Source organism: Roseimaritima sediminicola, assembly GCF_009618275.1.
In the GTDB taxonomy this organism is placed as follows: Bacteria; Planctomycetota; Planctomycetia; order Pirellulales; family Pirellulaceae; genus Roseimaritima; species Roseimaritima sediminicola.
This window is the reverse complement of sequence record NZ_WIAD01000027.1, coordinates 1-57,671: the sequence shown is the minus strand read 5'-3', so window position 1 is coordinate 57,671 and position 57,671 is coordinate 1. Positions and strand designations below refer to the sequence as shown.

Genomic DNA, 57,671 nt, shown 5'->3' with positions numbered 1-57,671 from the left:
GATGGACAGCACGATCAGTGTCGTCGACTATGCCCCCCGCACCGAACTGGCCAGCCCTTATGAGGGCAATCTGGAGATCGCCAAGACCGCCGAGCGGAACAAGCACTTGGGTTTCACCGTCGACGGCGGCTACGGCAAGATGATCGAGGGCACGCTGGCCGGGGATGTCGCCAAGAAAGATTTGGAGACGGTCAAGTTTCGCCGAGTGGCGCCCTTGGAAGTGGTCGCGGCCAGCGGCACGTTGGGGCGGGGCCGCGGCGTGTACTTCAAACTTCGCTCCACCGCCCTGCAGGTCCTGGAGGGCGACAAGCAGTTTGAGGTCGTCCTTTCGGTGCCGCAGGATTGGCAGAGCGGGTTGCTGGATGTTCGCATCGAAGCCAACACCAACAAGAAAACCTTTGCCGGCTTGGATTCCGAGAACCGCTGCGTGGGGCGGGCTCACTTCGTCGTGGCCACGTTTGTGGATGCGGCACCCGCGGTCCGGCAGGCGGCGATGCAATTGATCGAACGGGAAACCGATCTGCGTTCGGTGGCCGCTCGCCACCGCGCGGAAACCCGCTCCGGAGCTTCGAACCTGCTGCGTCAGATGGCCAGTGCTTTGGACCTGGGCAACGAACCGCTTCGCGAGGACTGGTTGTATCAGGTGATGCGGGGCACCGTGGATCCGCACCTGGATCGCAATATCCGCCGTTTGCCGATGCAGGTTCGAATCGCGATTCTCGACTACCAAGATGCTCGCAAGGCGTTTCTCGAAGCGTCGACCATCGCCGCCGACCCGGCGGTGGACCAACAAGCCCTGGCCAGCCAGTGAGCAGAGTCGCCTTTCGCTCCGCGAAAGTTGCCCAGAGTCGCCTTTCGCTCCGCGAAAGTTGCTCAGGATTACTACCCACTACTTTCGCGGAGCGAAAGGCGACACTACTTTCGCAGAGCGAAAGGCGACACTACTTTCGCAGAGCGAAAGGCGACACTACTTTCGCAGAGCGAAAGGCGGCACTACTTTCGCGGAGCGAAAGGCGACACTGCTTTCGCGGAGCGAAAGGCGACACTGCTTCGCGGAGCGAAAGGCGGCACTTGGCGAGCCGGTTCAGTTGTAACTGAAGCCCAGCGCGAGGTTACTGTCTCGACCCAGGGGATCGGCGATGAAACGTTTGTAGCAGTGCGGGCAGAGGTCGAAGTGTTGCTGCACCATCGCGCATTGGGGCGGTGTGTGTTCGTTGATCTGGCCCAGGATCTCGTGCAACTCCAACAGGTGATCGCTGTCCTCATCGGAGAACTCGATCTCGGGCTGAACGGCCTGACGCACCTCCAACAACACTTCGTATCGCATCTCTTGTCGGCTATTGAATTCTCGTTTGCAGCGGTCGCACGTGTAATGGATCATCCGTGTACAGTCCTAACGAGTTTTCAGCGACAACGCGGCTTGCTCGTTGCAAAGCCCAAGCGGAAGGACCAAGGAGAACGTTGTTCGCGACACGTTCATCGTATCGGCTGGACTCGACCGACTGCAAGAGAATTCAGAAAACAAGGGCCAACAGGACGAGCAGGATGACGAGCAGCCCGGCGGCGATCTTGCCGGCCGTCCCCAGCAACCGGCCCCAGAACGCGGCGTGAGCCACCGGCCAACTTTCCTGCCAGCTCCGGCCGTCGGTCCACTCGGCGTACAGCGCCCCGCCCATGGCTCCGAGAGCACCGAACAACAGGGCGGCGATGATCGGACCGACAACGGGGATGGGCAAGCCGAAGACTGCGCCCAGAACGGCCCCCACCATCGATCCCACCAGGGCGTACAAGGTCGTCCGCCGGCTGGCCCCGGCCCGTTGGGCCCCGAGCGCGGCGGCCAAAAACTCCAGGGCTTCCCCCACGGCCGCAAACCCAAACGCGGCCGCGGCCACCGGCCAACCGATCGCCACGCGGCCCTCGGCAGGGCCCAGCCAGGCGTACAAAGCCACCGCGACGACCGCAATCCAGTTGCCCGGCAGGGCGATCAAGTTCAACGCCCAGGCCGCAGCGCAGACCACGAACAGGACGATGGCCCATACAATTTCTAAACTAGTCGCCACAGCCGCCGTGAACCTCAAACCGCAAAGGATGTGTCTCAGAAGCGATCCGCGACCGCCGAACCGATCCCATTCAGCTTAGTGGTTTCCCGCCCCCGAGAAACCTGGTCGCAGTTGTTTTGCCCATTGCCGGCAGATTAGAATCGATTGGACACGATCGACACCACCGCCATGGAGGACGTCTATGTCCGCGAGTGCTCTGGAAAGTAACGTGCTGGTCTTGAATCGCTTCTACATGGCGACGCGGGTCGTCAATGTGCGTCGAGCCCTGACGGTGCTGTATCGTGACTGCGCCGAAGTGATCACCTTGGAATCGGATCAGTACGTCAGCTACGACTTCGACTCCTGGTGCGAGCTGAGCCGATTGACGGCGGTCGAAAAGCAGCCCGGCGAAGACTACATCCAGGCCGTGGGTTTCGAGCTGCAGGTGCCGCGGATCGTGCGGCTGACCCGCTTTGACAAAGTCCCCGTCGCGTCCGTGCGTTTCAACCGCAAAAACCTGTTCGCCCGCGACAAGCACCACTGCCAGTACTGCGGCCAGAGCAAACCGACCAGCCAGCTGAGCCTGGACCACGTCGTGCCACGCTCCCTCGGCGGTCCGACCAACTGGGAAAACATCGTCTGCTGCTGCTTGCGGTGCAACAGCCGCAAAGGCGGCCGCACGCCGCAGCAAGCCAAGATGAAATTGCTGAGCACGCCGAAGCGACCGCGACACAACCCCCAGCTGACCCAAGCCGCCCAGGACCCCCGCTACGCCTGCTGGAAGACCTTCCTGCCAGCGGCCAGCTGAGCGCCGCGTGGCTTGAGCGGGATCTAGGTACGAAAGGAAAAGATTTCTCCCCTCTCCCACCACTGCTTCACTCGCTGACGCTCGCGGCGCCGCGGGGGAGAGGGGAGAAAACACTGCATTTGATAGCCCCACGACGGCGGGCGGCGCTACGGGGCGGCGCATGAAAAAAGCTCGCCGCGATTGCGGCGAGCTTGCGTGTGTTTTCGACGAAGCGTCTGTTGACAGAGCGGGCGGAAGGACCGGCGGGCTCAGTCGTCGGCCAGCGGCTCTTTCTTTTCGGTGATCACTTCACACTCTTCGCTCTTCTCGGCGTTCATGCCGATGTACTCTTGCCACTCGTCGGGCACGTTGTCTTCGTGGAAGATCGCCTCGACCGGGCATTCCGGCACACACGCTTCACAGTCGATACATTCTTCGGGGTGGATGTACAGCATTTTTTCGCCCTCGTAGAAACACTCTACCGGGCAAACCACTACACAATCGGTGTATTTGCACCCGAAACATGGTTGCGTCACCACGTGCGTCATCGTCTTTAACCTTTCCGCTGCAAAACTGTGAAAAACGCTAACCCAAAAAGGGAGAAAACCGCTTCTTGGGATCGCCGCTCTTGTTCTTTCGGCAGCCCAGCACCGAAAGCTTAACGACTATCCATCGCGATCAAGCCCCGCGCGGCATCCTAGGACCCGCCGGGCGGGGTGTCAACGTGGGCGACCTAGCGAATTCAGTGCAAAAACTTGCGACCGTCCGGTGCGGTACCTAACATGCTATAAGGCGTTGTTTTACCGCCCGAGTTGCTTTTCCGCCTGGTTTTTGTTCGGTACCGCTCTACCCCAAGTATCACCACGTGTCCCTGTCCGAAGTGGATCGCCGTTTACTGGATCAGTGCCTGCAGCAAACGCCTCGGGCCTGGGAGAACTTCGTGGACCGCTTTCTGGGGTTGGTGGTCCACGTCGTCAATCATACCGCGCACAGCCGGCAAATACAGTTGTCAGCGGAACAGCGAGACGATTTGGTGGCCGACGTCTTCCTGGCCCTGGTCGACGATCATTTCGCCATCCTCCGCCGCTTTCGCCGCAATTGTTCCCTGGCGACCTACCTGGCCGTGATCGCTCGCCGCATTGTGGTCCGCCGGATGATGGCCGCCGGGTTTCAATTGATCGCCGGCGCGGAACCGGCCGACGCGACCGTGGAGTCGGTTCACGAAGACCGCATCGCCGACCAGGAACAGGTCCAACAGATGATGGCTCGTTTGGATCCCAAAGAAGCCCACGTGGTTCGCATGTTCCATCTGGAAGGCAAATCCTACAGCGAGATCAGCGCCGCGGCCGGACTGCCCGAGAACAGCGTCGGTCCGTTGCTCAGCCGAGCTCGGGCCAAGCTGCGGGATCGCGGCCCTGCGTAGGTGGGCAGCGGGCTGCGGCCAGGTTCCATTCCAGGACAGCTGACCTCGCCAGAGATCGGATCGCGGCGGCGAAAGGTCCCTGGTCTGGCGACCTTCAGCTACGGCGGAGCGAAAGGCAACTCACGGCTGGGACAACCGCACTCGTCCCGGAAACGCCGCTTCAGCGAAGCTGGGTTCCGCGGAGGGCCGGCCGGTAGCTGGCCGCCGGGGCATAGCCTTGGTCGGCGGTGCGGGCCGCGGGGCCCTCGACCGGTGGCATCTGGAGGATGGTCTGCACCTCCTCGCGGGTCGGCCAGTTGGCCAGCGGCGTCTCAAGCGGTGCGGCAGCGCGGGATTGGCCCGGTGCCGCAGCACCGTATGGCTCCGTCGCCGGCGACAGGGGTGAGCTGCGTGGCGACAGGGGTGTGCTGCGTGGCGACAGGGGTGTGCTGCGTGGCGGCGGGGGGCCGGCGCGGGTCGGTGGCGGCACGGGTCCGGCCACCGGTCCGGCGGCCCCGCCGTGTCCCATACCGAGCTGCGCCAGGTTGCTCAGACGCGTCAGGTCGATCTGTTCCGGCGCGTTCTGAGGCATTTTGAACAGGTCGGGATCGCCCGAAAGGATTTCATTGATCGTGTACTGACCGATTTCCATTTCCAACGCCAGCGGCGGGCCGCCGGCGGGTTGCAGATGGATCTCGACCCGATGCGGCAGCGAGCACTGCTGGGCTTCGTAGTAGCGGTGCTGCGAGGCCTGGGCGCGGGCGACCAATTCGTTGTCCGGACCGTACAGGTATTGTTCGGTGACGACACCGGTCTGGTCATTGACGACGCAGACGCGGCGGTAATCTCCGTCGGGCATCGCCAACCGGCTGCGGACTTCCAGCTGGCCATCGGGACGCCGCGTCGGTCCTTCGATGACGCCGGCCGGATCCAGATGCACCAGCCCCAAGGCGCTGATCAACCAGGTCGGATCCACCGGCAGGATCATCCGCTGCGACTGCCGGGCGTATTGCTCGTGATGGGCGTAGTACAGCGTTTGCCGCATCCCTTCGGGCACTTGAAACCAGAACACGTCCTCGTTGCTGCCGAGGTCCAAAATCGTGACGGGCAGGGGCGGGATCTTGCCGCGCATTCGGAAACGTTTGTCACGGTGCAGGACCAGCGTGGTGCTCAGTCCTTTGTCGGACATGCTCGGCGCGGTGACGGTGGCCGAATTGCTTTGCAGTTTTTCAATGGCGTCGGTGCGATTGACCACTGCCGCCAATTCCTCCAGCGTCGGCACCGATTCGAAGACCACCGGGGGCGCCGCGAAATCAGCGACGCGTTGCTGACGATAGCAAGCCGCTCCGCCCGCGACCCAAACAACCGACAGCGTGGCCAGCAGGTGCAGCCATTGCTGGCTACTTGGCAACCGGCTGGGGCCGATGCGGCTGGGGGACCGGTCCCCGGGTGGTTGAGCAATCATTCGGCTTCGCAGTACAGCAGTTCGTTCAGTTCATCCCGCAGGTTGGTTGCATCTTCCGGGCGGATCTCCCACTGGGGGACATCGATCGTCTCGCCGTCGGGGAGCACCTCGATGGTCAGCACGGGCAACGCGGCGGTGGAATCCGCGGCGTCAGCGGGGTTGGTTGCGTCGGCGGGGTTGGTTGCGTCGGCGGGGTTGGTTGCGTCGGCGGGGTTGGTTGCGTCGGCGGGGTTGGTTGCGTCGGCGGGGGTTGTGGGTTCGGTGGAGGGCAGGGGGCGGACGACACGGCGGCGCATCAAGAGCAGGGCCAACAGGTAGGCCAGGGGTCCGCGCCCGGGATCGGCCAGCAATTGCCGCAGGATCTCGATCAAGACCGGGTTGGGAGCGAGGACCAATTTCTGCTCGCCGGCTTCGGGAATCCGGCCTTTCCACCAGCCCAGGGTGCCCTCCGGCGGCCCCGGATTCCCCTCCGCGGGCTCGGACCAGGCGCGCGCCGAATAGTCGCGGCGCTGCAGTTCGCCGTGATCGTCGGGGATAACGACCGAATAAAACGTCTCGCCCGGCTCCAGCGGCCGGTCCTCGATATAGCAGCGCCGCGAGCAGCGTCCAACTTTGTAATCAGCGAGCACGATTCAGCTTGGGTTTCCAGGCGACGTGATAAAAGCGAAGGCAAGAGCAATAGCAAAAGCTTCATAGCAAACCCACCCTCCGCGGCCAATGCCAATCCCCAGCATCCCCGCGAGGACAACACACCGCCGGGGACCACCGCCGGGGACAGAGCACCGCCGGGGACAGAGCACGCGCGCGGTTGCATGTAAAAATGTTCTCGCCGCGCCGCGGTTGGGTGCCGAAAATTCGCAGAGCGGTTGGGTATTGGAAATTCGCGGAGCGAGGACATGCGGTAGCCAGGGGCGCGAGCCCGGGTTGGGTACCGGAAAACCGCGGAGCGGTTGGGCGTTGGAAATTCGCGGAGCGAGGACATGCGGTAGCCAGGGGCGCGAGCCCCTGGGGCTCACGCCCCACCAAACGCTAAACCCCGGAGGGGTGGCACACGGTCTTCATGTCGCTCCTCCGGAGCTAGCGTGTGGGTTGGGGGCACCGTTCCTGGGGCTTGCGCCCCAGGCTACCACCTGCCGCCGCTCCGCGGCTGGTTCGTTGGCGGGGCGACACGCGTTGTCGAGGAGCGTCGTGGATTGCGTTTTTCGAGGCACGCCCCGCGGTTGGTCACCGGGCAATCGCTCCGCGATGCGGTTGGGTATTGGAAATTCCCGGAGCGGTTGGGTATTGGATATTCGCTCCACGGTTGGTCCTCGAAATTCGCGGAGCGAGGACATGTGGTAGCCAGGGGCGCGAGCCCCTGGGGCATGGCCCCACCAAACGATAAACCCCGGAGGGGTGACGTGCGGTCGTCATGTCGCTCCTCCGGAGCTAGCGTGGATTTGGGGGCGGCGTTCTGGGGCTCGCGCCCCAGGCTACCGCCTGCCGCTGCTCCGCGGCTGGTTCGTTGGCGAGGCGACACACCGGGTGCGTGTGGGGACGGGGCTGAAGCTAGCTGTTGGTTTCGAAGAAACGCTGGCCGGTTCCGCCGCTGCCGATCGGCACTCGCAAGCGTTTGCCACAGCGGGGACAGCGACCGCTGTAGGCCGTCAGGTCGTCCAAGCGGTACAGCCGGGCGTAGAGGTTGCAGCAGCGAAACATCACGCCCAGAAACGGTCGGCTGGCGCGGCTCGCCGCGGTGGCGTCTTTGCGCATCGCGGCGTCGGAGCTCAGGTCCAAGTGCTGGGGACCGGAACCGGAACGGAACTTCGAGTGGGACGCTGGGTTTGCGTTCGAATCGGCCATACACGCCTCGCCCGGACCGCTTGGCAAAAGAAGACACAGCCCGCTGCCCACCGCGGCATCAGGCATCCTCGGGATACTCATCGGCCTGCTGCATCGCTTCGAGCGTCTGTCGCAGCTGGGTCCTAGCCCGATTCAAGCGGCTGCGGACGGTCCCGATCGAGATCTCGAGGATTTCGGCGATCTCCTCATACGCATGATTCTCCATTTCTCGCAAGACCATGATCGCCCGGTGCTCGTCGGTCAATCGATCGAGGGCCACGCGGACCATGTCGATGCGTTCGCCGCGGAGCAGCCGATCGTCGGGCGCTGCGACTTGATCGACCGGTTCCAATCCGGTGACTTCGCGGGTCTGATCCAGGGAGATACTGGCTCGCTTTCGCCGCCGCCGCGACAGGGCGCTGTTGAACGCGATCCGATACAGCCAAGTAAAAAAGCGGCTATTCCGCTGGAAGGTGTGCAGTTTGACGTATGCGCGTACGAAGGCCTCCTGCACGACGTCCTCGGCTTCTTCGGCCGAACGCGTCACTTGCAGCATGGCTCCGAACAGGCGGTCCTGGTGGTTCTGCACCAGCGTGCCGAATGCCTCGGCGTCCCCCTCAAGGGCGGCATCGATCAATTCCGCCTCTTCGCTCACACGCTCCCCACTTTCTGCGACCACGTCCGGATGACAAAAACAACGCCAGCAGGGTCTCATATTACCAGCCCATCAAACATTAACAGCTGGTCGAGTCCAGTTCGCGAAAAAAACCGCTCTTCCAGCCCCCTCCAGACCGCGCAAGGGGACTTTCCGTCCCATCAAAACCGGGCCAGTGCGCGGCGAATACCCCACGCTCCGCAGGCCGTCCGGAGCCGCTGGTCCGATCGGCCGTTTCGGTGTTGGCCGGGCTTGCTCTCTTGAACCGGGGCAAACGCTAGTAGTCGCCGCGGTGGCGAGGAATTAGGCTGAAGGGTCTCCCACCTTTCCCATTCCTTCCTTTCTGTTCGAGATCGATGATGCGTTGCTGCGTATTTTTGTGCCTGACGACCGCTGCCGCCTTCTCCGCAACCTGCTTCGCCGATGATGATCCCCCGCGACTGTTCCCCGACCCCGCCCTCGAGGCCGCCGTGCGGGCCGAAGTCTTCGAAAAACGCTACAACGACGAGCCGATTACCAAAGAGGACGTCCAGAATATTTCCCGCGTCGTCGGCCGCGGCAAAGGCATCAAGAACCTGGAAGGGCTGCAGCACTGCCCGGCCGTGATGCTGTTGGACCTGGAGGACAACGAGATCACGGACCTGAAGCCGATTGCGGAACTGAAACGCTTGCAGAGCGTGACGTTGGCCGGCAACAAAATCAAAACCCTCGAACCGCTGAAAGACTTGACCGGCATGCAGCTGTTGGACGTCTCGCGGAACCAGATCAGCGACCTGAAACCGCTGCAGAAAATGGCCAACCTGCGGACGCTGTACGTGGCCAGCAACCAACTGAAAACGCTCGAACCCATCGCCCAGCTGACGAAAATCTGGTCGCTCGACGCCGAGAACAATCAACTGAGCGATCTGGGACCGGTCGCCAAACTTCAGTGGCTTTCCACTCTGAACGTCCGTTCCAACGCCATCGAAGACCTCCAGCCCCTGGTCGGCCTGAAGGAATTGAACCTGCTGCTGATCAGCAACAACAAGATCAAGGATCTCCAGCCGCTGGTCAAAATGTGCCAGGCCGACGCGGCGGACGCCAAACGCTTCGCACCCTACCTCCGCCTGTACCTGGGCGAGAACCCACTGAGTGAACAGGCCAAGGGCGAGCAGATCGAAGCCCTCAAAGCCGTGGGCGTCGACGTGTTCGACGAGTAGGCCGGCCGGGTTACAACAGGCGGCGCAGGGTATCCGAACTGCGTACCGCCTCGTAACCGCCCAGGATGCTGCCCGAATTCAGCTCCGGTGCCGTCATCTCCTCGAGCACGCGATCGGCTTGCTCGACGCCGGCTTGCATGCGTTTGAGCCACAGCGATTTCATCAGTCCCACCGAATCGAACAGGTCCGGCCGCAGGCACAGCATCACAGCCCGTGCGACCTGTCGATTCGCATCCGGGAGGGCGGGGTGTGGCGACGTGCGACGTTCCAGAACGCTGCGCAGGGTCGCGGCGGCCAGCCAGTTGGCGGTATCCCGCGCCGCGCCGATCGGTAAACTGCGGACGTCCTTGCCATGGGCCGCTGCGCGGCGCTGGTTGAACGCGTACTCGAGCGGTTCGGGAAATACGGCCGCCATCGCTCCGAGCAGCACATCGGTCCAGCGTTCGACTTCGGTACGCAACCGGTTCAGACGCACCGCCTGGTCGATGCTGCTGCCCCGTCCGTAGACCATCAGCTGCAACACGCGGTTCCGGACTTCGATGTGGGTAACATGGACCGAATGCAGCACGGGCTTCAGCTCGCTCTGCTCGCACTGCCGGTCCAGGCCCGCCCCCAGGGCGGCGTACACACGCGTCAACGTCTCGCTGACCAGCACCTCTTCGAGCATCGGCACGTGCTCCTGCCACCACTGCCGCAGCAGGGCGGCCGGGGCGGTTTTTTCGATGCGCCGGTAACGGCCGATGGCGTGATGCCAGAGGTCGAAGCGATGCCGGCTCGCCGTCCAGTACCCGGTCATCGCCTCGGCGGGCAGCAGGTTTCGGTCGTACAGCAAGCCGGGTCCGTAATGGGCCAACATGGCGGCGAGGTCGGCGGAATGAACACAATGCATCGCAGTAACGTGGCTCGCGAGAGCCGTGCAGTTTTTCAGAGGAAACGGTTTTCGGACGGATCAAGACAGTCGTTGGCAGCAAGCTTTGCAGGCGCCGTGCCAGGAATCTTAATCCGGGCTCCGCGCACCCCCTTAAACCCAACGAGAGAAAGGACTTACTCGTCGCGGCGCAGATCCCCTCGGCGGCCGGCCCTGTCGCCGCCGAGCCACATCGATGTTGCGTTTGAACAACAGCCGCGGTCGGACCACCGCATCGCGGCGTCGCTGGCCGAACCGGCACGGGTGCCAGCGAACGGGCGCCACCGGCGGGGGTGTCAGCGGCAGGGGCGTCAGCGGCAGGGGGCTGGCTTGACCCGGCCGCCGAGCAATTGCTAGTGTCCGGCCGTTATGAGCTTGCTTCGTCGAACGATCTGCCGCGTATTGCTTCTGGCCACGCTCGCCGGCGGCCCCTGGGGTTGGCCTGGCGGGGCGATTCCGGCGTGCGCGCAAGGCCCGTCCCCGTCCCCGTCGTCGCCCGCCGGCTACGTCCTCTTGGACAACGGCAACGTGCTGCCGGGCCGAGCCGTGATCGACGGGGCGTTCGTCAGAATCGAACAATCCGATCAGGCTTCCATTCGTTTGCCCGAAGCCCAGGTGCTGCACTGGGCGGAAACGCTCGAACAGCTGTACGCCTACCGGGTGCAGCATCGCCCCCAGCACAGCCTCTCGGCTCGCTTTGCGGACCTTCGCTGGGCGATCCAGCAGGGCCTGCTGGACATCGCCGAAGCGGAACTCAGGACGCTCCAGCGGCTGGCTCCCAGCGACCGCCGCGGCATGGCCATGGCGGCTCTGCTGAAGAGTGCTCGCCGGCGACAAGCGTCCTCAGAGCCCGCCGGAGCGTCGGAAATCGACCAGCAGGAGGGCGTTGCGAGGCCAGAGCGTTTCTTCGAGAAGGCCACGCCCCCCGGCAACGACATGCTGCCTTCCCCGCGTTTTGCCGGGGACATGTCGCCCTCCCCTGGCGACGACGCGCACGAACCGATCGCCACGCTGCGACGCGATCTGCTGTTGAGCTATACGCGAAAGATCCAGCCCCTGTTGATCAACCGCTGTGGTCAGGCGGGCTGTCATGGCGGCGCGTCTTCGGCGATCTGGCAGCTGGAACATTTCGGTTCGGGGCAACGGCTGCCCGCCAACCACACGCGGCAAAACCTGACCAGACTGCTGCGGTGGATCAACGACGAACATCCCGAGGCGAGCCCGTTGTTGGTGCGTGCTGGCGAGGCGCACGGCGATGCGTCCGCGGCTCCCCTGACGCTCGGCGACGAGTCGCTGCGGGAAACCCTCGAGGCGTGGATCGTGGCGATGAGCCAACGGCAATCCCAGTGGGCGGCCGCTGCGGCAACGCCCGCGATGGTGGCCACCGCTCCGGCGGCCGACACCGCCGCCGCCGAGGCCTCCTCCGCCTCCGCCGCCTCGCCGTCCGCCGGCTCGAACCGGCCCACGCGCTTGCCGCCGGTCAGCGACCCCTTCGATCCGGCGGCGTTCAACCGCATCTATCATCCCCGTTAGAGCGGCCATAGTAGCTCGGCTGTCCTCAGCCGAGGCTGTCCCAGCCGAGAGCAGCCAGGTTCACGGCTGGGACAGCCGTGCTACTATTATTCGCGCTAGTCGTGTAACCCGAACTCGGTGGCTTCGCCCAGCAGCGGTTTGACGGCCTCGTGGTCGACTCCGCTGGCCGCTTCGAAACCGGCTTGGGACAGCGAAAAATCGCGGTGCAGGTGGTGCAGGATCAAACCGCTGCGGCACAGCTGACAGAAGGCTTCGAAGAAGCGGACGGTGACGCGCGGGTCCTCGCGGTTGCGAAAGGCGATCGTACGGTGTTCGTCCAGCTCCACATACACCGCCAAGAGGCGAGCCGGAGCTTCGAAGGCGGTTCGCACGCCGCGCACCTCGATCACGCCCCGGTCCTTGGCGGCGTACAGGATCGCTTCGGCCTCGGGCGACAGCGTCTCGCTCTGCGTCGGTGGGTCGATGACGACTCGAGCACACACGGCGGCCAGCGCGGACAGGGTCGGGGCACCTTCGCCCAACGCCTCCCAACTGCCTTGCATCTGACCGTGGAATTCGCTGGATGTGGGCAACAGCATGGGGGATCCTTGTGTGTCGAAGGCCGCAGGCGGAAGACAAGACGCCGAGTCTCGCTTGACGGCGACCGGCGGCAATTGTTATAGCCGCATGTCGGTGCCACCATTCGCTCCTCGACCAATTGTAACCGTACCTGCAATGACCCAACAATTGTTCTTCTCGGTGGGCGAACCCAGCGGTGACCAACACTGCGCTCGCCTGATCCAGGCCCTGCGTCAGGGCAACCCTCAGATCCAACTGCGAGGGTTCGGCGGTCCGGAGATGCGTCGAGCCGGCTGCGAGCTGGATCACGATCTGACGCAGTTGGCCGTGATGGGCGTGGTGGAAGTGCTGCCGAAACTGGGCCATTTTATGCGTTTGGCCGATCAAGCCGAAGCCGTATTCGCCTCGGGCAGCATCTCGGCCGTTCTGTTGGCCGATTTCCCCGGCTTTAACTGGCACATGGCCAAACGAGCCAAGAAGTACGGTCTGCCGGTGTACTACTACCTGCCGCCCCAGCTGTGGGCTTGGGCCCCGTGGCGAATCCGCAAGGTCCGCCGCACCGTCGACAAGGTCTTGTCGGTCCTGCCCTTCGAGTGCCAGTGGTATCAGCAGCGCGGCGTGGACGCCCAGTGCGTGGGCCATCCGTTCTTCGACCACGTGGCCGAGCAGTCGCTGGACCCGGCCGTCCTGGCGGATCTGACCGAACAACAGCAAGCGGGCAAGCGTTTGGTGGCCGTCCTGCCGGGTTCGCGCCAACACGAGGTGCTGCGGAACTGGCCGGTCATGCTGGAATCGATCCGCCGCTTGGCCAAACGGTTCCCGGAAGTACGCTTCCAAGTCGCCGCTTTCCGCGACAAACAGGCGCTCTGGTGCCGCGACCAATTAACCGCTCGGGACCGCGACCTGCCAATCGATTTCTTCGTGGGCAAGACCAGCGAGATCATCGAGATGGCCGAGTGCGCGATGATGGTGTCGGGTTCGGTCAGTCTGGAAATGATGGCTCGAGGCACTCCGGCCGCGGTGATCTACCGCGTGGGCCGCGTGTTCTACATGGCCGGACGCAGCTTGATCCGCGTCTCCAGCATGACCCTTCCGAACCTGATCGCCGGCGAGACGGTCTTTCCCGAACACAGCTCCTGCGGCTCGCCCGAACCAGCGGTCCAGTTCCTGTGCGAGCACATCGATTCGATGTTGAGCGATCCCCTGTACCGGGCCCGGATCGACCGCCAACTCGATCGCCTGCGCAGCGAGATCGCGCGGCCCGGAGCGTCGGCGCAAGCCGCCGCAGTGCTGCTCGAGGAGCTGGCCAAGCACGGCCCCAGCAAACCGGCCGGCGTAGCCGCCTGAGCCGCCCTGTGGCAATGACTTTCGGCCGCCGATACTAGCACGGCTGTCTCAGCCGTGAGCCGACACATCCTCGGCTGGGACAGCCGAGCTACTATGATTTTGCCAACCGAGCTACTCTGTGGCGAAGGCGTCGAGCTGTTGCTGCCAGCGGGCGATCATCTGCTGTAGTTTCTCGGGATTGTCGGCGGCCAAATTATCTGCTTCGGCGCGGCCCGCGCGCATGTCGTACAGCGCCCACGGATCGTCCTTGCTGGCCACCGCTTTCCAGGGCCCCATCCGGATCGCGCGATGGCCGTCGTGATACCACCACAGCAGCTCGCGGTCCAATGGCGCGTCCTCGAACCACACTTCCAGCAGGCTGCGGCCAGGAAACCCCGACGGCGGATCGGCAAGGTCCCGCGGCGGCGGCCAATCACCACCGGCCGCTTGGACCAGGGTCGGCACGATATCGATCACGTGGCCCACTTGCCGCCGAATCGCGCCACCGTCCCGAATCTGCTGAGGCGAGATCCGCCGGGGCCAGTGCACGATTAACGGGGTGCAGATGCCGCCTTCGTGGGTCCAGGTCTTGTGCCGCCGAAAGGGCGTATTGCAAGCGGTCGACCAGCCCGGCCCCAAGCACAGATAGGAAGCGGCGGACCCCGGCGCGGCATCCGGATCGTGACCGTCCGAACGCACCATGATCTCGGCGCTGGCGCCGTTGTCCGACAGAAACAGGACCAGCGTGTTCTCGCTGCGGCCCATCGCTGCGATCTGCTCGAGCACCTTGCCGATGGCTTGATCCATCGAATCGACCATCGCGGCGTGGATCGCCATCTTGTCGGCTTGAAACCGCCGCTGGACCTGGTTCAAACGGTCCCAGGGCAACGGCCGATTGACCTCTCCAGGGCCGAGCTGTGCAAGGTGCTCCGGAAAATCGTAGGGCGGCCCCAGATCGTACTCCACTTCCGATAGCGTTCCTTCCAGCAACCCGCTCTGCTGCATTCGTTGCCAGCGGCGGCGACGGATCTCCTCCCAGCCGACGTCGTACACGCCTCGATAGCGGCGAATATCCTCGGCCGGTGCGTGCAGGGGAAAATGCGGGGCGGTGAAGGCCAGGTAGTGAAAGAAGGGCCGGTCGGCGTGCTCGCGCTCGTGTTCCTTCAAACAGCGCACGGCATGCTCGGCAATCGCGTCGGTAGCATAGAACGAAGTGCCGGGAGGAACCGCGTCGAGAAGCCGGTCGTCTTGCCAGTGTTTTTGAGGATGAAAGAAGCGTCCCTGATCCTTCAGCAGGTAAGACCGATCAAAGCCCGTGGCGATGGGCATCCCATCGAGGTGCCATTTGCCGCTGTGGTACGAGCGGTATCCCAGCGGCCGCAGAAACGCCGGCAGCAAGGGCGCCCAGTCCGGTCGCGTGCCGCGACCGCCGCCCACGCCCGGACGGATCTCATCGCGGTGCACCGCTTGAGCGTAGTGGCCGGTCAACAAGGCGGCTCGCGTCGGCCAACAACGCGCCGTGTTATAGAACTGGGTGAAGCGTAAACCGCCCGCAGCCAGACGGTCCAGGTTCGGCGTGCGGATCTCGCCGCCATAGCACCCCAGATCCGAAAAGCCCAGATCGTCGGCCATGATCAGCAGGATGTCCGGCGGGGCGGTGTCGGCCGGCGGGGCGGTGTCGGCCGGAGGCGGTGGGGCGGCGGCGACAAGCGACGCGGCCGCAACCGTGACAGCCGACGCGACCGCCAACCGGATTGTGAAAAGCAAACGTTTCATAGCCTGAACCAGCGCGGGAGTATCGAGAGGCGTTTCTATCCTAATCGGCGGAGCTCCGACCGCGGGGTCGGTCAACCGGTGAAGTGATGCACCATCTGCAGCAGCCGACCGGTATCGATGGGTTTGCTGAGGTAGGCGTCACAGCCGGATTCCAGACAGCGTTTCATATCGCCCTGCATCGCGTCGGCGGTCAGGGCGATGATGGGACCTTGAAACCCCTGACGCCGCAGTTCTCCCGCCGCCTGATAGCCATCCATCACGGGCATCTGCATGTCCAGCAGAATTAATCCGAACCCGCGACCATCGACGTTTGCCTTGCGTACCGCTTCGATCGCTTGGACTCCATCGGTGGCCTCGGTGATGGTCGCTCCGGCCCGTTCCAGGATATGCCTGCTCAGGTAGCGTACGTCTCGCCGATCGTCCACCAGCAGGATGTGGCAATCCAGTTGTCGCAAAACATCGGGCTCGCGTGGCACATGGGGTTCCGCCCGTGGACCGACGGCCTCCTCAAACGCCACCCCGCTCAGATCGCCCGCTTCGATGCGCAGGTTGAACGTACTGCCCTGGCCAAGTTCGCTTTCCAGAAAAATCTCTCCGCCCAACATCCGAGCCAGGCGGCGGCTGATCGCCAGTCCCAGCCCCGTGCCACCGAACTCGCGCGAGACGTGCGCATGGACCTGCGTGAACGGCTGGAACAGAATGCGTTGCTGCTCGGCGGAGATCCCAATGCCGGTATCGCGAACGGTGAACTGCATGGCTGGCGGAGGCCCGGCCAGGAATTCGACGATCAGATCCACGGATCCCTGCTCGGTGAATTTGACCGCGTTGCCGACCAGATTGATCAGGATTTGCTTCAAGCGTTTGGGATCGCTGCGAATCTCTATGGGCAGGCGACCGCGGTATTCGACGTTGAACTGCAGGTCGCTTTCGCGGGCCCGCACTTCCATGATCGATCGCACATCCTCGACCAGTTTCACCGGTTCGAACCGCTCGGGCATCACCTCCAACTTGCCGGCTTCGATCTTCGACAGATCCAGGATGTCGTTGATGATTTCCAGCAGGAAATCGCCATTGCGTCGAATCGTCTCCAGATACGATCTCGCCTGTTCGCTGGTAAATTCCTGGCTCAGCAAATCGGTGTAGCCCAGGATCGCGGTCATGGGCGTGCGAATTTCGTGGCTCATATTGGCGATGAACTCGCTCTTCGATGCGCTGGCCGCCTGAGCCGCTTGGCGGGCCTGTTCGAGGGACTGTTCGAAGATGCGTCGCTGGGTAACGTCCTGGGTCAGGCCGGTGACGATCCCGGCATGTTCCTTATCGGGTTTGTGAAAGCGACCTTGTTCGCGGAGCCACCGCATGCTGCCGTCTTCGCGAATCACCCGAAACTCGGCCTCGTAACCACCCTCTGAATCGATTGCTCGCTGCCAAGCCGCGCACACGGCCGCTTTGTCTTCGGGATGGACAAAGCGAAAGCGCTGCGCGATCGTGGACCGGCTGGCGATGGCGGGCAAGGCCAGGATGCGGTTGAGGTTGGCATCGTAGGTGGCCTCGTCGCGACTGAGGTCCGCCCGCCAGCGGCCCATATTGGCTGCCGCCAGGGCCTTGCGCAGTTGTTCCTCGCTCGCTCGCAGTTCGGCTTGGGCTCGCGGCCGATCGATGGCGATACTGGCAAAGCGTGAATTGGCCTCCAGCAACTCCAGCTCGTTCGGCGTCGGGGTGCGAGGTTCCTTGAAATAGATCGCGAAGGTTCCCAGCAGGGTCTGGTCGGCCGACAGCACCGGCTGGGACCAACAGGCTCGCAAACCATGCTCCAGCGCCAGCCCTCGATAGGCTTTCCAAGCGGGGCTGTCCAGCAGATCCTCGGCGATGAACCGCCGGCGATGAAAGGCTGCCGAGCCACAGGACCCGGTGTCCGGGGCGACCGGAATCCCATCGACCGCTTGGTGATAAGCCGGGGGCAAACCCGGGGCGGCGCCGTGTCGCAAGGTCTTGCCCGACGCATCGAGCAACAGGACCGAGCCGATCGCGCCGGGAATCTGTCGCTCGACCGAACGGGCCAGTTCGGCCAGGATTTGATCCAGCGGTTGTTCGCTGGTGATCATTTCCAGGATCCGAACCTGACCGACCCGGAAGTGTTCGACTTGTTGACGCTGGTGCACGTCGATCACCGCGCCGACATACCCTTCCAGGTCACCCTGGTCGCTCTGCAGCGGACGAGCCGCATCGATCACCCAGCGATACTGTCCGTCGCCACGACGGAGGCGGTAGTCCAGCGAGAAAGCTTGCTTTCTGGAGACGGCCTCGGCAAACACGTTGGCAAACCGCTGGCGATCTTCGGGATGCACCGCGGCCAACCAACCATGACTCAACCCCTCGTGCTGACTCTGGCCGGTGTACTCGTACCAACCGCGGGACAGGAACGTGTACTGGCCGTCGGCGTCGGTGACCCACAACATGGTCGGCGCGTTATCGGCCATCCGCCGAAAATGCGCTTCGCTTTCCCGCAGCGCCGCCTCGGCTCGCTTGCGTTCGCTGATATCGCGAAAGACCAGGATCGCGCCGGCCAATTTACTGGGGCTGCTGTGAATCGGTGCGGCGCTGTCGTCGATTGGCACCTCGCCACCGTCCTTGCGAATCAGAATGGACGGATGCTCCAGCGCGATCACCCGCCGCTGCTGGAGGGCTTGAATGGCCGGATTGTCCAGCGGTCGCCGGGTCTGTTCGTGGACGACATGAAACACTTTCTCCAGCGGCTGGCCGAGCGCTTGCCGGATGGACCATCCGGTCAATTTGACGGCCACGCCATTCATGTTGGTGACCCGTCCCGCGGTGTCGGTGGTGATCACCGCATCGGCGATGCTGCCCAGCGTGACGCTCAACAGGTCGCGTTCGTTTCGCAGCGCCTCCTCGACCCGGCGGCGGGCGGTCACGTCCACCAGCACGCCGATCAAACGGGCCGTGGCGCCGGCGTCATCGGTCAGCGCTTGGCCGCGCAGTTCCAGCCAGATCAAGCGTCCGTCATCGACACCAAAGGCGCGAAATTGCAGCTGGAACTCGCCGCCCTCGACCAGGGCCCGCTGGAAGCTTCGCTCCACACGCGGTCGATCCACCGGATGCACCAGGTCGAAGACGCCTTCGCGTTGCTCGGGGATGGGCGAACCGCGCAGTCCCAGGATGTCTCGGACGTTGTCCGAAAACACCACCTCATCACCCACCGGGGTCCATTCCCAAACCGCCATCCGCGCCGCGGCCAGGGCGATCCGCAAGCGGGTCTCGCTGCTGCGAATCACATCGGCCGTTTCTTTGCGAACGCGCGCCATCTCCAGGTGCGTCTGCACCCGCACCAACAACTCGTGGGCACCGAAGGGCTGGACCAGATAGTCGTCTGCCGCCGCTTCCATGTCCGCGATCCGGCGCTGTTCGTCCTCTTGGGCGGCCAACAGAATGACCGGCAGGTGAGCGGTTTGCTGATCGGCTCGCAGTCGCGACAATAGTTCCGCGCCATCCATTTCGGGCATCGCAACGCCGGCCAGCACCAGGTCAAAACGTTGCTCGGCCATCTGTTCCAGGGCCGCCCTGCCGTCCTCGACGGTCGCGACCAGATAACGCTGGCCCAATAACCCGGCGATGTGTTGCCGCACGTCCGGATCGTCATCGACCACCAACACATGCGCCTCCAACGCATCGGCCTCGGGGACGCGTGCGGCCGATTCATTCGAGCGGGCAGGGAAGAAGGGTTCGGATGCTTGGAAACCATGGTCCTCGGTCACCACGCACAGCACGCCACCGACGCTGCCATCATCATCCGGCAGCGGACTGTAGGAGCAGACCAGTAACGTCTCTTCGCGAGCGTCGGAGCGTCCCAGAACCCGCCGCATGCTGTGTTGGTCGGTGGCCCGTCCGGTCTGCAGCACCTCTTCGACCAACGGCCGCGTCTCCTCCCAGCTCTCCTTCCAGACTTCCCTGGCCGGCCGACCGAGGGCCTCGAGATGTGAGGCACCAAGGGCCGCGAGCCGGAAAGCGTCGTTGCAGAAGAACAGGGATTCAGGCCCCCAGCCCAGCCACATCGGCTGGCGGGATCCCAGGAGGATCTGAACCGCGTGGTTCAGTCCCAGGGGCCACTGTTCGATCGGACCCAGCGGCGTTTGCGACCAATCGAAAGCTCGCGTCCGACAAGCCATTTCGCCGTCGCCAGCGGTCGGCAAGACCATCCGAGTCACCGGTGCCGGAGAGGTGGAGTGCTCGCCCATAAACATCCGTTTCTCATCAAGGGTTGCACCGCGCGGAGCAGCGCAAATCTTTGTCCGTTGGCGTCTGTCCGAGCGAAGTCCGGAAACGGCCCTCGCATCATCGTTCGAACCCATCGTAGCACGTTTGGATCGGGGATACCGGCTTTACAGTGGCACCGGTTTTGCACTGAGCCACCTGGGCGATGCGGTGACACCCCCGTGCGACGACCTTCCCAAACAGCCCGACTTCCCAAACAGCCCGATCCGACACCTTGCGAGAGTCCCATGAATTCCACCCCTGCTTCTGATCGGCCCGCTTCTGATCGGCCCCGTTCTGATCGGCCCCGTTTGCCGGTGGATCTGCTGCGTCCGCTGGTCGTGGCGACCGCGATCGTAACGGTCGCCGCCGTGTTCGTGCTGGCGTCGGAGATCTTCCTGATCTTGTTTCTCGGCCTCCTGTTCGGCGTCTTTCTGACCAAGGTCGCCTCCTGGGTCGACACCAAACTGCCGGGCAATTATCACTCCGCGCTGACGGTGGTCGTCGTGCTGTTGCTGCTCGTGTCGGCCGGCACGGTCACGTTTTTCTTCGTCCAGATCAACCAACAGATCGAGCAAGCCCGTACCAAGATCGACGAGGGCATGGCGGAACTGGGAGAACTGGTCAGCAAGTACCCGGCGATTCGCTCCGCGGCCGCTTCCACGCCGATGCTGTCCGAGGCGTTGGAACTGCAGAGCCGGCAGGCCGAAGACGAACAAAGCGAAGACGAACGAAGCGAAGCCGAACAAAGCGAAGACGAACAAAGCGAAGCCGAACAAAGCGAAGACGAGCAAAGCGAGCCGGGTGATCCGCCGTCCGCCGCCGGTGTCGACTCGGACGCTTCCGCCGCCGGGGATTCCCGGGCTGGAGATCGGGAGGGTTTGGCGACGCAGCTGAGCCGGATCCCGGAACCGGTACAGCAGGCGGCTTCCAAAATCGGCCAGCTGTTTCGCACCACGTTTGGTTTGGTGATCAACAGCGTGTTGATCTTCTTCGTCGGCTTGTTCCTCGCCGTGGCACCGACGAATTACCGCGACGGCATCGTTCGGCTTGCCCCGCTGCCCAAACGGCCGCGCACGCGTGAGGTGCTGGACACGCTGGGCGAGACCCTGTGGCACTGGTTGATCGGGCGTTTTGCCTCCATGCTGGTGACCGGACTGGGCGCCTTCTTGTTGCTGCTGGCTCTGGGCGTGCCCATGGCGGGGACGCTGGGAATCCTGACGGGCCTGCTGACGTTCATCCCCAACATCGGGGCGGCCGTAGCCCTGGTGCTGGCGATGCTGTTCGCACTGCCCGAAGGCACTACGGCCGTGATCAGTGTGACGGTGGGCTACATCCTGTTGCAGTTGATCGAAAGCTACATCGTCACGCCCTTGATCCAGCGGCGTGCGGTGTCCCTTCCGCCGGCCTTGCTGATCGGCTTTCAGGCGATCATGGGCGTGCTGTTCGGCATCATCGGGGCGATCGTCGCTTCGCCCATCCTGGCGGTCGCCAAAACCCTGGGCGAGATGCTGTACATCAAAGACTACCTGGGCGACCAGGACTACCAGAGCGATACGCATTAGCCGCGGGACTCAAAACGCACCGCCGCCTCCCATCTCACCGCCGCCCATGCCGCCCATGCCGCTGGCGTTTTCGAATTGATAGTCGTTGCGGATGCTTTCGATCATCTGGTCGCCCACGATCCGGTGCTGGCGGTCGTATTCGACGCTGAACGCATAATCAAAATCGAAGGCCTCGCTGCCGAACCGCTGTGCGGGCACCTCCAAATCCCAGCGCAGGATACCCTGGGGATGCCGCATACGGCGGTACAGTGGATCCTTGGACAATCGGTCTTCAGCCTCTGCCGACAGCGCGACGCGGAGCGCGTCGTCTTGCCGCGGGATCGGCAATCGGTCCTGCAAGCGAATCGCCATGGGACGGTCGTGGTAGTTGGAAACGACCAACCGCACGGTCAACTGCCGTCGCTGGTTGCCGCCCTGCACGCTGCTCTCGCGTGCCAAGATCTCGCGGCGCGTTCGCAGTTGGCGGTCGGTCCCAAAGCCGACGACCAGGCGTTGGCCGGCGGCGGTGGGCGACAACTGGGTTGTGCCGACGAATTGGTCGTCCAGATAAACGTCGGCCGAGCCGGCCATCAGGTTGCCATCGAGCGGGTTACGCAGTTCCGCCCGGCGGTGCGCAAAGCTGCTCAGCAGCGGCGTGACGACGTACACCAATTCCCCTTCGAGCCTCTGCTGATTGACGCCAATCGTTTGGCTCGCCGGCCGGCTGGCAAGATCGATTCGGGCGTCAAGATCGTAGCGTGCATCGGCGATGTCCGAGGCTGCGTCCCCGGCCAGAGATCGTTCGCGGATCCGGGCGCCGGGACGCAGCTGCTCCACTTGGCGAAGCCCGGCTCGAGCGTTGCGTGTGATGTCTCGCTGCCACACCCCTGGATCGCTCCAGGCCGGCGGCCCATCCGATATCGCATCCGTAAAATCGCCGGCTTCCTCGGTGGCGCTGCGATCCTGCGTTTCGCGCATCTCTGATAGGTCTGTCGTAACCGTGTCGACGCGCAGGGGCGTCAGCACCGGGCCGGCCGCTTGCAGATCGGGCCGAGCGGTCGAGAGCGTCAGCCGGACGCCCTGCCAGTTCTCGCCGCTGTGCTGCGTGACGCGGGCGTCCAGCTGTAAGGCAAAGGCATAACCCCCGGTCTCCTGACGCTGGGCTCGGATCGTGTACTGCGGTTGCCAGGAAACGTCGCGGACGCGGTAAACCAGTTGCAATTCTCCGCCGTCCGCCGCGTCGACTTCCAGTTCGGCCTCGTATCCGGGCGTCTGGGATGATTGCCGCAGCCGCTCCTGCTGGCGTTGATTCTCCGCAAGCGTCTCCTGCAGCTGCTCGATCGTTTCTCGAACCGCCCGCAGCTCGTCGGCCAACGTCCTGCGTCGCTGCATGGTGAAATCCGCCAACTGCGTTACGGTCGCCGCATCCAAAGTGGCTCGGCTGAGATTCTGCTGGACTTTCGCCGAGGAAAAATCGACCAGTCGTTCGATCGTCAACAGATCCTGCTCGACCACCGCCTGCTGTTGCTCGGCCGCTTGCAGTTGATCGCTGGTCTGGTTCGCCGCCGTCTGCAACTGTTGCAATTGTTGCTGCTGGACGGCCGTGGTGGGCGGCGCACGCCGCACGACCAACGAGCGTACCGTCACCCCGGGAGCGCTCTCGGTATAGACGCTGCCTTCGACCAACGAGGGCGGCAGATCCGGCACCTCGATCCGCTGGGTCTCGCCGCCGGCGGGCACGGCTACGGTTCGGACCACCCGGGCCTGATCACGATAGATGGAAACCCGCGCAATCGACTCGCCCCCCATCTCCAGTGCATCCGCTTGCTCGGAAGCGGCGTCCTTGGGTGCAGCAGGCCGTTGCGCCGCCGAGTCGGCTTGCTGAGCCAGAACCGGCTGGACTGCGACGCAACCAACGGCGAGCAAGGTGATCAGGGTGAGCCGGCGATGGCAGGGCAGACAAGGAAGACGTCCGGCTGGTTGGTTCATGAGGTGGCTCCTGGGGCGTTCCCAAAATGTGTTGCAGGCTGCAACACCTGCGGAAAATTGCTACAGCACCAACGCCGCAACCGGATTGCGATGCGGCCGAAATCACTGTGCGAACGGGGAACAACGCACCTGGAATACCAATTGCATCCACCCCACCGCATCCGCTTCGGATGTAGACGCGACACCAAGACAACACCGACCGGGCGACGCCTCGGTTTTCTCTATCTGTCAGCTGTGCGAGCGACCTGCCAATGCCTTCGAAACACTTGTCGATGACTGGAATGCTTTTGATGCTTTCAACGATTTGGGTTCATGAGGCGGCGTCCCAAGAGATCGTCTCTCAGACCGTGGACCCGTTCATGTCGGACGCCCAGCGACGCCGGATCGAAGCGGTGCTACAGCGGCCCTGTCCCTTCGAGTGGGCTCCGGGCACGACGGTCGAACAGGTCCGGACGGATCTCGCCACGTTGATTCCCACGACCATCAATTACCGCAGCCTAGAAGAAATCGGTTTGACGGCGAACCAGCCTTTTCACGACGTCGATGACGTTGCGCCCGGGGGCAGGGGGAAGCAATTGGAGCGGACGCCGCGAGCTCAACCGGATCCGTTCAGCAGCGATCCCTTTGCCAGCGATCCCTTCGCCAATGATCCCTTCGCTGGCACCCCATCCGCGGGCGACTCAGCGGCGGACGACCTGCAAATGGACGCTGCGTCCGCGTCCCTGCGGTGGTGGCAGCGCAGCGGCCAGGACGGGGATCCGTGGTCCGCTGTCGCTGGCGGCGTGAAACACCAGCCGGTCCCGCCTGAACCGCCGAGCATCGGCGCCCGCCTGAGACAATTGTGTGGTTCGCTGGACCTCGCGATCACGATTCGTGGCGGCCAGCTGGTGCTTCAGACCGTGGAGGAGGCGGAGTGGGTGCTGGATCGACGTATCTACGACGTCACTCCGCTGCTGGGCCGCGAGCCCGCCGGAGCGTTCCGTGGCGATCCCGATCCATCGCGGGGTTACAGCAGCGGCGGGGCGATGGGTTACCAAGCCCGCGACCGGTTCGGTCGCGGCTCCGCCAGCGGCGGCAAGACGCAGCAATTACTGGACACGATCGAAGCGACCGTCAGCCCCGAAACCTGGGAGGCCCTGGGCGGCCCCTCGACCATGCAGGTGTTTGCGACGGGCAAGCGAACCTGGTTGGTCGTGACGACCACCACGGAGGTTCACTGGCAACTGCAAGCGCTGCTGAACCGTCTGAATGATTAGACAGGGCACCGCACAGGACCCAACCAGGGCTATCGCCCCAACGGCTCCAGGGGCGTTCGGCCGTGGCGGCCGGTCAGGATTGTGGCGGGGCGGGCAGGATTGTAGCGGGCGGTCAGGATTGTGGCGGGCGGCGGGTGGCCAGCACCAATTCCACATCGCCGACCGGGACGTCCAGCACGGCGGCGATTCTTTCGGCCGGGTATCCCTGTGCGTCCAGCCGTGCCGCCTGGTCGGCCTGTTCTTCGCCCAGCGGCGACGGCGGCAGGGCGGCCGGCGCGTCGGCTTGCAGACTTTCCAGCCGAGCGATCCGCTGATCGACCTGTTTGAGCAGCGACTGGACGACGCAGATCTTGGTATCCAGTTCGGCCTTTAGGTCCCGCTGCAAATCGAACATCGCGGCCTGCCAGCGAGCCGTTTCGGGCGGAGCGTCGGCCAGCGGCGCGCCGCTCTGCTGCCGGCGCCCCATCTGGCGCATCGCCGCCCGGTGTTGACGGTCCTGTTGATTGCTGCGGCGACGGGCCTTCATCTGCCGCCGCACCATGATCCAGCCCAGCAAGACGATGCCCATCAACATCATCAGCTGGGGCGTCTGATCGGAAAAATCCAACATCGCAGGCGAGAACCGTGTGGGCAAGGAACGAAGCGGCCGTTGGCTTGCATCGTCCAGGCGCGGAGCGTCGCTGCACCGCCGCCGCGACCTTGCCGGTTGTAGCGACCGCAGCGGCCAGCATGGCGAAACGGCGTCGCAGCGGCCGAACAAGCGTTGCAGCGGCACCATCGCGGGCACGCCGGGTGCCTATAGCAGAGGTTTTTTGGCGTTGCAATCCGGTCGCTGGTTGTTACACTGACGCGACAAAACCTCACTTGGCGATTACGGAAAAACCGTAAACGCTTACCCCGCAGCGTTTTACGGCTGCCCAGCAGGGGCGCCCCACGGGGCATGGCCCGGGCGAGACGCCCCGATTCCCGCTGGCTGGGCCACCAGCCGAATAAACCAAGCTGATTGCATTTGAAATTGTTGGAAAGACATTAAAACACATGACCATTACGAAAGAACGTAAACAAGAAGTCATCTCCGAGTACCGACACGAAGACAGCGACACCGGTTCGCCCGAGGTACAGATTGCGATCCTGACGGAGCGCATCAACGGATTGACTGAGCACATGCGGACGCACCGCAAAGATTACGGCTCGCGCCGCGGCTTGCTGGGATTGGTCAGCCGTCGCCGCCGCCTGCTGGATTACATCCGGGGCAAAGACCCCCAGCGATACCTGGACATCATCGGTCGCTTGGGAATTCGTAAGTAACGACTGTGATTCGTCGTGGGTGGCACAGGTGGCGGGCCCCGGCGGCTGCCGCCGGCGAAGCCACGCATCGGACGCCCACTGGGATCGGGCGAGCGCAGTTGACGGACCGGACCTCTGGTCGCCGCTCGCCGCCCTCTCTTCTGTTTGGTGAATGTTGTTCCGCGACACGTGCGGCCCGAGCCTACCGGCCCTGGGCGCAGCACACTCTCTCCGTCGGGAAAAAAGGAGCGCTGGCGATTCTCTTGCCACCGCCCAGCCCATGCTTTGACTGATATGTCCCCCAACGCGATCCGCTGTCGATCGACGGCTTGAAAGAGGGGGGGACGGCCGAAGCAGCGGCATGCATGTTGGAATTTTGTATTTTGTTGGATGAAGGAAAAGTAACGTGAAAATTCGAGTAGAAAAGAAGATCGGCCGCAACACTCTGTCGTTTGAAACCGGCCAACTGGCCAAGCAAGCGGCCGCTTCGGTATTGGTCCAGTACGGCGAAACGGTGGTCCTGAGCGCCGTGGCCACCGGCCCGCCGCGTCCGGGTTTGGATTTCTTCCCCTTGATGTGTGATTACCGCGAACGCTACGCGGCAGCCGGCAAGTTTCCCGGCGGTTTTCTCAAGCGTGAAGGCCGACCGACCACCAAGGAAACGCTCAGCAGCCGCCTGATCGACCGCCCCATCCGTCCGCTGTGGCCCGAGGGGTTTAAAGACGAAGTTCAAATCCAGAACTTTGTGCTGTCCAGCGACATGCAGAACGACGGCGACGTGCTGGCCATGAACGGCGCCTCCACGGCCTGCCACATCAGCAGCCTGCCCTTCCTGGGACCGCTGGCCAGCGTTCGCGTGGGCAAAGTCGACGGCGAACTGATCCCCTTCCCGACCGTTGACGATCTGGAAGAAAGCGAACTGGACATGATCGTCAGCGGTAACCGCGACGCGGTGGCCATGGTCGAAGGCTTCGCCCAAGAAATGCCCGAAGACGAAATGCTGGAAGCCATCCAGTTTGCTCACTCGGTCATCAAGGAAGTGATCGAGCTGCAGGAAGAGCTGTACCAGAAAGTCAATCCGGTCAAGCAGCCGTTCGAAGCCCCCGAAGACGACGGCCTGCTCCAGCGTCTGACCGACAATTACTACGACCAGTTCCGCGCCGCCAAGCAAACCTCCGGCAAGCAAGAACGCGCCGAAGCGGTCAAAGCCCTCCGCGACCGCGCGATGGCCGAGGTCATCCCCGATCCGGACGCCGACGACGCGATCTGCCCCAATCGTTTCAAGAGTGTCTGGCACGATCTAGAAGAGAAGGTCGTCTGCGACTTGATCGTTGCGGGCACCCGTCCCGATGGTCGCGACCGCACCTCGCTGCGACCGATTCACTGCGAAACCGACCTGCTGCCCAAGGTGCACGGCTCGGCTCTGTTCCAGCGTGGCGAAACCCAAGCCCTGGTCACGATCACCCTGGGAACCGCTCGCGACGAACAACGCGTCGACGGCCTGCAGGAAGAGTTCAGCAAGAAATTCATGCTGGACTATAACTTCCCCTCGTTCTCGGTGGGCGAGTGCCGTCCGATCCGTGGACCGGGTCGTCGCGAAATCGGCCACGGCATGTTGGCCGAGCGAAGCATCGCACCGGTCCTGCCCGATGCGGAAGAGTTCCCCTATACGATCCGCGTGATCAGCGACATCCTGGAATCCAACGGTTCCAGCTCGATGGCCAGCGTCTGCGGTGCCACGCTGGCGCTGATGGCGTCGGGCGTGCCGATCACCAACCCGGTGGCCGGCATCTCGATCGGCCTGGTCAAGCAGTCCGAGGACAAGTGGTGCCTGTTGACCGACATCCTCGGGGACGAAGATCACTTCGGCGACATGGACTTCAAGATCGCCGGAACGCAAAACGGCATCACCGGCATCCAGCTGGACCTGAAAGTCACGGGCGTGTCCTTCGACATCATCCGCGCCACGCTGAAACAGTCGCGTGAAGCTCGGATCGAGATCCTTCGCAAGATGCTGACCACGATCTCGCGTCCGCGCAAAGAAATCAGCGCCAACGCACCGCGTCTGCTGCGAAGCAAGATCGCTCCGGACAAGATCGGTGCCCTGATCGGACCGGGCGGCAAGAACATCCGCGGCATCCAGGAACGCACCGGCGCCGTGATCGAAGTCGACGACGACGGCACCGTGCTGATCGCCAGCGGCAACGCCGAAGCGGCTCAGGAAGCCCTTCGCAGCGTCGAAGCCTGCACGGCCACCGTCCAGATCGGCAAGATCTACGACGGCATCGTCAGCAGCATCAAGGACTTCGGCGCGTTTGTCGAAATCCTGCCCGGCCGCGATGGACTGTGTCACATCAGCGAATTGTCCAGCGGTTTTATCAGCAGCATCGACAAGGTGGTGGCCGTTGGCGACAGCATGAAAGTGTTGGTCATCGACGTCGACGAACACGACCGCGTCAAGCTGAGCCGCCGCAAGGCCCTGGAAGAACTGGGCGCGGAAGACGAAATGGCCGGCGAAGCCGATGCCGACGGTGGTGGTGACCGCGGTGACGAGGGCGACGATCGTCCACGGCGTCCGCAGCGCAACCGCGGCCGTGGCGGCGGGGGCGGCGATCGAGGTCGCAGCGGTGCCGGCCGCGGCGGTCGCAACCGCGACTAGTCGCCTTGGAGAGCACGCCGCTCTCCTGCCAAGCAGGGATGCCTGCCCATCCGGTAGCGCTCTTCCGCCGGGAGAGCTGCGCCACATAGGCTCGAAGACATCTATCTGACCTCCGGTCGCCCAGCGGCCGGAGGTTTTTTGTTAGCACGACGTTTGCGTACCGGCCCCGCGTTCTAACGCCCGCGGACTTTCACCAACACCGCCGGTTTTGGCCCCGATCTTGCACAGGTTCCTGGCCCCAAAGGCAGGTTCCTGGCCCCAAAGGCGAACCGCTCGCCCCAGGGCCGATCAGGTTTTACCGTCCTGTTACATGAATCGGTCTTGCCTGTGACTTGCGTCCCACTCGCGATCACTACCATGTGGGCGTTCGACGACAAATCCGACGAACAGTGACTAGGAAAATAACTTCAGGAAAGACCATGGCTACGGTACTCGAACCCACCCCCAAAAAACCGTCCAAACCCTCGAAAAACTCCAAGCGATCGGGTCGCAATAAACCAAAGATCGATGCGGGCAAAGCGTCCGTGGCTCCCGATGCCAATCCCGCCGAGGAACGTCGGCAGTGGAGCCGGGTCAGCTGGTACGCCCTGATCTGGTTGGGCATCGCCCACATCGCCGTGCTGGCTGCTCCGTTCACCTTCACTTGGCAAGCCTTGGTCGTGACCGTGGCCTTGCACTGGTTCACGGGCAGCCTGGGCATCTGCTTGGGATATCACCGGCTGTTGACCCACGATGGCATGAAGACTCACCCCTGGGTCCGCTACCTGTTCGCCGGGATCGGGACCCTGGCCGGAGAGGGTTCACCGCTGGACTGGGTGGCCGATCACCGCAAGCATCACGCCCACAGCGACCACGCCGGCGACCCGCACTCGCCGCGCGATGGCGGTTGGTGGAGTCACATGTTTTGGTTGGCTTTTCACACCCACACTGGCGACCGCCAGACGTACCTGCAGCGTTGGGTTCCCGACCTGCTGAAGGAACGGGGCATGCGGGTGCTGGACAAATTGTTCCTGCCGCTGCACGTTTTGAATGGCGTGGTGCTGACCGGCTTGGGTTACTGGTTGGGCGGAGCGGAGATGGCCGTTTCGTTCTTGGTTTGGGGCGTGTTCTGCCGCTTGGTGTTCGTCCTGCACGCGACCTGGATGGTCAACTCGCTCAGCCATATGTGGGGCTATCGCAACTACGACACGACCGACGACAGCCGCAACAACTGGCTGGTCGCGATCGTGGCTTACGGCGAAGGCTGGCACAACAACCACCACGCCTACCCGCGAATGGCCAAGCACGGGCATCGCTGGTGGGAAATCGACGTGACCTGGATGGCGATCTGCACGCTGAAGAAGCTGGGTCTGGTCTGGGACGTGGTCGACTACCGCAACGCCGCCGAAAAACGAGCCCGCGACAAGGCGGCCAAGGCCGCCGCGGAAGCCTAATGGTGTAGCGGTAGTCGCCAGACTTTGGACCTCGGGCCCAACCGTAGCGGTAGTCGCCAGACTTTGGACACGCACACCGGCTCGATCCCATCTCTGGCGAGATCGGCTACCCTGAAGTCAGCCCTCGACGAACCGTTAGGCGTCATCGCGCCGCGCTTCGTCTTCGATACAAGCAAAGACGACGCCGGCAACCAGCCCCAGCCCGGTCATCGTGCTGATCGAGCCAGCCAGAATCGTTCCCAGCAGTGGATGCTGAAAACCGACGCTGGACTGCAGCCCGTCGCGCGATCGCCGGTGTGGCCGAGCCGCGTCCTCGGCCAGTGCCGGCTCTTCTACAGGCACGCTCGCCGCGCGCCACCGCGGCGACGCAAACGGGCTGGTCGTCACCGAGATCAAGACGATGCCCAGGTAGAGGCTGAGCAGCATGCCGCCGCCGGCGCCGATCAGCCCAAACAGGGCCGTCGTTTTGGCCAGCTCGCCGAGTCCCGGTCGCTTCCACCGAATTTTGTTCCCGGCGTACTCGTCGGGATCGGATTCGCCGTCGTCGGATTCGTCATCCCCGAAAACGTCTTCCTCGGCGTTTTGCCCGGGCCGTGTTCGCCGAGAGAAAAAGGGCTTGGACAGCCGGCTCAGGCCTACCGCTAGACCTGCGGCCGCGCCGAGCAACCAGGCTACCGGCGGCGCGCTGTTGGACAACCAGGTTTGGCCCAGTAGGTGACCGGCCATCGCCACCCATCCGCCCAGCAGCCCAAAGCCGATGACGCTGCCAAAGCAGACGCAGAACACGATCGAGAGCAGTCGTGCGGCCCACTCGATGAGAACGATGCCCCATGGGTCTGGTTCGGAAGCGCGGGGATCGGGCTCGAGGCGCTGGTGGCTCATCGATTCCTCGGAGGGGGTTGCTGGGTTGAATTCCGGCCAGCCGGTACGCAGAATGCGATAGACTTGAATGCTACCATGATCCCTCACCCACTTTAACTTCCCAGAGGATTCACCCCATGCGACTGCTGCTCTGTGCTGTGTGTGCGACTTTTCTGAGTGCCACCTTTCCAGCGAGCCAAGCCCGTGCCGAAATTCAAACCAAACGCGTGACCTATCAGGACGGCGACACCACCCTGGAAGGTTTCCTGGCCTGGGACACCGAAAAGACGCAGGCTCCGGGCGTGCTGGTCGTGCATCAGTGGATGGGACTTACGAAGTACGAACAGCGACGCTGCAAACAGCTGGCCGAGCTGGGCTACGTCGCCTTTGCCCTCGACATCTACGGCCAGGGCGTCCGCCCGGAAAACCGGCAACAAGCGGCAGAAATGGCCGGCAAGTACAAATCGGATCGCGACCTGTACCGGCGGCGTCTGAACCTGGGCCTGGAGCAGCTGCGCGGCCAACCCAATGTGTATCCCGAACAAACCGCCGCCATCGGTTACTGCTTCGGCGGCACGGGCGTGCTGGAACTGGCCCGCAGCGGCGCCGAGGTTCGGGGCGTGGTCAGCTTCCACGGCGGTCTGGATTCGCCGAGCCCCGAAGACGGCAAGAACATCAGCGCCGAAGTCCTGGTCCTGCACGGAGCCGACGATCCGTTTGTTCCGGAACAGGACATCCAGGCGTTTATCAAAGAGCTGAACGATGCGGACGTGGACTGGCAGATGAACATCTACTCCGGTGCCGTCCACTCCTTCACCCAGCCCATGGCCGGCAACGACAACTCGACCGGCGCGGCCTACAACGAGCGAGCGGACAAGCGCTCCTGGGAGGCCATGAAGTCCTTCTTCGACGAGATCTTCCGCGACGAAGTGACTCGCTAGTGGTGCGTCCACGTTTCCTTTTAGAGGTAGCTGATCTTGCCAGAGATTGGACTGAAGCGGCGAGAAGCTCCAAAGTCTGGCGACTTCAGCTACGGCCAGCGTCTAAGATCAAATGTTGACGCAGCGCTAGGGGATCCTTCCCTTTCAGCACAGCCGTGCTCGTACTCAGCGCAGCGGTGCTCGTACTCAGCGCAGCGGTGCTCGTACTCAGCGCAGCGGTGCTCGTACTCAGCGCAGCGGTGCTCGTACTTAAAGTTCGAGTACCGGGCTGCGCCTTGAGTACGAGTACGAGCACGAGCACGAGCACGAGCACGAGCACGAGCACGAGCACGAGTACGAGCGGCAGAAGCTTATTCGATCCTGTAGCCCGAAGGGCCGCACAGCTCGTGACCGTGTCGTTCGGTTGCTATGCGGTACCGATACCGTCGGGAGTGGCCCAGTAACCGCCTCGGGCGTGGTCGAACCGCGGCTTGCTGCCTCGCACCGACTCATGAAAACCTTCGCGGTTGAAGACACAGCGGCCGCCGACCCAGGTCGCCACCGGCCATCCGGTCAGCCGCGTCTGATGCCAGGGCGACCAACCACTCTTGGTGTACTGCTCGTCGTTGCGAATCGTATGCTCACGCTGCATGTCCACCAAGACCAGGTCCGCGTCGTAACCGGCCGCGATACGGCCTTTGCCCACGATGCCCCAGACCCGCGCCGGCGCGTCGCTCATCCACGTGGCCACCTGCGTCAACGAACAGTTTCCGGCGGAGACCTGATCCAGCATCAATCCCAGGCTGTTCTCCACCGCCGGCAATCCCGAAGGGCTGGACGGGTACGGCTGGCGTTTCTCGTCCAGCGTATGCGGCGCATGGTCGGTGGCGATCACCTGAATCTTGCCGTCGATCAATCCCTGCCACAAGCGGCGGTTGTCTTCGGCTGATTTAATCGACGGGTTCATCTGCACCAGCGAACCCAGCCGAGCGTAGTCGTCGGTATTGAAGAACAGGTGATGCGGACAGACTTCGGCCGTGATGTAGGGTTGGGTGTTGTCGAGCAGTTCCAGCTCGTCGCCGGTCGAGACGTGCAGGACATGAAAACGATGTTTGTGGCGAAGCGCTAAATCGATCGAGCGACGCGTGGCGGTGACAGCCGCTTCGACGTTGCGAATCCGCGAGTGCACCGCGACGTCGCTTTCCCCGGCCAGCCGCTGGGCATTGGCCTGCACCGTGCTCTCGTCCTCGCAGTGGGCACAGATCGGCAGCTCGGTTTCGCCAAAGATTCGTTCGAGGGCCGACTGACGGTCGACCAACAGGTTGCCCGTACTGCTGCCGATGAAAATCTTGATGCCGGGCAGGTTGTCAGCCTCCTGCAGCTCCGTCAAGTTCTCGCAGGTGGCCCCGATGTAGAAGCCGTAATTGACCAGCGACTTGGTCGCGGCCAGCTGTTCCTTGGCGCGGACACCCTCCCGCGTGATCGCCGGGGGCTTGGTGTTGGGCATTTCCAGAAATGTCGTCACCCCGCCCGCCGCACAGGCTCGCGACGCGTGCAGCAGGTCTTCTTTGTGCGTCAGGCCGGGTTCGCGAAAGTGGACTTGGTCGTCGATCACGCCGGGCATCAAGTGCAGCCCTCCGGCTTCCACGACCTCGGACGCCGTCGCGGTGTCGGCGGCATCGACGTCGACGATCTTGCCATCTTCGACCAACACATTGGCCTCGGCGACTTCGTGGGGGAACACGACCGAAGCGTTCTTGAACAGAATGGAATGCGACATGGCAGACGAAACCAACCGGACGACAAGGAGACGAAACAATCCAAACCAATGCCGTGATCGTACCGCGCTGCCGGCCTCAGGAAATGGGGGTGCGTTCGACAAGCCACCAGCCGCATGTCACCCCGCCGGGGTTTAGCGTGTGATGGGGCGCGAGCCCCAGGGGCTCGCGCCCAATCCACGCTCTAGCTCGGGAGGAGCGACATGAAGACCGTATGCCACCCCTCCGGGGTTTAGCGTTTGGTGGGGCCATGCCCAGGGGCTCGCGCCCCTGGCTACCACATGTCCTCGCTCCGCGAATTGCCGGAGACCAACCGTGGAGCGAATTTCCGGTGACCAACCGCGACACGGAGCCATTTACCGATAACCCACCGTGGAGCGTGCGTCGAAAGCGCAACCCACGATGCCCGTCGACAACGCGTGTCGTCCCGCCAACGAACCCACCGCGGCGGGTGCGTCGAAAGCGCAACCCCCGACGCTCCTCGACAACGCGTGTCGCCCCGCCAACCAACCAGCCGCGGAGCGGCGGCAGGTGGTAGCCTGGGGCGCGAGCCCCAGGAACGCCGCCCCCAACCCACCAAGCTCCGGAGGAGCGACATGAAAAAAGCCCCCCCCCCACACGGAAGCCTCGACCCACGATAAAATGGCTGCGCGGAAACAAGGGCGATGTGCTTGCGCGGGGCAGGCGACAACGTCGACCTCAGATTGGTTCTACAGGGGTAGTGAAACCATGCCATCAACCCACTCCAACCTTTTGCTACACGCGGTATTCAGCACGAAGAATCGGTCCAACGTTCTCCGCGATGACTGGCGAGACGAATTATTCGCCTACATCGGGGGAGCAGCCAGGGACCACAAGGCTTCGGTTTTGAAGGCAGGTGGCATTGAAAACCACGTGCATCTACTGCTTCGTGCTCACCCTTCCTTCGCGGTCGCCGACACCATCCGTTTCCTCAAGACCAACTCGTCGAAATGGATCAACGACCACCGAAAGATCAAGGCAAAGTTCCATTGGCAGAAAGGCTATGGCGTATTTTCGGTCAGCGAGTCAGGCAAGGATGCAGTTATCAAGTACATCATGAATCAGCGCGAGCACCACCGAAAACAAAGCTTTGAATCGGAGTACCTTCAGTTGCTTCGGTTGCACGGAGTCCATTTCAACGAGCGATATGTGTTTGATCAAGAGCTTGCCGGATAGCCGCCTGCCACCCCGCCGGGGTTTGACGTGCGGTGGGGCACGAGCCCCAGGGGCTCGCGCCCCTGGCTACCACATGTCCTCGCTCCGCGAATTTCCGGAGACCAACCGCGACCCGAATACCCGATAACCCACCGCGGAGCGTGCGTCGAAAGCGCAATCCACGACATCCCTCGACAACGCGTGTCGCCCCGCCAATCAACCAACCGCGGCGCGGAGCCATTTACCGATAACCCACCGCAGCGCGTGCGTCGAAAGCGCAACCCCCGACGCTCCTCGACAACGCGTGCCGCCCCGCCAACCAACCAGCCGCGGAGCGGCGGCAGGTGGTAGCCTGGGGCGCGAGCTTCAGGAAACGGCGCCCCCAACCCACCAAGCTCCGGAGGAGCGACTTGAAAACCGCATGTCACCCCGCCGGGGTTTAGCGTGTGATGGGGCGCGAGCCCCAGGGGCTCGCGCCCCTGGCTACCACATGTCCTCGCTCCGCGAATTTCCGGAGACCAACCGCGACGCGGAGCGAATACCCAATAACCCACCCGCGGAGCGTGCGTCGAAAGCGCAACCCACGACATCCCTCGACAACGCGTGTCGCCCCGCCAATCAACCAACCGCGGCGCGGAGCCATTTACCGATAACCCACCGCGGAGCGTGCGTCGAAAGCGCAACCCACGACGCCCCTCGACAATGCGTGTCGCCCCGCCAACGAACCAGCCGCGGAGCGGCGGCAGGCGGTAGCCTGGGGCGCAAGCCCCAGGAAACGGCGCCCCCCAACCCACCAAGCTCCGGAGGAGCGACATGAAAACCGCATGTCACCCCGCTGGGGTTTAGCGTGCGGTGGGGCGCGAGCCCCAGGGGCTCGTGCCCCTGGCTACCACATGTCCTCGCTCCGCGAATTTCCGGCAACCAACCGCGACGCGAATTCCCGGTGTCCAACCGCGACGCGAATTCCCGGTGCCCAACCGCGACGCGAATTCCCGGTGACCAACCGCGACGCGAATACCCGATACCCAACCGCGGAGCGTGCCCCGAAAAGCGCACCCCACGACGCCCCTCGGCAACGCCCAAACACCCGCCGATCAACGTGCTGGTAACTGCGTGGAGACGAGATCGAAATCCATGTCTCGCACCGATTCGGTGACTTCGACACGAAGCTCGGTTTGTTGGTTGTAGCGCGGCGGCACGCGATCCACCGCCGCGGCCCGGTCCGCCGGAGCTTCTTCCAATTCCTCCCAGCCGCCTTGCGGGTTCTCGGCGGTCGGCCGCGTGGTGATCCGCACAAGCTTTGCCCCTGGCGTTACCCCCGTGCGTTCGCTGTTTAAGCGCAGCCGATAACGGCCGTCCTGATCCGTTACCGCGTAACTGTAAGACGTATCGGGACTTTCAAACGTCACCGTCGCTCCGCTCAGAGGCCGGTCGTCCAGCTGCACACGGCCGCGCACCTCGAGCAGCTCCAGCGAACTGTAATCGGTGGCCGGCCCGCCGCCGCATCCGGCGGATGAGAGCACCAATAGGACCGTCACCACCGGGCTCCGGTATCGCAGGCGGCGAACGATCCAGCCACCTTTGCGACGCCTTTCGCTCATTTCATGACAGATTCCCATCAGGTGACGACAGAATTCGCTCACCACATGACCGATATTTCCCACCACACGCGCTGGATCTTTCACGACTGACTGCCCCCTTCTATCGTTGGCTAGAAATCGAAATTTGTGGTTTCCAAACCGCTGCGGCTGCCCAACGCCCGATAGGCTTCGATGTCGACGCCGTCGGCCACGAAGCGCACGGCTCCGTCGCCGAGCAGGAAATACGCTCCGCCCCGGTGGTAGCTGCCGAAGGCCAGCTCCATCAAGCGTCCGTGAGCCGCCGGGTTGTGGAAACGCAGATTCAGCGGCGGATAGAAACTGCCGACCGCTTCGGAGAATTCCGTGCCTCCGGTTCCGCCATCGCAGCGGCAGGGATCGATCTGTGGCGACCCCAAGAACCAGTAGTCCATGGCTTGGCCGTCTTTCAGGAAACCGTTGTCGGTGTAGGATTCGCCGACAAAGACCGTGGCCGACAGGCCGTCCTGGATCTCGGCAAACCGCGTCCCGCTGCAACCGTAGAACACGCCGTTTTGATGCCGCATTTCGAACGAACGTGTTCCCGGCACGACGATCGTGCTGGTATCGTCGGAGGTCACGTCGCTTGCACCGGCAGCGCGGTAGCTGGCCGGCACCCGGCCGCGGATAAAGCTGCTGTCGAGATGCTGGGGCTGGTTCATGCTGGGACAGCGATAGACCTGCAAGACCGTACTGGCCGCGTCCTCATTCGCTCCGGCGGCGGCCCAGCTGCCGGCTCCGGATTCGGCGAACGTCAGCCGGTCGTACAGGGTGTTGTTTTCCAGATGCGGCAGCAACGCGGCCGACCACAGCGTGCCGTGGGTGTTCCATCCGAAAGGCAGGCGTGAAAACGTGGCCTCGTAATGGTGCAGGGCCAAGCCGATCTGCTTGAGGTTGTTTCGGCAAGCCATCCGCCGGGCCGATTCTCGGGCGGCCTGGACCGCGGGCAGCAACATTCCGATCAGCAGGGCCGTGATGCCGATCACGACCAGCAATTCCACCAGCGTAAACGCTTTTCGCATCCGCCTGCCCCCAACCGTGGAACCCGCCCGCGTCGCCAACCGAACGACGCGGCTGTGTTCCATCTTACGGTTCCGGCGGGGGGTTTCCAGCAATCAGCTGAAATAATCCACCGCATTCTGGAACATTTTCAATCCCTCGCCCGCCTCGGACGACTCTTCGCGGCGGGTCCAGAAGGGATGATGGGTCGGATCGATAAAGCGTTCGGGGTGAGGCATCAGCCCAAAGACCCGGCCGCTGGCATCACACACGCCGGCCACATCCGCATCACTGCCGTTGGGATTGATCGGAAAAGCGGAGGGCTGGCTGCCGTAGCGTCCGGCCGGATCGCAGTACCGCAGAGCCAAGCGTCCTTGTTGCTCCAGCCGCTGCAGGGCCTCGGCACTGGCGGCGACGAAACGCCCTTCGGCGTGTGCCATGGGCAGGTACATCTGATCGATGTCTTTCAGGAACACGCAGGACGACTGCGGGTCGACCTTCAGGTGCACCCAGCGGTCCTCGAAGCGGCCGTGTTCGTTCCAGGTGAGCGTGCCGGCGCTCTCCTCGCCAACGCCGCCGGCCAAGACGCCCAGCCGCATCAAGACCTGCATGCCGTTGCAGATTCCCAGCATCAAGCGGTCGTCGTTTTCGCCACAGAAATCCTGCAGCATGGGCGCCAGGTGACGCTGCATTCGGCCGGCCAGAATACGTCCGGCCGCGATGTCGTCGCCATAGCTGAATCCGCCGGGCACGCAGAGGATCTGATAGCGGGCCGCCAGAGCGGGGTTCTCGATCAAGCGGTTCACGTGCACCCGCTCGGCCTGGGCGCCGGCCAGCTGGAACGCGTAGGCGGTTTCTTCGTCGCAGTTGGTACCTGGGGCGCGAAGGATCAAGACGCGGGGGGCAGCCATATCGTAAACTGTGCAAACCGGGGAGAGTGGGTTTCTTGCGAGTCCCCAATTTAGACGTCCGAGCGGAATGTGGGGAGTGGGCGGTGCTGACAAGAAACACCGTGCGGGCCGGGCTAGCGCATCGGCGCGGTTTGTTCTTCCAGCGCGGCCAACATCCGCTGGGCGGCCACCTCGATCGCCTGCACGTCGTCCTGGCGCTGTTGCCAAACGTCCAGATCCTCGGCCTCGGACGCTCGGTTGTCCGCCTCCAAGGTCGCGCACAAACGCTGCAGTTGCTGGCCGCCGAACAGGTCCGACGTGCCTTTGAGCGTATGGGCGGCGCGCTGTAGGAGCGTCGCGTCCCGCTCGGCCAAGGCGCTGTGCATCTGCGAGATCAACGCCGAGCATTCATCAAAAAACGAGTCGGCCAATTGCAAGATGACGGCGCTGCGTCCAGCGAAACGGTGCAGCACCGGTTGGAGGTCCAGCACCCCGTCGTCGGCGGCGGACGGGTCGGGTTCGCCATGGGGGGACGGGGCGGCCGCGGCCCGCTGCGCGTCGGTGACCGCCGCGCTCCCCGGCTCGCCGACCCGACCAAGTTCGCCGCCCCGACCAGGTTCGCCGACCCGACCAGGTTCGCCGCCCCGACCAGGCTCGCCGCCCCGACCAGGTTCGCCGACCCGACCAGATTCAGGCGGGCCCTGGTCCGCATCGCCGGCCCCGTGAAAGCCGGCCAGCACCTGATCCAGTTTCTGGGGATCGACGGGTTTGGAGATGTATCCGTCCATGCCGGCTTCCATGCACAAGCGTTGATCATCGGCCATGACGCGAGCGGTCATCGCAATGATCGGCGTCCGCCGGGGGCACGCGGCTTCGCAGGCACGGATCGCGTGCGTGGCTTCGAAGCCATCCATCTCCGGCATCTGCAGGTCCATCAGGATCAAATCAAAGGACTGGCTTTCGCACATCTCGACCGCTTCACGACCGTTCTGAGCAAGCGCGACGCGGTGCCCACGCAGGGCCAACAGTTCCATGGCCACGCGTTGGTTCACCAACCCATCTTCGACCAACAGGATCCGCAGCCCCGACGCGTCCGCGCCGGCCGGCGAGTCATCCGCCCGGTCCGCATCACGCTCAGGGCTGGACGGCTGTGAATCAGCGGAGCCGGCCGACGCGCCCGCCCGCTGGTCGCCCGCCCGCTGGTCGCCCGCCCGCCCGTCTTTCTCTCCCGGGCCGTGCCCCTCACCCGGTTCGTCCTTTGCGGTATCGGTAACGTCCAGAATCGAATTCAGCAGTTCCGAATGCACAAACGGTTTCAACAGGTAGTGTGAAATGCCGGCGCGGCGACAGCGATCCAGGTCCGCGCCGTGGGCCATCGAGGAGAGCATAATGACCGCCAGGTCGCGGAACCGCGGGTCCTGCCGCAACCGCTCGGTCAGCATCAAACCGTCGATGTCGGGCATCATCAGATCGAACAGGCCCAGCTGGAAGGGTTCGCCTCGGTCGGCCGCCTCGCACAACACCTGCCAAGCGTGTTCGGCGCCCTGCACGGCGGTGGGGCGCATGTCCCAGTACTCCAACAACTCGATCAACACGCGGCGGTTGGTCGATTCATCATCGACGACCAGGACGGGCAAACCGGACAGGAGCCGAGCGGCCGTTTGATGGGCCGCTCGGCTCTCTTGGGCCGGAGCGACTCGTAGCGGCAGCGCGAAGCGGAAGGTGGTGCCCTGGCCCAGTTGGCTGTCGACTTCGATCCGGCCTTGCATCAGCCGGACCAGTTGCGAAGAAATGGCTAGGCCCAATCCGGTGCCCCCGTACCGCCGCGTCGTCGAGGCGTCGGCCTGCGTGAAGGCTTCGAAGATCGAGTCCAGTTTCTCGGGCGCGATTCCGATGCCGGTGTCCTGCACCGACACCTGCACCCACAGCGTTTGACCTTCCTTCAGGTCCGCCGCCGGTTCGCTGTCCGGGTCGGTTTCGTCGCCGCCGTCCGCGTCGGGGCCGGGCACCGGTTCCACCTGCACGACGACTTCGCCGTTCTCGGTGAACTTGATGGCGTTGCCGGCCAAGTTCACGATCACCTGCCGCAGCCGCGTGGGATCGCCCCAGACCATCGGCGGCAGGGCGGGATGGATGCGGCAGGCCAGCTCGATGCCCTGGGTCTCGGCGCGCACGGCCAGCATCTGAGTTGCTCGCGCCACGGTTTCCGACAGCGAGAACGGCGTCTCTTCCAGCTCCAGATGGCCGGCTTCGATCTTGGAGAAATCCAGGATATCGTTCAACAGTCGCAGCAGGGATTGGCCGGATTGTTGGATCAGATTGACATAGTCGGTCTGGCGCTGATCCAGATCGGTCTTGGTCAGCAGTTCCGCCATCCCGAGAATCCCGTTCATCGGCGTGCGAATTTCGTGGCTCATATTGGCCAGAAATTCGCTCTTGGCCGCGTTGGCGGCATCGGCCGCATCCCGAGCTTCGCGCAGCGCTTGTTCGATCCGCACCATGGCGGTGACGTCGCGCGAGATCCCAAAGGTGCCGACGATTTGGCCACGGCTGTCGCGCAGCGGCAACTTGGTCGACGAACACCAGGTATCCTCCCGATCCGGCCAGGTTTCTCGTTCCACGCGTCCCACGATGGGTTGGCCGGTCTGCATGATCCACAGCTCGTCGTGGCGGGCCTGTTCCGCATGTTCGGCGGTGAACACATCGGCGTCGGTCTTGCCGATGGCGTCGGCCGGCGAGGACCAGCCGTTTTTTTTGACCATCCCGACACCGACGCGGCGGAAGCGGCTCTCGCGATCCTTGAAGTAGATCGCATCGGGCAGGTAATCCAACAACGAATGCAGCAGGTAACGTTCCTCGTCCAGCTGGGCTTCGATCTGTTTCCGCTGGGACACGTCCCAGAACAACAGCTGCACGCCGATGACATTGCCGTCGACATCGCGGGCCGGCCCTTTGATGCGTTCGATCCAGCGATACTGACCGTCGCGGAGCGGTAGTTTTTCGGTCGCCTGAATCACCCGTTGGTGCTCGATCACTTCGCGGTCGTCGGCGACAAACTGGTCGGCGATCTCCCGGGGAAACAATTGATAGTCCGTCTTTCCCAAGACGTCGTCGGCCGAGACCTGATGCAGTTCCAGATAGAAGCGATTGGCGAAGATGCGTTCGCCACGCAGGTTCTTGACCACCAAAGCCAGCGGCAGGCTGTCCAGCAGATTGCGAAACGTGCCCGGGTGCGACCACTTGCGGGGCATGATATTCGCCGACGGCTGGACAATCGCCGCGACATCTTCGCTGTCGGCATCGCGATAGAGCGTCAGATCCAAGGTGGCGCGTTCGGCCCCCCGGCGGCGAACCAGCCGCAGCGTGCTGGGAACCCCGACCCGGCAATCCGCCACGGCGTCGAGCCAGCGCCGGTGGTCCGCAGCCGGTACCCAGCCGTGCCACCACGGCGAACCGCCCTCACCGCCAGCCAAATCACCGCCCGCCTGATCACCGCCGGCCGGGTCGATGCCCAGCAAACGCTGGCAGGCGGGATTGATGAAGCGCAACTGCGAGACGTCGGCCGAAGCGATCCATACCGGTTGATCCAGGTGCTCCAACAACGCGCGATGCATTACACGGGGACCTGTCGAGTACAGTGTTTGACCAGCGTCAAACGGTGATTGGAATCATCCACCGTCACCTGGTCCATGAAACTGGTGATCAGGGCGATCCCATGACCGTCCTCTTTCTGGATGGCGCTTTCCACATCCCCATGGATGGTTTCGGCGTCAAAGCCCAGGCCTTCATCGCGCAGACGGCAGCAGATCTCGCTTTCGGAAACTTCGACGTCGATCTCCAGCCGGCGCTCGCTGTACGGCTGGACGCCGCGGCGCTGGACCACCAGTTCGGGTTCGATGCCGTCGCCAAAGGATTCGCGGAACTGAGCGACCTGTTCGGCGGATAGTTCCAGGTTCCCGAACAGCATGCCGTTCTGGATGGCGTGGTCCAGGGCGTTGCTAAAGCGAATCAGATCGGTGCTGCTGAGCAGGTTCATGCCTGAAACCATCTGCACCACCAGGTCCACCAACGGAGCGATCAGGAACGGCTCACTGGGCAACCGAAAGACGAAGCGGTTAAAGGTCAACGAATCGACCAACCGCGCGTAGCTCTGGTCCGCGCGGAGCACTCCCAGGACGTCGCGGATCGTGGGGTTGAGCAACATGCCCAGCATGTTCTTGGGCACGTAGGCGGCCGCCCCGCGGCGCAGCGCCTGCACGGCCAACGACTCGCTGCCCTGGGCGGTGATCAGGATCGCCGGCACCTGGGGAAACTCGCCCTGCATGGTTTCCACCAATTGCAGGCCCGTCATCCCAGGCATCTCGAGGTCCGTCACGACGACCTCGGGAACGCTCTTGCGCAGCGACTCCAGCGCCACCGTGCCGTCCGCAGCCACGGACACCGTGTGCCCGCGTTCCTCCAACATCAGACGGATCTCCATAGCCTGAGTGGGACTGTCTTCGACAAGCAATACGCTCGACATCGCAGAGCCTCTTGGGGTGGGAACAGAAGAGGGATAAGAACACTTCAAAAAAGCTTCGAAAAAGCAGCCGAATAAGTGCTGGGTTTATTCTAACAGCAAATCGGACGGATCACGAACCGAGCGGTTAACGGTGCGGCGAAAGGCAACTTTTAAAAAACGGGTAACAAACCGGCCGAGGCTTCGCTTGCTAAAGCAGACCAATGCCGCTTTCAGCCAACTCGCTTTTCCCGCCAGGTGCTCCGATGAAAATCCGTCCCCTTCCTTTCTATGCCCGCGCCTTCTGCCTGCTGTCCCTGCTGTGGGTGCTGCAGTGCGTCCACGTGGTGACCGCCGCGGCCGACGTGCACACCTATCGCCGCACCCTGAAAGCCACCACGTGGGTGCTGTCAAAGAATTCCGAAGGCACGTCCAGCGGTACGGGCGTCCTGATCGACACCGAAAAACGCTTGGTGATCACCAACGCCCACGTGGTGGGTGATTCCCGCAACGCGGTCATCTTCTTTCCCACGATCAAGAACGACGCGCCGGTCGTCGAACGCAGTTTCTACCTGGAAAATGTTCGCAAAATCGGCATCCGTGGCCGGGTGATCGCGGTCGATCGCAAACGCGACCTGGCCCTGGTGGAACTGGACAAATTGCCCGAGGGCGCCGAGGCGGTAAAGCTGGTCGAAAACAGCGTCAGCCCTGGCGAAACGGTGGAATCGATCGGCAACCCCGGTTCGACCGACGCCCTCTGGGTGTACACCTCCGGCACCGTCCGCTCGGTGTACCGCAAGCAATTCCGCACCGGCGGCGGTGAACACGACTTCCGCGTCGTGGAAACCCAGTCGCCCATCAATTCCGGCGATAGCGGCGGACCGGTGGTCAACGCCGAGGGCGAACTGGTGGCCATCTCGCAGGCCATCGCTCCCAAGGCCCGCTTGGTCAGCTACTGCGTGGACGTGTCGGAAATCCGAGCTTTCCTCGAAAGCCCCTGGAAACAGGCTCCGCTGCCGGTCACCAAGGTCCTGGACGATGCGGAACTGGAGTACACGCAGGATGACAGCGGGCACTACAAGGTGACGCTGGAGATCGAAACCGACGACAGCGACGAGAGCGTCCAGCACGAGGTGCTCGTTACCAAGGACATCGAGTACTACGAACGAGCGGATGTTCGCAAAATCTGGTCGCTCGCTCACATCCAAGACGACTCGCCCAGCCAGGAAACGTTGGTCCGCCTGCTGCAGCAGAGTGCTCGCACCAAGATCGGCGGCTGGACCATCGAACAGACCCGCGACAAACGCTTTGTGATCGTCTACGTGGCCAAGATCGATGCCACGGCCACCCCGGCGGCCGTCCGCAGCACGATGGAATACGTCGCCAAACTGACGCGGTCGATGAAGAAGGAACTCGAGCCCAAGACCAACTCGCAAACCGCCTCGGACACCCTGCGGGACTGGCTGGCCGACTGAGCCGGCGGGAAACGTTTGGCTGAGGTTTCCCCCGAAAACGGCTTCGAACGCTCCTCCGATTGGTCGATCGGATCGAGCACGAAAGTTCGAAGCCGTTTTTTGTTTTTTTCGGTAACGCTTCCGCGGCGGCTCCGCTTGCAATCTTAGAAGGCCAGCACCGGGGCCTTCACTGACTTCGCCCCCCCGCTTCCAACTGTTTTGGGAACCCTGCCATGAAACGCCTGCACAAATTGTTCGTCGCTTCCGCCCTGACCGTCAGCACCGTGGCCACCAGCGTCACGCCCGCCGTAGCCTGTGGCGGCCGCGGAGGCGGCGGATACCGCGGCGGTTTCCGTGGCGGCTACTCCGCCGCTCCGGCCCGCAGCTACCCCAGCGGTGGCTACAGCTCCTACGCCCCCTCGCGATACGCCCAACCGGCGTTCTCGCAGCCCAGCTTCGCGCCGGCGCCCAGCCCGCAACCACGCTTCGCCCCCCAGCCCAGCCAGCCCACCCCGGCAGGCACGCCCCGCCCGCAGCAACAGCCGCAACAGCAGCCGCAACAGCAGCCGCAACAGCAGCCGCAACAGCAGCCGCAACAGCAGCAACAGCAGCCGTCGCCGACCGCCAACAGCGGATCATCGGCGCGTCAGAACGCCCTGCAGATGTTGCTCGGCACGACGCCATCGAAACCGGCCCAGCAAACGCCCAGCGAGTCCACCGGCATGCCCGAGTTTCGGCCGGCTCCGGCGACTTCGGCCCCGGCGCACGTCGGCACCTGGACCGCAACGCTGCCCAACAAGGCCTCGATCTCGCTGCAACTCGAGAAGGACGGATCGTTTGTCTGGAGTGCTCGCAACCAGAAGGGCCAGTCCAGCCAGTTCGCCGGCCGCTTCCGAGTCGACGGCGGCGAGCTGACCTTGATCCGCCAGGACAACCAACAGCTCAGCGGCCGGCTGACGATGAGCGGCAACAACGCCTTCACCTTCAAACTGGACAGTGCCAAGGACAACGGCCTGCAGTTCAGCCGCGGCTAACCCCCCCACCGCCGTACTGCTTCGCTCTCAAGCCTCTGCCGCGCTCGTCGCGCGGCAGGGGCTTGTTTGCTGCGCAACCGGCTCCCGAATGCTCAGAAGCCCGAACGGCTTGAAGGCGTTCCATAATGAAGATAGCTGCCCGAGCGGTACCGCTGAGCTTTCTCGTGCCCTTCCATTCCCGGGCCGTTTCAGGAGAGAACCGATGAGTATCCAAATCGTGATCGATGCCGCGGCGGCAAATGTGGTCCAGATCAAATTGATCGGGCTACTGACCGTCGACGATGTCAAAACCTTCAAACATCAGATCGACACGGCACTGGAGCAGCACGACCGGATCGGCATCGTCGTGGACGTAACCGATTGGTCCGACATGAGTGGTGATGCCTTGTGGGCAGATGCCAAGGCGGAACTCAGCCTGTTGCCGAAAATGCGTCGCATCCCGCGTATCGCCGTGCTGTCCGACAAGCAGTGGTACAACGCCGTGATGCGATGGTTCGGACCGCTGCTGATCACGACCGAGATTCGGGTCTTTGACCCAGCCGCCGAGGGCGTCAAGGCGGAAGCCATTGAATTCGCCGCTCAGGACCAGCAGCCGACCGCCGAACCGGCCAGGGAACCCTCCATCGTCCAGCTCCCCACCGATCGCGAGGACCTGCTGGCGTTCGAGTATCGCGGCCACCTGCGTCGCGAAGACGTCGAGATTGCCCTCGTACCACTCCGCAAACAGCTCGACCGGGAAGGCAAGTTCGATTTGCTGGTCCGCTTGGATCACTTCAGTGGTTTTGACCCCTCGATCATCCTGAAAGGCTCGGTCCTGTCCATGAAGATGGCGGCCATAAAAAAATTGCGGCGATACGCCATTGTCGGCGGGGGTGATTGGATGGCCAGCCTGGTCAAAACGTTCGATCCGTTGGTTGGAATCGAAATGAAAACGTTTGCTAGCGAACAAGAGGACGAAGCTTGGCAGTGGCTGCGTACGTTCTGATACATAAGCACGTCGGCATGAATCTTTCAGTGAAACCCCGCGACAACACCCTCCCGCGCAGCGGGAGGGTCGGGCCTAAGAGCCCGACTCTCCCAGAGGGAGAGTAAAGCCGAATCAAATGTTGCGACGTGCTTAGTAAGATAGAAGAACACAGGTTTCAGCTAGCAGGATCAAAGCCATCCTTAAATTCACTCTCATCTTCGCCGCCGTAGGCGTTGCAAGCGTGGCCATTTACCGCCCGGCGGTGAATTATTGGCAACAGCGCAACAAAGTCAGCTGAGAAACCGCTCAGATCCAGTCGGGCGATATCACCCGCTATGTCAATTCCACCGGGACGATTCACCCCGTGCTGTCGGTCTCGATCGGTTCGTTCGTGTCGGGTCCGATTGTCGAATTGAACGTGGACTTCAACGACGAGGTCCAGCAGCGAACGCCACCGCATTGGCCCGACAGAAGAACCGGATTTCAGCGTACAGGATACGACAGAGATTGCCGCAACCCTGGGAAACATCACCGGCACGCTGACCCTGATGTTGTCCTCGATCGCGGGCATCTCGCTGTTGGTCGGTGGCGTCGGCATCATGAATATCATGTTGGTTTCGGTCACCGAGCGGACTCGGGAGAATACTTCGACCTCGAAGACCCCACCGCGACCCGGACGCGCCCCCCTGCCGAGCCCACACCGGACGACGTCGACCTGGACCAGGACGTTCAGTTCGAACGGATCGACAACGACCAGGATGGAACGATGAGTGATGAAGAGATCGACGAAATCCTCGACGGCCCGCCCGCGCGGCGCAGTCTGATCGAATACCTCAAGGCACCGTTTTCGCTTCGCTGACAAACGGCTCATAGGCCCCGAAGCCTGTGCCGCTTCATTAGCCCGAAGGGCGGCACAGCCCTTGCCGGCGGTGTCACGGCCTGTCGAATTATTCGAAAACGCATTGCTTATGTGAGCCGTTTGGGCGAAGGCCCCGGTTCTGTGGTGACGAAACCGAAGCTATCGCCTAAACGGCTCATAAACTCCAAAGCCTGTGCTGCTTAGGCGAACGCCTCGCGGAGCATCGCCAAGCTTTTCGGAATCGCCGTGCGGTGGTCCTCTTTGCCTTCGAACTCCAGCGAGATGTAGCCGCGGTAGTCGACTTTGCGCAGGATCTTGGCCACTCGATCGTAGTCGATGTCCAGCGTGTACCAGGTGCCGCCGCCGTAGTAGGTCTTGGCCTGCACGTACACGGTCTCCGGCGCCATCTGCCGGTACTGTGCGTACTGGTTTTCCAAAAAGTTGCCGGTGTCCAGCGTGGCCCGCAACCACGGCGAATCCACCTCCCGCAACACGCGCAGCACTCCGTCGGCCGTGCGTCCCAGTCCCCAGTGGTTTTCCAGCCCCAACACGACGCCGCATTTCTCGGCCGCCGGCAAGCACTTCTCCAAACCTTCGCGCACCCAACCAAAACCGTCGTCGTCGGTGTAGCCTTCCAGTCGCGGTTCGATGCCTTTGTTTTCCATCAAGTGATCGAACGAGCGAGACGTGCCCCAGCGACCGGTGTTGACGCGAATCGTGGGGATGCCAAGCGCATAAGCCAATTCGATGCAGTCGATCGTGTGCTGGACATTCTTCTGCCGCACTTCCGGGTCCGGCGAGACGAAGGTCTGATGCGTCGACAATCCGCACAGATCCATCCCGGCACGAAACGCCCGCTGCTTGATCCGCTGCAGCGTCGCGTTGGACTGGTCTTGCATCTGCACATGTAAAATTTCTACGGCGTCGAACCCGGTCTCGGCGGCCAAGTCCACGCATTCTTCGATCGTCAACTTGCTGTCGTCACGGTACCGCCAGTAGGAATACGTCGACACGGCAATCGGATTGGGCCGCCGGGTCAGCCGCGGTGCCTGAGCCGTATCGGCCGGGTTGTCTTGAGCGTCTTGGCCGCGAAGCGATCCGGTGGTCCAGGCCGCGGAGGTTGCAGCTGCAGCCGCGGCAGCGACAAAGCCGCGGCGGGACAAGGCAGAACGGGAAGCGGGAGAACAGAAAGCATGACTCATAGTGGAACTCAATGGCAAAGGGAAACATAGTAGCTCGGCTGTCCCAGCCGAGAGCCGCTCACGGCCGGGACGGCCGTGCTACTATGGCTATTCGAACAAATCTGGTTGGGTGGACAGTCGGACTTCGTCCAGACACTCCGGTCCATCGTACCCTGGCCGATTGACTTTGGTGCTGACCGGCGTGCACTCAAGCTCCACGCCTTCCAGCGGCCGACACAACTCCAGCAAGCGATCGGTCGGGCTGTCGTCGTCCAGCCACGCATCCAGATCGTTGGGTTTCACGAACACCGGCATACGGTCGTGAATCTCGGCGGTTTGCTTGTTGGCCGGCGTGGTCAGGATCGTGCAAGTAAACACGGGCTTGCCCTCGGGGTCGGCCTTGCGGTTCTCTTCCCACAATCCGGCCATCGCCAGCAATCCGTCATCGGGGCGGTGGATATGAATCGGTTGCTTGCCGCCGTCTTCGAGCTTCAGCCACTCGTAGTAGCCGCTTGCCGGAATTAAACAACGCCGCGCTGCAAAGGGTTTTTGAAAGGATCGCTTCTCGGCCACCGTTTCGCTGCGAGCGTTGATCATCCGGTTGCCGATGGTGAGGCTGTCGGCCCAGGGCGGAACCAGTCCCCAGCGAAAGAATCGCAAGCTGCGGTCTTGTCGATCGCCGCCCGTGATCGCCGCGACCGACTGCGTGGGCGCGATGTTGTAGCGAGGCTCCAGCGGTGGAACGTCGGACGCATCGAGCGCAGGCAGAAACATCTGCACCAAACTGGCTGCGTCGGTTCGCAAATTAAATCGTCCGCACACGCTGGCCACGCTCCCGAGGATCATGCTTGAAAAAATATGATGATGAGCTGCCCGGCTCGTTTCCGAGTCGCCCCTGATTCTGAGTTGACCGAACGTTAGAATCAAGCTGTGGCTCTTTCGACCAACGCTTTTTCCGTGACTTACTTTGAACGACCAGACATTTCCTCCGCATGGCCTGTTTCGCGTCGCCGCCGTCTCACCGGAGGTGGCCGTGGGCGATCCGCGGCAGAACGTCGATTCCATCCTCGAAGCGATCGCGCCGCTGGGCGAAGCCGACTTGATCCTGCTGCCGGAACTGGGCCTGACCGGCTACACCTGCGCCGACTTATTCGCCCAGTTGCCGCTGCTGGACGCCGCCGAGGAACAACTGTTGCGGCTGGCCGAACAAACCGCCAGCAGTGACCAATTGGTGGTCGTGGGAATGCCACTGCGAGCGGAAACCTCGTTGATGAATGCGGCGATTGCAATGCACCGCGGCCGCCTGATCGCCGCGGTACCGAAACAATTCTTGCCCACCTACAAAGAGTTCTACGAAGGGCGTTGGTTTCGTGCCGGGGACGCCGGTGATGGCCCGGTGGTAACCATCGCCGGCCAACAAGTCCCCTACGGCACGGACCTGCTGCTGCGGTACGGCGAAGCGGTCATCGGCATGGAGATTTGCGAAGACCTGTGGACGCCGCTGCCGCCGAGCAGTTTTCAAGCGGTGGCCGGAGCGAACGTGCTGCTGAATCTTTCAGCCAGCAACGAAGTGGTTGGCAAAGCCCAGTGGCGCCGCGATCTGGTGGTCAGCCAGTCGGGTCGCTGCATCGCGGGTTACGTGTACGCCAGCAGCGGACCCACCGAATCGACCACGGACCTGGTCTTCGGGGGCCACTGCATGATCGCCGAAAACGGCCAGTTGCTGGACCAGTCACGGCGGGTCGGCGACGGCGAATTGCCCTGGCAAGGCGCGACCCATGCGATGGCCGACATCGACCTGCAACGGCTGCAGCACGATCGTCAGGTGATCGGATCGTTCGATGATGGACGACGGTTGTTGCCGCATCCATTCCGCTTCATCGATGTCAAAGCTCCGGACACCGGCCGGCAATCGTCTGCTTCCTCCAGCGAGTCTGACACGGCGACCCCTTCGAGCGGCTCCCGCGTTTCCGACCATCGCTCGCCGGATCGCCCGCCGCTACGGCGTGTGATTGCCCAGCCCTTCGTGCCCTCGGACCCCAGCGGCTTGGCGGCGCGCTGCGCGGAGATTTTTGAGATTCAAACGGCGGCGTTGGCCAAACGCGTCAGCCGCTTGTCGGCTTCCTCGCCTTTGGTGATCGGCGTCTCGGGCGGCCTGGACAGCACCTTGGCGTTGTTGGTGGCGGTCAAAGCCTGCGACCAGTACGACTGGCCTCGCAGTCGCATCCACGGCGTCACGATGCCCGGCTTCGGAACGACCGCGAGCACCGAAAGCAACGCCACGGAACTGATGCGGGTACTGGGCATTTCCAGCGAACGCATCGACATCCGCGAGTTGTCGCTGCAAGCCTTTCGGTCGCTCGATCACGCCCCGCTGGGCATCGCCTTGACCGAGGGAATGGACGCTGCGACCCTGCAACAGCGACTGGTGCAAACCGATGCGGGAGAGGGCGACCTGGTGTTTGAAAACGTTCAAGCCCGGCTGCGGACGTTCTTGTTGATGAGCCGCGGATTCGTCCTGGGCACGGGCGACCTGTCCGAACAGGCGCTCGGGTGGAGCACGTACAACGGCGACCACATGTCGATGTACAACGTCAATACCTCGATCCCGAAGACGCTGGTGCGGTTCCTGGTGCGGTACGCCGCGGACCATTATTTCCAGGGTCGCGATGGCGAACTGCTCCATGCGATTGCCGACACGCCGATCTCGCCGGAGCTGCTGCCACCGGCCGAGGACGGTACAATCCGCCAGGAAACCGAAGACACGCTCGGGCCGTACGAGCTGCACGACTTCTTCCTCTACCACGTCGTCCGCAACGGCTTCACGCCCGAGAAGATCCTCTTCCTGGCTCGCCATGCCCAGTTCTCACAGGCCTATCCGGCGGAGCAGATCGAAAAGACGCTGGAGACGTTTTACCGGCGGTTCTTTGCCAACCAGTTCAAACGCAGCTGCGTTCCCGACGGCCCCAAAGTCGGCTCGGTCAGCCTGTCACCGCGCGGCGATTGGCGGATGCCCAGCGACGCCGACCGCGGCCCGTGGAAGGGGTAGCCGATCTCGCCAGAGATTGGATCGAAAAGGAGAAAAGCCCGAAAGTCTGGCGGCTACGGCTACGGCTACTGCTTTCACAGGCTGGAAGCCTATGCCACTGCTTTCACAGGCTGGAAGCCTATGCCACTGCTCACAGGCTAGAAGCCTATGCCACTGGTTTCGCCGGCGATTGGGACGGTCTGCCAGCGAATGTCTTCGCGCCGCAGCCGCGCCTCCCACTTCTTGATGTCGTTCTTGCGCCGCGTGGCCACGTCCTGATCCGGTTTATAGAACAGGGTCGTCCCGGTGATCCGCCGCAAGGCTTCGATCGCCAACACACGGACGGCCATGTGAGGACTGTCCAACAAAGCGACCAGGGACGCGTCATCGCCGGCCTGCAGCTGTTCGGGTGAATAATCCCACAGCAAGCGGAACAGGGTCTGGGCATTGGCCGGGTCCATGGCCAGCGCGTCGTTCAGAACATCCTCGGCCGCCGCCGGACTGTGGTCGATTCGCGACTTGAGCGCCAGGACGTGCTCCGACCAATAGGATTTTTGTTTGGGGTCGTTGAGGACGCCTTCGGTGCCGAAGTAGACGTCGGCGTGTCCCATCTGCAACAGCGTCCGTGCGGCCAGAGCGGCCACTTCGGCGCGGCGAAACGACAGCGCCCCGCGCAGGACCATCGCGATGGGTTGGTCTTCGGCCAACAGCGAAACCAGGGTCTCGCGGGCCGACGTTTCGATCGCGCTCTCGGCCGCCCGCTCGATCCAGTCCGGTTGCTCGTCCATCGTCGTGATGTCCGCGTCGCCATCGCCGATCAGGGTCCACTGTTGATCGGTCTCCAGCGACTCGGCGGCCGCCTCGCCGAGCCGCCAGTCCAGCGGTCCCTCGACGGCCAGCGCCCGGGTCACCAGCACGCGGTTCTCGGCGATGGTGGGATCGGTTCCCGGAGACCGGAACGCATCGACGTGCACGGCCAATGTCCCGCCGGCTTCGGGAATATGGACTTCGGCCAATCGCGAGCCAAACCGAATCGACAGAGTTAAGTCGGGCTGCCGAGCAACGATCACCACGCGGCCGCCCTGCACATTCAGTTCCCCTTGATCACCGGCCAAACCGATCTGCAGCATGGTCGGTCCGATCGCAGTCAACTCATAGCGATCGCCGGCGACGACCTGGTTCCGGAACCCGGGCGGCGTGATCAGGGTCGTGCCCACCGCCACCGCGGTCTCGTTGCCCAGCCGCTGCCACTGCTCGGCGCCCCTCGGCAGCGCGATCAACAGAGCATTCGAAGCGGCCGTGGTGACGACCGGAGAAGCGGAGTCGGAGGCCGGCGTGACGCCGGCGTCCGCGACCGGCGCATCGGGTTCCTCGGCAGTCATCGAACCGTCGACGTCGTTGGCGCGATCACCGCCGCTCGAACCATCGGTAACTTCCTCCACCACCGGCAGGTCGTCCTGAGGGTTGCTCTCGACCGACGGTGAGGCGTCGCCTGGGCTGGGCGTCTCCATCGCATCGGCGGCCGCGGTGTCGCTCGGGTTCCTCGTCGGGTTCGGATTCGCGGCGTCTGGGCTGGACGGGTTGGGGCTGGCTGGTGCCGGATTGGACGGGCCAGGATTGGATGGGCCAGGATTGGATGAGGTCGGCGAGTCGTTTGTCTGGGCCGCAGTCGGCGGAGGCAACTCAGGCGGCGTGGGATTCGTCGCATCGCCGGCGGTTCTCGGTACCGCGTCGACCGGTTCGTCGGATTCGACCGGTTCGTCGGTGCTGGCGGGTTCTTCGATGCGGGGTTGCGGGTCCGGATCCTCCGTCAAGGTGGCGACGGTGCCGCGGTCTCCCAGCAGCGGTCCGAAAGCTTGTTTCAACACGAACAGGAACACCGCCAACAATGCCAAGCTGACCAACCACGGCACGATCCGCGAGGTACGCAAGCGGTCGCCAAAGATCTCGCTGGCTTCGGCCGCATTTAATTGTCCTCGGCGAGCCAGGAGCACATCGGCCGACGGGGACATCTCGTCGCCGGTTTCCAGCCGCGTGGACTCGCGGGGCCGCAGACGGGTGGCCGCCTGAAAGGCCCCCGAATCATTCAGGCTGACGGGTTTGACCTTCGTCGGTTCCAGGGTCGGCTCCCGGGCGCCGGCTGCACCGTCCGCCCCGGGCGGGACGGCCCCGTGCAGGGCGGCCGTTCCGCCCGCCGCCTCCTGCGTTTCCGCGATGTGGTTACGGATCTCGTAGACGCGATCGCGCAGCTCGCTCGGCACCTCGGCCGGCTTGCCCAGCACCAAGGTCAGGACCTCGTGGGCACCGGCCGCTTCGCCCAGATGCAGCGGCGACTCGAGGCACGTCCGATCGACCTCGGCAGCCTGTTCCGGCGGCAGCGTGCTGTCCAAATACTCGGCCATCACGTTCGGATCGTCGGTCGGACCGGTCGCCGACGGGGGCAGAGCCGACAGCCGAGCGTTGCGGACGACTTCGGCAATCGATTCAAGTAATTGCTGGGCGTAGCTGCTCTCGCGGACTTTCTCGCTCAGCACCGCTTCGTCTTGGGCGCTGAGCGTCTTGTTTCGCAGCGCCAACAGGGTTCGCAGGGTCAATCGCATGGTTCGTGGTTCTCCTCTACCCTTCAATAGTGCCAACCGCGCCGGCTTTCCGTGCAACTTTTTGAAAAAATTCGGCCGGTCCGGCGGAGACTCATGTCGAGAACAGCGTCCCGTCGTCGCCGCGGTGCGTTGCCGGCAGGGGATCGGAGGGCTCCGGCGGCTGTCCCGGAGCCGCCGCGGCAGCCGCTCGCTGACGAGCCAACGCGGCTCGCTCGAGCAGACTATCCAGGTCCAAGATCCCCAGAAACAATCCGGCGTAGGAAACCACGGGCAATTGCCGCACCCGCCCCGGCGGTGGCTGGGTCAGCACGCTTTCGACCTCCTGGTCGGGATGCACCGTGGGCAAGTCCTGGCGGACGATCGAGGCGACCAGTTGATCGCCGCCGCCCTCGCTGGCCGCGGAAGCCGCATCACGCAGGTGAACGACGCCCACCAAAAAGCCGCCGGAATCCACCACCGGCAACACGCGGAGCGGTTCCCCGTGCCACCGCTGGGACAATTCGTCCAGCGAATCCGTTGCCGAAACCGGGACGCTGTGGCTGTCCATCGCGATCATCGCGTCGGCGACCCGCAGCCCCCGCACCGATTCCGTAATATTCACCTGCTTGGCTTCCACCATGCCTGCCCAGGCCACAAAACCGGCGATCAACAACATCACATAGAACGAATTGATCCAAGCAAAACTGGCCATCAAGAGGGCACAGCCCAAGCCGATGCGAGACGCCCACCAGGTGGCCCGGCGATAATCCACCACCATCGCCAGAACACTGCGCAGCACGCGACCGCCGTCCATGGGAAAGGCCGGGATCATATTGAACAGCACCAGAGCAACATTCGAAATCAGGATGACCATCAAGAAACCCGGACCGGTGATGCCCCCCGAATCCAACTCCGCCATCCCACGCCAAGCCCGTTGCAAAAAGCCATCCCACAGCAAACTGGTCGCGATCACCACGGCCGCCAGGACGCCGGCGATCACCACGTTGACCGCCGGTCCGGCCACGGCAATCAATAACTCCTGCCAGGGCACCCGCGGCATCTGTTCCAGGCGGGCCACGCCGCCGATCGGCAGCAGCGTGATGTCGCGCGTCCCGACGCCGAACCTTCGAGCCATCAACGCATGGCCGTACTCGTGCAGCGTGACACAGAAGTACATCGTCAGCACCACGGCCAACATCGCCAGGACCTGAGGCCAGCCGTGTCCGCTGTTAAAACGCTCGACCGCAATGGCCAACAACAGCAACGAGAACGTCCAGTGGACATACAGGCCGATACCGAAATAGGTACCGAGCGGCAAACGACGACTGAGCACAAGCAGACCCAAAGTGGGGGGATTCGTAACAGGGGACCATCAACGCCGGAACACAGGGATGCCGGAACACAGGAATATCGGAACACAGGTATACTGCCTGGTATCGCCCCCGAGCCCTACCGCTTTCAGCGGGGCGGCACTTTGCCAATCCATTCTAGCGGCCCATCGACCCACCGCACCGCCTCTGCCGGTCGCACCGCCTGTACCGGTCGCACCGCCTGTACCGGTCGCTGCGTCTGTGGTGGTCGCGGCGCCTGGGCCGGTCGCTCCGCCTGTGGTGGTCGCGGCGATCACCGGCACGCGATGCTCGGGCCTGGTCGTGACGCAATCGTAGACCGTGTACGATGCGGGATCGAGTACGAGTACGGCGTGCGCCGGGTGGTTCGGCGTGCGGCGAAGCACGAGATTTAGAATAAACCAAGGATCATCGCGATGTCCGCTTCCTCCGGCCCCACCTTTCGGGTCGATGTCAGCAAAGAGACGTTTGTTTTCTCCGCCGCTCACTTCATCACCTTTGCCGGCGACATCTGCGAACGGCTGCATGGCCACAACTATGGTGTTCGGGTGGCCGTCGAGGGCCCCTTGGACGAGAATCGCTATGTGGTCGACTTTATCGCGCTGCGCGATGCGGTTCTACGAGAAACCACCCAGTGGGATCACCACGTGCTGCTTCCCACCGACCATGCGGAAATCAAGGTCCACAGCGACGACAAGGAAACCACCGCGACGTTTCGCGAGCGCCGCTGGGTTTTTCCCAACGAGGACTGCATCCTGTTGCCGGTCGTGAACACCACGGCCGAGGAACTGGCTCGCGTATTGGCCGAACGGGTACGCGAGCAAACCCGAGAGGCCTTTGGCGAGGCGCTCACCTGGATCGAAGTGGCGGTCGACGAAAACCACGGCCAGTGGGGCGTCTGCCGCTTGCCTTGGTCCGCCTCGCCGCAATAACCCGTCCAGCCGCTACGACTCGCAACCTTCCGGAGGGCGTCCTGCCTGCCGCGGCCCGCAACGCTTATCGATCGCAGCCACCCCATCCGATACTAACAATCCGAAGCGGAACCTTCTCGGCGGACTGATATTGACGGTGGTGGCCCATGGCGAGCGTGTCGAACGATCTGGCAACCTTGGATGAGGATGGCCTGCGCAAAGCCGCCATCCTGATGATGACGCTGCCGACCACCGCCGCGGCCGCCGTGCTGGGCAAACTGCCGCAGCGCCATATCGAAGCGATCAGCATCAAGATCGCGCAAATGGAATCGGTCGGCGGCGACGAGCAAGAAGTCGTGATGGCCGAGTTCCTGACCAGCAAGGCCAGTTCGGTCTATGCCAGCGAAGGCGGTTTGGAACGCGCCAAAGAGCTGATCAAGGCGGCGCTCGGTAAAGACGCCAGCGACCTGCTGGGCAACCTCCAGCAGACCATCGATGCGATGCCCTTTGGGTTTCTCAAGAAGGTCGATCCCCAAACCCTGCTGCAGTTCATCCACGAGGAACACCCGCAGACGATCGCACTGTTGATGAGCCACTGTGGGGGGGCGTATGGAGCGGAACTGTTAGCGGGATTGCCGCCGGACAAGCAACTGGAAGTGATCCGCCGCATCGCTTCGATGGGCCGCACCAGCCCCGAAGCCGTCGACGAGCTGGAACGCGGCCTCGAACAACGGCTCAGCACGATGGTCAGCCAGAAGCAGAGCAGTGTGGGCGGGGCGGAAAGCGTGGCCGAGATCTTGAACGTCTCCGAGCGTTCGATCGAACGCAACGTCATGGAAGCCTTGAACGAAGAAGACCCCGAACTGTCCGACGGCATCCGCCGACTGATGTTCGTCTTCGAAGACGTCGTCAAACTGGGTGATCGGGACATCCAGTCCCTGCTGAAGAACGTCGAAACCTCGCAGTGGGCCATGGCCCTCAAAGGCGCCAGCCAAGCCCTGCAGGAAAAGGTGATGCGGAACATGAGCAGCCGCGCGGCCGACAACCTGAAAGAAGAGATCGGCTACCTCGGCAGCGTCCGCGTTTCCGAAGTCGAAGCGGTCCAGCAAAAGATCGTCGACATCGTCCGCCACCTGGAAGACTCCGGCGAAATCTCCCGCCCCACCGGCGAAGAGGAAGAAGCCTACGTCACCTAACCAGTGGCATAGGCTTCCAGCCTGTGAAAACCAGTGGCATAGGCTTCCAGCCTGTGAAAACCAGTGGCATAGGCTTCCAGCCTGTGAAACCAGTGGCATAGGCTTCCAGCCTGTGAAAGCAGTGGCATAGGCTTCCAGCCTGTGAAAGCAGTGGCATAGGCTTCCAGCCTGTGAAAACCAGTGGCATGGGCTTCCAGCCTGTGAAAGCCCCCCACTCCCCCGCCTACCTCGCGGCGGCCAGCAGCGTAAGCGTGTCATCCAGCTCTTGCTCACTGGCTTCGTCTTCCGAAGAACGGCTGACACTCGCATCCTCACCCGGCCACGACTGGCCGCTCGATTCCCCGCGACCGCCAGCGTCCAGCACGGCCAGTTCGTCGGCGGCGTCGTACAGCGTTTCGGCTGGCGTCGCGTCGAGCTCTTCCACCGCGGCCTCGGCCGACTCGCCCTGCGGCGCGTACGCCCGGCCAATGCGT

General features: G+C 63.3%; 45 protein-coding genes (1 of these 45 running past the window's edge). 19 read left to right on the top strand and 26 right to left on the bottom strand.

Annotated elements, in window-relative coordinates; translation table 11 throughout:
* A protein-coding gene (locus GE027_RS13820; protein ID WP_162006730.1) for a hypothetical protein crosses the window boundary here: on the top strand, window positions 1–811 show its 3' portion. 257 nt of this gene lie to the left of the window's left edge; only the last 811 of its 1,068 coding nucleotides appear in the window; the start codon falls outside the window, past its left edge; its stop codon occupies window positions 809–811.
* 273 nt (window positions 812–1,084) lie between these two features.
* On the opposite strand, the gene GE027_RS13815 is transcribed toward GE027_RS13820, so the two are convergent.
* Both GE027_RS13815 and GE027_RS13810 read right to left on the bottom strand, forming a co-directional pair.
* Entirely contained in the window at window positions 1,085–1,381 is a 297-nt protein-coding gene (locus tag GE027_RS13815; RefSeq protein WP_237607532.1) for a hypothetical protein, read from the bottom strand.
* 133 nt (window positions 1,382–1,514) lie between these two features.
* On the bottom strand, window positions 1,515–2,060 hold the full coding sequence (locus GE027_RS13810) for a DUF456 domain-containing protein (RefSeq protein ID WP_237607531.1): 546 nt from the start codon (window positions 2,058–2,060) through the stop codon (window positions 1,515–1,517).
* A gap of 181 nt (window positions 2,061–2,241) precedes the next feature.
* Here GE027_RS13810 and GE027_RS13805 point away from each other — a divergent pair, with 181 nt between their 5' ends.
* On the top strand, window positions 2,242–2,847 hold the full coding sequence (locus GE027_RS13805) for an HNH endonuclease (protein ID WP_153557791.1): 606 nt from the start codon (window positions 2,242–2,244) through the stop codon (window positions 2,845–2,847).
* A 248-nt stretch (window positions 2,848–3,095) separates the two neighbouring features.
* Here the strand turns inward: GE027_RS13805 and GE027_RS13800 are convergent, their stop codons facing one another.
* The gene (locus GE027_RS13800) at window positions 3,096–3,374 is read right to left on the bottom strand and encodes a ferredoxin family protein (protein WP_153557790.1); all 279 of its coding nucleotides are present in this window, start codon (window positions 3,372–3,374) and stop codon (window positions 3,096–3,098) included.
* Window positions 3,375–3,691: 317 nt separating this feature from the next.
* On the opposite strand from GE027_RS13800, the gene GE027_RS13795 reads away from it, so the two are divergent.
* Window positions 3,692–4,249: an RNA polymerase sigma factor gene (locus tag GE027_RS13795; protein ID WP_153557789.1), complete on the top strand. Its 558-nt coding sequence runs from the start codon at window positions 3,692–3,694 to the stop codon at window positions 4,247–4,249.
* Window positions 4,250–4,409: 160 nt separating this feature from the next.
* Here GE027_RS13795 and GE027_RS13790 read toward each other — a convergent pair whose 3' ends face one another.
* From GE027_RS13790 to GE027_RS13775, 4 genes are all read right to left on the bottom strand, one after another.
* The gene (locus tag GE027_RS13790; protein ID WP_153557788.1) at window positions 4,410–5,693 is read right to left on the bottom strand and encodes a hypothetical protein; all 1,284 of its coding nucleotides are present in this window, start codon (window positions 5,691–5,693) and stop codon (window positions 4,410–4,412) included.
* Window positions 5,690–6,322 carry a hypothetical protein gene (locus tag GE027_RS22845; RefSeq protein ID WP_162006729.1) on the bottom strand — a complete coding sequence of 211 codons (633 nt, stop codon included), beginning with the start codon at window positions 6,320–6,322 and terminating at the stop codon, window positions 5,690–5,692. Before GE027_RS22845 ends, GE027_RS13790 begins: the two co-directional genes overlap by 4 nt.
* A gap of 919 nt (window positions 6,323–7,241) precedes the next feature.
* A complete protein-coding gene (locus GE027_RS13780) occupies window positions 7,242–7,535 on the bottom strand; it encodes a hypothetical protein (protein ID WP_202617416.1) in 294 nt (97 codons plus the stop codon).
* 58 nt (window positions 7,536–7,593) lie between these two features.
* A complete protein-coding gene (locus tag GE027_RS13775) occupies window positions 7,594–8,229 on the bottom strand; it encodes an RNA polymerase sigma factor (protein ID WP_153557786.1) in 636 nt (211 codons plus the stop codon).
* Window positions 8,230–8,528: 299 nt separating this feature from the next.
* Between GE027_RS13775 and GE027_RS13770 the strand changes: the two genes are divergently transcribed.
* On the top strand, window positions 8,529–9,368 hold the full coding sequence (locus tag GE027_RS13770) for a leucine-rich repeat domain-containing protein (RefSeq protein ID WP_162006728.1): 840 nt from the start codon (window positions 8,529–8,531) through the stop codon (window positions 9,366–9,368).
* Between the two features lie 10 nt (window positions 9,369–9,378).
* Here the strand turns inward: GE027_RS13770 and GE027_RS13765 are convergent, their stop codons facing one another.
* A complete protein-coding gene (locus GE027_RS13765; RefSeq protein WP_153557784.1) occupies window positions 9,379–10,257 on the bottom strand; it encodes a hypothetical protein in 879 nt (292 codons plus the stop codon).
* Window positions 10,258–10,644: 387 nt separating this feature from the next.
* Here GE027_RS13765 and GE027_RS13760 point away from each other — a divergent pair, with 387 nt between their 5' ends.
* Window positions 10,645–11,808 (top strand): hypothetical protein, encoded by a 1,164-nt coding sequence (locus GE027_RS13760; RefSeq protein WP_153557783.1) that lies wholly within the window; start codon window positions 10,645–10,647, stop codon window positions 11,806–11,808.
* 95 nt (window positions 11,809–11,903) lie between these two features.
* Here GE027_RS13760 and GE027_RS13755 read toward each other — a convergent pair whose 3' ends face one another.
* Window positions 11,904–12,386: a hypothetical protein gene (locus GE027_RS13755; protein ID WP_153557782.1), complete on the bottom strand. Its 483-nt coding sequence runs from the start codon at window positions 12,384–12,386 to the stop codon at window positions 11,904–11,906.
* Between the two features lie 136 nt (window positions 12,387–12,522).
* Here GE027_RS13755 and lpxB point away from each other — a divergent pair, with 136 nt between their 5' ends.
* Complete coding sequence (gene lpxB, locus GE027_RS13750) at window positions 12,523–13,713, top strand: lipid-A-disaccharide synthase (RefSeq protein WP_153557781.1); 1,191 nt, start codon at window positions 12,523–12,525, stop codon at window positions 13,711–13,713.
* Window positions 13,714–13,824: 111 nt separating this feature from the next.
* Here the strand turns inward: lpxB and GE027_RS13745 are convergent, their stop codons facing one another.
* Window positions 13,825–15,468 (bottom strand): arylsulfatase, encoded by a 1,644-nt coding sequence (locus GE027_RS13745; RefSeq protein WP_153557780.1) that lies wholly within the window; start codon window positions 15,466–15,468, stop codon window positions 13,825–13,827.
* A 71-nt stretch (window positions 15,469–15,539) separates the two neighbouring features.
* Window positions 15,540–19,718, bottom strand: coding sequence for a PAS domain S-box protein (locus GE027_RS13740; RefSeq protein ID WP_162006727.1), 4,179 nt, complete (start codon window positions 19,716–19,718; stop codon window positions 15,540–15,542).
* A gap of 333 nt (window positions 19,719–20,051) precedes the next feature.
* Here GE027_RS13740 and GE027_RS13735 point away from each other — a divergent pair, with 333 nt between their 5' ends.
* Entirely contained in the window at window positions 20,052–21,299 is a 1,248-nt protein-coding gene (locus tag GE027_RS13735; protein ID WP_162006726.1) for an AI-2E family transporter, read from the top strand.
* 9 nt (window positions 21,300–21,308) lie between these two features.
* Here the strand turns inward: GE027_RS13735 and GE027_RS13730 are convergent, their stop codons facing one another.
* On the bottom strand, window positions 21,309–23,267 hold the full coding sequence (locus GE027_RS13730) for a DUF4139 domain-containing protein (protein WP_153557777.1): 1,959 nt from the start codon (window positions 23,265–23,267) through the stop codon (window positions 21,309–21,311).
* 290 nt (window positions 23,268–23,557) lie between these two features.
* Between GE027_RS13730 and GE027_RS13725 the strand changes: the two genes are divergently transcribed.
* On the top strand, window positions 23,558–24,523 hold the full coding sequence (locus tag GE027_RS13725; RefSeq protein WP_153557776.1) for a hypothetical protein: 966 nt from the start codon (window positions 23,558–23,560) through the stop codon (window positions 24,521–24,523).
* Between the two features lie 112 nt (window positions 24,524–24,635).
* Here the strand turns inward: GE027_RS13725 and GE027_RS13720 are convergent, their stop codons facing one another.
* Window positions 24,636–25,133, bottom strand: coding sequence for a hypothetical protein (locus GE027_RS13720; RefSeq protein WP_202617415.1), 498 nt, complete (start codon window positions 25,131–25,133; stop codon window positions 24,636–24,638).
* 428 nt (window positions 25,134–25,561) lie between these two features.
* Between GE027_RS13720 and rpsO the strand changes: the two genes are divergently transcribed.
* The 3 genes from rpsO to GE027_RS13705 all read left to right on the top strand — a co-directional run bounded on the left by rpsO (window position 25,562) and on the right by GE027_RS13705 (window position 29,902).
* Window positions 25,562–25,831, top strand: a complete 270-nt coding sequence (gene rpsO, locus GE027_RS13715; RefSeq protein ID WP_153557775.1) for a 30S ribosomal protein S15 — start codon at window positions 25,562–25,564, stop codon at window positions 25,829–25,831.
* A gap of 385 nt (window positions 25,832–26,216) precedes the next feature.
* Window positions 26,217–28,469 carry a polyribonucleotide nucleotidyltransferase gene (gene pnp, locus GE027_RS13710; protein ID WP_153557774.1) on the top strand — a complete coding sequence of 751 codons (2,253 nt, stop codon included), beginning with the start codon at window positions 26,217–26,219 and terminating at the stop codon, window positions 28,467–28,469.
* Window positions 28,470–28,888: 419 nt separating this feature from the next.
* On the top strand, window positions 28,889–29,902 hold the full coding sequence (locus GE027_RS13705) for an acyl-CoA desaturase (RefSeq protein ID WP_153557773.1): 1,014 nt from the start codon (window positions 28,889–28,891) through the stop codon (window positions 29,900–29,902).
* 135 nt (window positions 29,903–30,037) lie between these two features.
* Here GE027_RS13705 and GE027_RS13700 read toward each other — a convergent pair whose 3' ends face one another.
* Complete coding sequence (locus GE027_RS13700; RefSeq protein WP_153557772.1) at window positions 30,038–30,784, bottom strand: hypothetical protein; 747 nt, start codon at window positions 30,782–30,784, stop codon at window positions 30,038–30,040.
* A gap of 116 nt (window positions 30,785–30,900) precedes the next feature.
* On the opposite strand from GE027_RS13700, the gene GE027_RS13695 reads away from it, so the two are divergent.
* A complete protein-coding gene (locus tag GE027_RS13695) occupies window positions 30,901–31,704 on the top strand; it encodes a dienelactone hydrolase family protein (protein ID WP_153557771.1) in 804 nt (267 codons plus the stop codon).
* 406 nt (window positions 31,705–32,110) lie between these two features.
* Here GE027_RS13695 and GE027_RS13690 read toward each other — a convergent pair whose 3' ends face one another.
* The gene (locus tag GE027_RS13690) at window positions 32,111–33,463 is read right to left on the bottom strand and encodes a dihydroorotase (protein WP_153557770.1); all 1,353 of its coding nucleotides are present in this window, start codon (window positions 33,461–33,463) and stop codon (window positions 32,111–32,113) included.
* A 727-nt stretch (window positions 33,464–34,190) separates the two neighbouring features.
* Here GE027_RS13690 and tnpA point away from each other — a divergent pair.
* Window positions 34,191–34,658 (top strand): IS200/IS605 family transposase, encoded by a 468-nt coding sequence (gene tnpA / locus GE027_RS13685; protein ID WP_162006725.1) that lies wholly within the window; start codon window positions 34,191–34,193, stop codon window positions 34,656–34,658.
* 1,073 nt (window positions 34,659–35,731) lie between these two features.
* Here tnpA and GE027_RS13680 read toward each other — a convergent pair.
* The 5 genes from GE027_RS13680 to GE027_RS13660 form a co-directional block, all read right to left on the bottom strand.
* Complete coding sequence (locus tag GE027_RS13680; RefSeq protein WP_162006724.1) at window positions 35,732–36,280, bottom strand: carboxypeptidase-like regulatory domain-containing protein; 549 nt, start codon at window positions 36,278–36,280, stop codon at window positions 35,732–35,734.
* Window positions 36,281–36,348: 68 nt separating this feature from the next.
* Entirely contained in the window at window positions 36,349–37,275 is a 927-nt protein-coding gene (locus GE027_RS13675; RefSeq protein WP_237607530.1) for a DUF1559 domain-containing protein, read from the bottom strand.
* 93 nt (window positions 37,276–37,368) lie between these two features.
* Window positions 37,369–38,163 carry a phosphoribosylformylglycinamidine synthase I gene (gene purQ / locus GE027_RS13670; protein ID WP_153557766.1) on the bottom strand — a complete coding sequence of 265 codons (795 nt, stop codon included), beginning with the start codon at window positions 38,161–38,163 and terminating at the stop codon, window positions 37,369–37,371.
* Window positions 38,164–38,276: 113 nt separating this feature from the next.
* On the bottom strand, window positions 38,277–41,756 hold the full coding sequence (locus GE027_RS13665) for a response regulator (RefSeq protein WP_153557765.1): 3,480 nt from the start codon (window positions 41,754–41,756) through the stop codon (window positions 38,277–38,279).
* On the bottom strand, window positions 41,756–42,664 hold the full coding sequence (locus tag GE027_RS13660; RefSeq protein ID WP_153557764.1) for an ATP-binding response regulator: 909 nt from the start codon (window positions 42,662–42,664) through the stop codon (window positions 41,756–41,758). Before GE027_RS13660 ends, GE027_RS13665 begins: the two co-directional genes overlap by 1 nt.
* 242 nt (window positions 42,665–42,906) lie before the next feature.
* On the opposite strand from GE027_RS13660, the gene GE027_RS13655 reads away from it, so the two are divergent.
* From GE027_RS13655 to GE027_RS13645, 3 genes are all read left to right on the top strand, one after another.
* Window positions 42,907–44,115 (top strand): S1 family peptidase, encoded by a 1,209-nt coding sequence (locus GE027_RS13655; protein ID WP_153557763.1) that lies wholly within the window; start codon window positions 42,907–42,909, stop codon window positions 44,113–44,115.
* A 212-nt stretch (window positions 44,116–44,327) separates the two neighbouring features.
* Complete coding sequence (locus GE027_RS23115) at window positions 44,328–45,128, top strand: hypothetical protein (protein ID WP_153557762.1); 801 nt, start codon at window positions 44,328–44,330, stop codon at window positions 45,126–45,128.
* A 202-nt stretch (window positions 45,129–45,330) separates the two neighbouring features.
* Window positions 45,331–46,113 (top strand): SpoIIAA family protein, encoded by a 783-nt coding sequence (locus tag GE027_RS13645; protein ID WP_162006723.1) that lies wholly within the window; start codon window positions 45,331–45,333, stop codon window positions 46,111–46,113.
* 157 nt (window positions 46,114–46,270) lie between these two features.
* Here the strand turns inward: GE027_RS13645 and GE027_RS23110 are convergent, their stop codons facing one another.
* The 3 genes from GE027_RS23110 to GE027_RS13630 all read right to left on the bottom strand — a co-directional run bounded on the left by GE027_RS23110 (window position 46,271) and on the right by GE027_RS13630 (window position 48,981).
* On the bottom strand, window positions 46,271–46,720 hold the full coding sequence (locus GE027_RS23110; RefSeq protein WP_202617414.1) for a hypothetical protein: 450 nt from the start codon (window positions 46,718–46,720) through the stop codon (window positions 46,271–46,273).
* A 434-nt stretch (window positions 46,721–47,154) separates the two neighbouring features.
* Window positions 47,155–48,156, bottom strand: a complete 1,002-nt coding sequence (locus GE027_RS13635) for a sugar phosphate isomerase/epimerase family protein (RefSeq protein WP_153557760.1) — start codon at window positions 48,154–48,156, stop codon at window positions 47,155–47,157.
* A gap of 87 nt (window positions 48,157–48,243) precedes the next feature.
* Window positions 48,244–48,981, bottom strand: coding sequence for an SOS response-associated peptidase (locus GE027_RS13630; protein WP_162006722.1), 738 nt, complete (start codon window positions 48,979–48,981; stop codon window positions 48,244–48,246).
* A 121-nt stretch (window positions 48,982–49,102) separates the two neighbouring features.
* Here GE027_RS13630 and GE027_RS13625 point away from each other — a divergent pair, with 121 nt between their 5' ends.
* Window positions 49,103–51,184, top strand: coding sequence for an NAD(+) synthase (locus GE027_RS13625; protein WP_153557758.1), 2,082 nt, complete (start codon window positions 49,103–49,105; stop codon window positions 51,182–51,184).
* Window positions 51,185–51,321: 137 nt separating this feature from the next.
* Here the strand turns inward: GE027_RS13625 and GE027_RS13620 are convergent, their stop codons facing one another.
* The gene (locus GE027_RS13620) at window positions 51,322–53,763 is read right to left on the bottom strand and encodes a hypothetical protein (protein ID WP_153557757.1); all 2,442 of its coding nucleotides are present in this window, start codon (window positions 53,761–53,763) and stop codon (window positions 51,322–51,324) included.
* A gap of 91 nt (window positions 53,764–53,854) precedes the next feature.
* Entirely contained in the window at window positions 53,855–55,075 is a 1,221-nt protein-coding gene (locus GE027_RS13615; protein ID WP_153557756.1) for a site-2 protease family protein, read from the bottom strand.
* Window positions 55,076–55,507: 432 nt separating this feature from the next.
* On the opposite strand from GE027_RS13615, the gene GE027_RS13610 reads away from it, so the two are divergent.
* The gene (locus GE027_RS13610) at window positions 55,508–56,023 is read left to right on the top strand and encodes a 6-pyruvoyl trahydropterin synthase family protein (RefSeq protein ID WP_153557755.1); all 516 of its coding nucleotides are present in this window, start codon (window positions 55,508–55,510) and stop codon (window positions 56,021–56,023) included.
* A gap of 146 nt (window positions 56,024–56,169) precedes the next feature.
* Window positions 56,170–57,198 carry a flagellar motor switch protein FliG gene (gene fliG, locus GE027_RS13605; protein ID WP_153557754.1) on the top strand — a complete coding sequence of 343 codons (1,029 nt, stop codon included), beginning with the start codon at window positions 56,170–56,172 and terminating at the stop codon, window positions 57,196–57,198.
* A gap of 223 nt (window positions 57,199–57,421) precedes the next feature.
* On the opposite strand, the gene GE027_RS22840 is transcribed toward fliG, so the two are convergent.
* The coding region (locus GE027_RS22840) for a hypothetical protein (protein ID WP_162006721.1) at window positions 57,422–57,671 on the bottom strand (250 nt) is incomplete at its 5' end.

Bases quoted from the DNA above. Each gene is read 5' to 3' on its own strand.
- GE027_RS13815 (WP_237607532.1), bottom strand. From the start codon at position 1,381: ATGATCCATTACACGTGCGACCGCTGCAAACGAGAATTCAATAGCCGA.
- GE027_RS13805 (WP_153557791.1), top strand. From the start codon at position 2,242: ATGTCCGCGAGTGCTCTGGAAAGTAACGTGCTGGTCTTGAATCGCTTC.
- GE027_RS13800 (WP_153557790.1), bottom strand. From the start codon at position 3,374: ATGACGCACGTGGTGACGCAACCATGTTTCGGGTGCAAATACACCGAT.
- GE027_RS13790 (WP_153557788.1), bottom strand. From the start codon at position 5,693: ATGATTGCTCAACCACCCGGGGACCGGTCCCCCAGCCGCATCGGCCCC.
- GE027_RS13780 (WP_202617416.1), bottom strand. From the start codon at position 7,535: ATGGCCGATTCGAACGCAAACCCAGCGTCCCACTCGAAGTTCCGTTCC.
- GE027_RS13775 (WP_153557786.1), bottom strand. From the start codon at position 8,229: ATGAGACCCTGCTGGCGTTGTTTTTGTCATCCGGACGTGGTCGCAGAA.
- GE027_RS13770 (WP_162006728.1), top strand. From the start codon at position 8,529: ATGCGTTGCTGCGTATTTTTGTGCCTGACGACCGCTGCCGCCTTCTCC.
- GE027_RS13765 (WP_153557784.1), bottom strand. From the start codon at position 10,257: ATGCATTGTGTTCATTCCGCCGACCTCGCCGCCATGTTGGCCCATTAC.
- GE027_RS13760 (WP_153557783.1), top strand. From the start codon at position 10,645: ATGAGCTTGCTTCGTCGAACGATCTGCCGCGTATTGCTTCTGGCCACG.
- GE027_RS13755 (WP_153557782.1), bottom strand. From the start codon at position 12,386: ATGCTGTTGCCCACATCCAGCGAATTCCACGGTCAGATGCAAGGCAGT.
- lpxB (WP_153557781.1), top strand. From the start codon at position 12,523: ATGACCCAACAATTGTTCTTCTCGGTGGGCGAACCCAGCGGTGACCAA.
- GE027_RS13745 (WP_153557780.1), bottom strand. From the start codon at position 15,468: ATGAAACGTTTGCTTTTCACAATCCGGTTGGCGGTCGCGTCGGCTGTC.
- GE027_RS13740 (WP_162006727.1), bottom strand. From the start codon at position 19,718: ATGGGCGAGCACTCCACCTCTCCGGCACCGGTGACTCGGATGGTCTTG.
- GE027_RS13730 (WP_153557777.1), bottom strand. From the start codon at position 23,267: ATGAACCAACCAGCCGGACGTCTTCCTTGTCTGCCCTGCCATCGCCGG.
- GE027_RS13725 (WP_153557776.1), top strand. From the start codon at position 23,558: ATGCTTTCAACGATTTGGGTTCATGAGGCGGCGTCCCAAGAGATCGTC.
- GE027_RS13720 (WP_202617415.1), bottom strand. From the start codon at position 25,133: ATGTTGGATTTTTCCGATCAGACGCCCCAGCTGATGATGTTGATGGGC.
- rpsO (WP_153557775.1), top strand. From the start codon at position 25,562: ATGACCATTACGAAAGAACGTAAACAAGAAGTCATCTCCGAGTACCGA.
- GE027_RS13705 (WP_153557773.1), top strand. From the start codon at position 28,889: ATGGCTACGGTACTCGAACCCACCCCCAAAAAACCGTCCAAACCCTCG.
- GE027_RS13700 (WP_153557772.1), bottom strand. From the start codon at position 30,784: ATGAGCCACCAGCGCCTCGAGCCCGATCCCCGCGCTTCCGAACCAGAC.
- GE027_RS13695 (WP_153557771.1), top strand. From the start codon at position 30,901: ATGCGACTGCTGCTCTGTGCTGTGTGTGCGACTTTTCTGAGTGCCACC.
- GE027_RS13690 (WP_153557770.1), bottom strand. From the start codon at position 33,463: ATGTCGCATTCCATTCTGTTCAAGAACGCTTCGGTCGTGTTCCCCCAC.
- tnpA (WP_162006725.1), top strand. From the start codon at position 34,191: ATGCCATCAACCCACTCCAACCTTTTGCTACACGCGGTATTCAGCACG.
- GE027_RS13675 (WP_237607530.1), bottom strand. From the start codon at position 37,275: ATGCGAAAAGCGTTTACGCTGGTGGAATTGCTGGTCGTGATCGGCATC.
- purQ (WP_153557766.1), bottom strand. From the start codon at position 38,163: ATGGCTGCCCCCCGCGTCTTGATCCTTCGCGCCCCAGGTACCAACTGC.
- GE027_RS13665 (WP_153557765.1), bottom strand. From the start codon at position 41,756: ATGCATCGCGCGTTGTTGGAGCACCTGGATCAACCGGTATGGATCGCT.
- GE027_RS13660 (WP_153557764.1), bottom strand. From the start codon at position 42,664: ATGTCGAGCGTATTGCTTGTCGAAGACAGTCCCACTCAGGCTATGGAG.
- GE027_RS13655 (WP_153557763.1), top strand. From the start codon at position 42,907: ATGAAAATCCGTCCCCTTCCTTTCTATGCCCGCGCCTTCTGCCTGCTG.
- GE027_RS23115 (WP_153557762.1), top strand. From the start codon at position 44,328: ATGAAACGCCTGCACAAATTGTTCGTCGCTTCCGCCCTGACCGTCAGC.
- GE027_RS13645 (WP_162006723.1), top strand. From the start codon at position 45,331: ATGAGTATCCAAATCGTGATCGATGCCGCGGCGGCAAATGTGGTCCAG.
- GE027_RS13635 (WP_153557760.1), bottom strand. From the start codon at position 48,156: ATGAGTCATGCTTTCTGTTCTCCCGCTTCCCGTTCTGCCTTGTCCCGC.
- GE027_RS13630 (WP_162006722.1), bottom strand. From the start codon at position 48,981: ATGATCCTCGGGAGCGTGGCCAGCGTGTGCGGACGATTTAATTTGCGA.
- GE027_RS13620 (WP_153557757.1), bottom strand. From the start codon at position 53,763: ATGCGATTGACCCTGCGAACCCTGTTGGCGCTGCGAAACAAGACGCTC.
- GE027_RS13610 (WP_153557755.1), top strand. From the start codon at position 55,508: ATGTCCGCTTCCTCCGGCCCCACCTTTCGGGTCGATGTCAGCAAAGAG.
- fliG (WP_153557754.1), top strand. From the start codon at position 56,170: ATGGCGAGCGTGTCGAACGATCTGGCAACCTTGGATGAGGATGGCCTG.